This window comes from Acidimicrobiales bacterium (genome assembly GCA_035540975.1).
Lineage (GTDB): Bacteria > Actinomycetota > Acidimicrobiia > Acidimicrobiales.
Map to the genome: position 1 here is coordinate 1 of DATLFN010000038.1, position 48,320 is coordinate 48,320.

Below are 48,320 nucleotides of genomic sequence, written 5' to 3' on the forward strand. Positions count from 1 at the left end.
TGCGGTGCGCCCCCTGGGATTCGAACCCAGAACCTGCGGATTAAGAGTCCGTTGCTCTGCCGTTGAGCTAGAGGCGCGTGCGGTGAACTGTACGGCGGGGAGGGTGGCTAAGGGGACTCGAACCCCCGACCTCCTGGACCACAACCAGGCGCTCTAACCAACTGAGCTATAGCCACCGAGCCCGGACAGCATAGGCCCGGTGGCCGCCGGCCCCCCCGCAGTCGCATGACGGTGGCGCCGTTCGACTGGGCGAGAACCACATCTTCGGGAGGTTGACGAGTTGGCCTTAGGTCACCCTAAGATCGCTGTCGCCAGGCCGTCGCAGGTGGTTCCCGGACAGGAGGCCCCGGTGAGACGGACGTTCGCTGTGTTGCTGGCCGCGACGGCGGTCGTGTCCGCCTGTGGTGGCGACGACGGAGGCTCCGAGGAGGCGACCGAGGCGCCCGCCTGCGATCCCGTCGGCGAGGGTGGGGGCCGGCCCGTGGCGGTCACCCTGAGAGAGTTCACCGTCAGCCCCGAGCCGGCGTCGGTGGCTGCCGGCGAGGTGACGTTCGACCTCCGCAACGAGGGAGCCGAGCCGCACGAGCTGGTCGTGGTACGAGCGGCATCGCCGGCGGAGCTGGCCGTCGTCGACGGTCGGGTCGACGAGGACGCGTTGCCGGCCGGGGCCTTCATCGGCGAGGTGGAGTCGTTCGCCGCCGGGGAGACGTGCGAGGGGACTTTCGAGCTCACCGCCGGCAGGTACGTGCTGTTCTGCAACCTGGTGGAGGAGGAGGACGGCGACGCGGAGAGCCACTTCTTGGAGGGGATGGCCGCCACCTTCGAGGCGACGTGAGCGGCGCGCCACGTCGGTGCGGGCGGCGCGGCGATCGTCCCCTACGCTGGTCGCGGGCGCCGGGCGGAGGTCGCCGTCCTCACGGCGCCGTGCCCCTGTAGCTCAGCATGGATAGAGCGGCTGCCTTCTAAGCAGCGGGTCGCAGGTTCGAGTCCTGCCGGGGGCGCCGGAACGGCGGGTCACTGCCGCCGCTGGCCGCGGCCGGGCGGCGGCGACGGGCTGCTTCGGGCGGCACCCGCGACGTTCGCCACGAACGCCGAGGCAATCCGCTGGTTGCGGCGATGATCACCGAACAGGGCGCAGGGACGGTGGGTGGACCCGCGTCCCAAGGCGACGCTGCGGGAGCTCGCCGGCCAGTTGCTCGAGGGAAGGGCGGAGTTGACGGGCCGGCCGGCGCCGCCGACGCCCTACCCTTTGACGAGGAGGAGGGACCCATGGCCTTCGAGCGGATCACCGTGGAGCAGGAGAGGATGGGCGGCGTGCCGTGCATTCGCGGGCTGCGCATCCCTGTTGCCACGGTGGTGGGGATGGTCGCCGAGGGCATGACCGCGGACGAGATCCTCGAGGCGTACCCGTACCTCGAGCGCGAGGACATCCGTGAGGCCCTTGCGTACGCCGCGGCCGCCGTGCGTGAGCGCCAGCTCCCGCTCCTTCGGGGCGCTTGAGGTTCCTGCTCGACGAATGCGTCTCCCGCTCGTTGCGCCACCGCTGGCCGCGGCCGGGCACAACGTGGTGCACGCCCGTGACCTAGGCCTCACCGGCCAGACCGACGCTGCGGGGAACTCCGACGCCGACGGTCGACGACGCCTCGATGGGTCCCCGCGCGCCGGGGCGCCACACGGCTGTCCGTTCGCCCCCGGTCGGATCGCCGTGGGTGCCGTCTCTACACTCGTCTCGTGTCGACGGCGCCCCCGCAGCCGGTAGGCCACCTCGAGTTGCCGGCAGCCGAACAGCTGGCCCGGGCCCGCCAGTGGGACCCTGCTCCTGAGCCGGTGCTCGACGACCTGACCGGAGACGAGGAAGCCGACTTCGTGACCGCCATCCACTGCTGAGGTTGCACGCCCGCCGGTCGTCGTGACACGAACTGTGCGGCGCCGACCTCGTCCGGTCCACACACCGGCTCCTGGTGCTTTCCCCGGACCGTCCCCACCCCGGCTCCGGAGTCCACGGACGCGGAGCACGACCCTCCCGAGCCCTCGCAGGGCCGCACCGCGTGCCACTTCGGCGGACGGGCGTCACAAAGAGGGCTGTCGATGGACAATGGATCGTGCGCGTCCGGCTGCTGGGGTCGTTCGAGGTCGAGGGAGTCCCGGAGCGCCAGCTCGGCAGCCGGAAGGGGCGGACCGTCCTGAAGCTCCTGGCGCTGGCACGCGGCGCGCCGGTGCCCGTCGACCGCATCGCCGACGTCCTCTGGGGCGACGATCAGCCGTCCCGCCCCGCGGACCAGGTCGGCGTGCTGGTCTCGCGGCTCCGGGGCGTCCTGGGCGCCGAGCGCATCGCCCGATCGGACGCCGGGTACGCGCTGGTCGCCGACTGGATCGACGTCGAGGAGGTCGTCGCCCTCGGGGCGGCGTCGGCGGAGGCGCTGGCCGCCGGGCGCCTCGGAGCGGCGCGTGCGGCGGCGGATGCCGCCCTCGCCCTCGTGCGCGGCCCGTTGCTGCCCGACGAGGACGGGCCGTGGGCGGAGACCGAGCGGCGGGCCGTGCAGGCCGCCGTCACACGCATCCTGCGACTGGCCGTCGACGCGGCTGTCGCCGCCGGTGACCACGGTGCCGCGGCGGCGCTGGCCGAGCAGGGACTGCTCGGTGATCCCTACGACGAGGCGGTGCTCCGCGCCCTGATGGAGGCGCACCTGGCGGCGGGGCGGCCGGCGTCGGCGCTGGCCGCCTACGCCCGTGCCCGCAACCGGCTGGCCGACGACCTCGGGGTACCCCCGACGGACGACACGGAGGCCGTGTACCTCCGGGCGCTGGTTGCCGCCGACGGCGACAAGGCCCCCGTCCCCTCGCGCCGGGTGGCGCCGCTGGATCTCGTCGGGCGCGGGGACGAGCTGGCATCGCTCGATGCGGCGTTCGCGCAGGCCGGGGCCGGGGGGGTGGCGCTCGTTTTGGTCGAGGGACACGCCGGGATCGGCAAGACGACCCTGGTGAACGCCTGGCAGCGGGCGGTCCAGGGCGAGGCGGTGGTACTGCGGGGCCAGTGCGACGAGCTGGGCCGCGACCTGCCCCTGCAGCCGGTGACCGACGCCGTGGCGGACCACCTCCGCATGATGGGCGCCGACCGGGTGGCCACCGTCGTCGGTGAGGCCGACGCGTCGCTCGGCCCGGCGCTGGGCCCTGCGATCCGGTCGTCGGCGACGGTGCTGACCGACACCGACGCCGCCCGGGCCCGCCTCTTCGCCGCCCTCGTGGACGTGCTCGACCGTACCCGGGACGGCCGGCCGCTCGTGCTCGTGATCGAGGACCTCCACCTCGCCGGCGGCGGCACCCTGGCGTGGCTCGCCTTTGCGCGGCGGCGCTGCCGGCACACCCTCCTTCTGGTGACCACCCGGCCCGGCGGCGCCGAGGGCCTCGATCCCACCCACCGCATCGAGCTGGGCCCGCTGGGGCGGGACGCCGTCACCGAGCTGGTGGGTGACCGGCGTGCCGGCGTCCTCTACGAGCGCAGCGGCGGACACCCGCTGCTCCTCGCCGCTCTCGCCGCGGCCGACGGCGACGAGCTGCCCTCCAGCCTGCCGGATGCGGTGGCCTCCCGCGTCGACTCGCTGGGGAAGCAGGCCGGTCTCACGCTGCGCGCGGCGGCCGTGCTCGGGCCGGAGTGCGACCTCGAGCTGGTGGCCCAGGTCGTCGGCGCTCCCGCCGTGGAGGTTCTCGGTCACCTGGAGGCGGCGTCGCGTGCCGGGCTCATCACCGAGCGCGGGAACCGCTTCGCCTTTCGCCATCAGCTCATCCGCGAGGCGCTGGAGGCGGCCACCGGCGCCGCCCGGCGCGCCCTGGTCCACCAGCAGGCGGCCCGGTCCCTTGCCGCCCGGCCGCGGCCGGACCCACTGGCCGTCGCCGTCCACGCCCGGGCGGGAGGCGACAACCGGCTGGCGTCGTCGTCGTTCGTGGCCGCCGCCGTCGCGGCCGCCGCGCGCTTCGACCTCGACGCCGCCGAGGAGCACCTGGAGGCCGCTCTCGACCTCGACGACAGCGCCGACGCTTACACGGTGCGGGCCCGCGTGCGGATGAGCCGGATGGCGCTCGAGCCGGCGGCGGCGGACGCCGAGCGAGCGGTGGCGCTCGGCGGCGGAGCGGCGGCCCTCGAGGTGGCCGGATGGGTCGCCTACTACCGCCGCCGCTACGACGACGCCCGCGCCTACGCCGACCAGGCACGCGCCCGCGCCGGCGACGGGGCGGTGCGGGTGAGCGCCCTGGCCCTCGCCGGGCGCGTCCGCCACGGTGAAGGGGACCTGGCCGGCGCCGCTGCCCTCCTCGGCGAGGTCGGCGACGCGCCGCCGCCCGTGCGAGGCGTCGCCGACGTCTGGCTCGCCCAGGCCCGGGCCCACCAGGGCCGTCCGCTCGACGCGCTCGAGGCGCTGGCCCGCCCCATGGTGGACCCCGACTCCCTCGCCCACCCGTGGGCTCCGCTGCACCTGCGGTTCACCCGCGTCATCGCCCTCGGCCAGCTGGGCCGGGTGTCGGACGCCCTGCGCGTGGCCTACGAGCTCGATGCCGTCGTCCAGCGCGAGGGCCCGGTCGGCGCCCGCTTCGCAGCACCGGCGGCGAACGCCGGGGCTTGGGTGCTGCGCTGGTCGGGGCGAGGCGACGAGGCCGACGAGCGGAACGCGGCCGCCCTCGACGCCACCGGGGGGGCGACCGGGCCGTCCGGCGGCGCCTTCGCCGAGGGTCACTACGCGGCGCTGCTCGACCTGGCCGACGGCTGCCTCCTCCGCCGGGAATGGCCGGAGGCGGCGGCGCTCGCCACCCGCCTCGGCCCGGTCGACACGTGGCGGGGGACGATGGCCTGGCACCAGCGCCACCGGCTCGGTCTCCTTCGGGCCCGCCTGGCGCTCGCTGCCGGCGACGCCGGGATGGCCGCCCACCTGGCGTCCAGCGTCGCCGAGGACGCCGCCGGGCGGGGTGCCCGGCGCTACGAGCTGCTGGCGCGCGCCGTCGCCGGCCTCGCCGATCCCGGTGTCCCCGACGAGGAGCTCGAGGCCGTGGTCGAGGGGCTGGGCCGGTGCGCGGTGCTGGACGGGTGGCCCCTCGTCGCCGCCCTCGCCGCCGCACGCCGCCGCGACGGGTGGCGGGCCGCCGCCGAAGGCAGCGCAGCCCTGGTGGTGGACGAGGCAGGTGACCGGGCCGGCGCGGCGAGGAGCTTCGTCGAGCGCGTGCTCACGGGCTGACCGCCCGCATCACGAGGACGGAGCGCACGAGGGGCGGCGGGCGGTCGCCCAGCCGGCGGACGGACTCTGCCGCGACGGCGTCGCGTTCGCTGGGCGAGAGCCGGGCGACGAACGGCGCGTGCTGCGCCAGACCGAGTCGCCAGGCGACGAGGTCGTACGGGCCGAGGTCGGGGAACGGCACCCTGGTCACCTCGGCGGACGCGTCCAGCCCGGCGCCGAGCGCGGCAGCCGTGGCGTGTTCGACCGTCGCCAGCGCGGCGGTGGCGTTGGTCCGCATCGTCAGGTACCACGGCTCGGGTTCCCATCCCCGGGTGGTGAGAGCCGCCTCGACGGCCGGCTTCACGGGATGGGCGTCGTCGGCGGCGTACGAGGCGGCGAGAAGGGGGCCGCCCCGTCGCGTGACCCGCGCCATCTCGCGCAGGCCCGCAGCCGGTTCGGTGAGGTGGTTCAGCGAGAAGGCGGCCACCGCCGCATCGAAGGCATCATCGGCGAAGGGCAGGGCGAGCAGGTCGCCGACGGCTGCCGGCGGCCGCTCGCCGGCGCGATTGGCGAGCATCCCGAAGGCGGCGTCCATGGCCACGACCGCACCGGCGCCGGCGGCGAGCGCGGCGCGGGAGACCGCCCCCGTTCCCGCTCCGACGTCGAGCACCCGGGCTCCCTCCAACGACACCGGGGAAGCGGCCACGAGGACCCGGGCCAGCCGGTCGTAGATGCGATCAGGGCCCCGGTGCCACGCCTCGCCGGTCGCCGAGTACGCGGCGGCGACGGCTAGGGTCAGAGCCATGCCGCGCCGGCGGACGCGGCGTCACACCACCACGCCAGCTCGTCGTCGGGGCCCAGTGCCTTCTCCCAGCCGAACTGGACGACCGCTCCCAGGAGGCACAGACCCAGCTGGCGGTCCCACCACGACCCGGTCTCCACGCCGTGGCGCTCGAGGGCACGGCGGAAGGCGCCGGCGGCGGCCTCCTTCGAGACCGGCAGTCGGGACCGGTCGAGGGCGAGGTGCCAGGCCAGCTCGTGGCAGGCCGGGCCCTCGCCGACGTAGGCCCAGTCGATCAGCACGGTGCGGCCGTCGGGGGCGACGCCGGTGTTCGACGCCTTGACGTCACCGTGCAGGAAGCACGACGGCGTCTCGCGCAGCGCGTCGGCCAACGGCGCGGCGTCGTGGCGGAGGTCGTCGACGAGGCGGACGAGAGGGGCGGGCGCCCGGTCGGCGAAGCGCTGCCATCCCTCGGCCGCCAGGCGGGGCACCCGCTCGGGCCAGCCGAGCGCCCGCTCGCCGTCGACGGCGGCGTGCCCGAACCAGGCCCACCGGGCCGCGTACGGCAGCAGGCCCGGACCGGACCCGGGGTCGTCCCGCCAGCCCCAGGTGGCAGCGCAGAACCCGGCCAGATGGTCGAGGAAGGCGGCGTGCCGCTCCAGGCCGATCGGCTCGTCCCCGGGTGGGAACAGCTCGCCCGAGACGTCGCGCATCAGCACCGCTGCGCCCCACCCGTTCCGGCCGTGCCCGGCCGCCGCACCGACGATGGCGTGGTCGACGAGGTCGGGTGCGGCGTCGAGGAGGCCGGCCGCCCAGGCGCGGACCGTGCGGCAGCCGAGATCGCCCGACACGCGCAGCGCGAAGTCCTGGTCCGGGTGGACGTACTTCACGACGTGGGGCGAGCCGGCGATCCACACCCTCTCGAAGGCGGCCGACGAGCGGCCGTCGGGATTGACGAACGGCTCACGCCGCTCGGCGCCGGCCAGGAGCTCGTCGACCGATCGGGCCGGGACCCGCACGTCAACCACCATCGCCGGCCTCCGCCATCCTGGCCAGCAACCCTGCGTCCCACCGGCCGCCGCAGAAGAACCGGTCGCCGGCAATGCACCCGGAGGTGTCGAGCCGCAGGACATGGCAGTGGTGGGCGGCGTGGGGAACGCCCCGCTCGGACCACGTCAGGAGGTAGGTCAGCACCTCGCCGCCGTCGACGGGCAGCCGCTCGAGCTCCTCGAACACCGCCGGGTGCGCGAACCAGCCGCTGTACTGGCCGGCGAGTGCGGCGCCACCGCGGACGGCGAAGCGCCACCCGGGGACGGTGGCGTCGAGGTGGGCGTCAGCCGAGAACAGGTCGGCCGGCACGCCGTCGCCGCTGGTGATGGCGGCGAGGAAGCGGTCCACGGTCGACAGGCGGCGGACGGCGGCGCCGGTCGGAGGGCTGCTCGTGGTCATGGCGGGATCGTGGGGCCGGCCTCCTGCAGGACGCCTGCAACACCATCGTGCCGCAGCCGCAGGTGCCCGTCCCGCCGGCGTCCTCCCGCCTCCGGATGCGGCGTCTGCTTGCAGGGAGTCTGCAAAGGGCGGTCCGTACCTTCTCGATCGGGCCCCCACGAGGGGCGGCCCGGACCACCGGAACCTGGAGGGATGCGGAATGGCGAGGACGGATGTCCAGCGGGAGATGAAGGAGATGTTCGGCGAGGTGATCGGCTTCGTCGACCTGATCCCGGATGAGTTCATCGATGCCGAGTGGGACCTCATCAAGCGGGTCCAGTTCGGCGAGAGCCTCATCCCGAACAAGTACAAGGAGCTCATCGGGCTCGCCGTCGCGGCCGCGACGCGGTGCCGCTACTGCGCGCTGTTCCACACCGAAGCGGCCAAGCTCTTCGGTGCGACCGACGCCGAGGTCGAGGAGGCCATGCACTACACGAAGCTCGTCGTCGGCTGGAGCACCTACATCAACGGGATGCAGGTCGACTACGACGAGTTCAAGGCGCAGGTCGATCGCGTCGTGGACCACGTCAAGGCGACGGCGGCCTGACATGCGTCTCGGTTGGGACCGACCCGGGGTCGTCCGGGCGACGCTGAAGGTCGAGGAGCTCGCCGCCCTCGTGGCCGGCGCCCGGATGGCGGCCGCCGCTCTGGCGAGCCGGTCGGCCGAGCAGGCCGAGGAGCTGGAGCGGGTGCTCGCCGGCTTCGACCGGGCGGTCACCCACCTCGGGCCGGTTCCCGGCCCGTCCCGCTGAACGCGGGCGGGCCGCCGAGCGCCTCGGCGGCGTCGGTGCGGCGAACCGCAGGTGCGGCTGCTGCATCGTCGGTGCCGAGGCGTCTCGGGTCGCCGCCGCCTCGCGGAGGTGGGCGGCGATGATGATGCTCGTCACGGCGGCCCAGGCGCACCAGAGCGACGCCAGAGCCTCGGTGTAGAGCAGCGCCAGAGCCGGCAGCGCGATGAGGTTCGCCTTGCCGAAGGCCACGACACGGGGGTGGCTCGACGAGAGGAGTGCACCCACGGTCGCCAACATGTACAGCCCGGCGACCAGGCCGCCGTGGCCGAGGCCGGTGTGGTAGGCGATCCGGTTTCCGTCCACGACGGCGCTGACGGGGCCGCCGAGCATGGCCTGGAGGTACAGCAGGGCAACGACGGCGCCGACCGCCCCGAAGCGCGCCACGACGCGGCGACGGAACGCGTCCGGCTCGGCCCAGAGCACGACCATGGGAACGAGCACGGGAAGCACCACGTAGGCGAAGGCCATGTAGACCCACACGGCCGTCCGCGCCGTCGAGGGGGCGACGAGGCCGCTGTCTCCCCACCAGACGAACGCCTCGGTCAGCTGGTGAGCCCCGAAGAGCACGGGCAGCATGCCGAGCGCCAGTTCCGGCGGGCGGCGCGCATGGCGCAGCCCGTGCACGCCGATCGCCCCGACGGCCAACCCGGCCGCCACGTCCATCTCCGCCGAGAAGCACACGGCCGCGCCCCCGAACAGTCCTTTCCCCCCGGCCACGTTCGCTGTTGAGGGCCGGCACGATCCTCGCCTCAGGGAAACGGGCACGGGGCCGCCGTCATTCCCATGTGGGTGGATCCGTCCCGGTTCTCGGTCCGAGGGCCGTCCCTCGTCGGTGGCTGGCCTCCCTGCGGCGGGCGGAGCCGGACGAGCGGGCACCGAACGAGGGTCGGTCCGGTCCGGTCGGACTTGGGGGGGAAAGTGGTCCCAGGAGTATTGACTTCTCGGTGGTTCGGCCTACCGGCGGGCACGAGTCCGACACCATCGCGAAGTCGAGCTCGTCGACGAGTTTCACGGGCAAGTCGTACCAGCCGGCGGGCCGGATGGGGACGAGGCCCCACGCACCGCCCATCGGGAACGGGTAGGTGGCCGTCGACTGGTCGGCTGTCGGCGCGGGTCATCTTCTGCGCGTAGTCGCGGGGTGACGTTCGCCGGCGGCACCGAGCCAGCCGGAGGATCCTGCTCCGGACAACCGCCTATCCCACAGGGGAAACCCAGTTCCCCCCGCCCCGCAGGTCCGATCCGGTGGGGCCGCCACGCCGCTGTACAACCGGCCGGCACCCGGCCGATGGGGGTACCCTGCACCGACCGAGGGGGGCCGATGCCCGACAAGTCTCCACAGAAACCGAACGCCAAGAAGCCCGGCAAGTCGCTGAAGGAGAAGCGGGAGTCGAAGAAGGTGAAGAAGGCCGGGAGCAAGTTCTCCGGCGGCTGAGCCTCGGTGGCTGGCCGTTGCGCCACGACGGCCCGGCGGCACTCCGGCGGCACCGATCGTTCGCACCGCTGTGATCGTTCACCGCGTCCAGCCGGGTTCGACCGTCACCAGGTGGCCCCGCGAACCGGGCGGCGATCCGACGCAGCGACGGCGCCAGGCCGCGGCGCGCGCCGCCTATCGCCACCTCCACCGGCGCTACCCCGGGTTCTGGCGGCGCCTTCAGACGAAGGTGGCGTCCGAGATGGCCAGCGCCCTGCGGAGCTCGGCCCGGTCCTGCGGATCGTGCCGGCCTCCGCCCTCCACCACCGCACCGGGTCCGAGCTCCGCCTCCGGACCGAGCACTACCCCCAGCTCTCGGTGGGCGACCTGGTGGCCAGGTGCCTACACGATGGGACAACACGCACGGCCTCGTCGTCGGCGGCGGAGCGATCGTCTTCGGCGACGGTCGGGTCGACGCCGGCAGCACCAGGGAGCTCGAGCTGGCGGCCGTCGGAGCCGGGATCGACGACATCGAGGCGCCTGCGCGCTGGGCCGAACCGGGCGCGTCGAGCCCGGCGAGCCGCTCTACGAGGAGGTCCGGGAGGCGACCGGCGCCTCGTCCGGTGACTTCCGCGCCGAAGCCAGGATCCCCAGGCCGGCGGAGAGCAACCCGGCGCAGAACTGGCGAGCCGACGATGTCGAGCCCTGTGGGCGGCGCCCATGGTCGGGAGCAGGGGGGCGACCGTGGGGCAGGCGCTGGCCGCCATGCTCGACCCCGACGGAGGGTTCGTCCGCCGGCTCGAGGCCCTCGGCCACGGGCTCGCCGGTACCCGCACCCGGCGACGAGAGGCTCCGCCCGGTGGGCCGGGTCGGTATTCTCGTCGGTGTGCGCTCCGGGGCGTCATGGGCCGCCGCCGTGGCCAGGGCGCTCGGCTTCGTGCTGCTGGTCCCCGTGGGGCTGCTCTACCTGGTGAGCGGCCTCGTCGTCCCGCTGCCGTGGACGGCCGTGCTCTGGGTGCTGTGGCTGGGCGCCGCCGCCTTCGCGGTGGCCTCCCGCCGGCGGCCCGGCGTCGTCCTCGCCGTCCCGCTGGTCGCCGTCGTCGCCTGGGTTGCCTTCGTCAGCGCCGGTTCGGCCCTGTTCGACTGGACCGCGTAGCCCGGGCTCAACGGACGTCGACCACGGCCACCGGGCACGGGGCGTGGTTGATGACGTAGTCGATGCGATGCCCGAAGAAGGCGCGGCTGGTGACCGGCGCCCGCCCGCTGGCCAGGACGACCAGGTCGGCGCGCTCGTCGGCCCGTTCCACGATCGCCTGCTCGGGATGGTCGGCGACGAGGACGTCCGTGTTGACCTTGACCCCCATGGCCTCGCCCATGGCGCCGGCCTTGGCGACGATGTCCTCGCCGATGCGGACGGCGTCGAGGAGCGCCTCGTCACCGCCCATGCGCAGGGTGTGCTGCGGCCCGCTCACCACGTGCACCAGGTCGACCTGGCTGTCCCGCTCGGCGGCCATGGCGAAGCCCACCTCGGCGGCGTACCTGTCGACGTCGCTCCCCGAGAGGGGGACGAGGATGCGGCCCTCGGTCAGCCGCTCGGCCCGGCGCGCCGGGTCGTCGTCCGCCGGTGTGCTCAGCACCAGCAGGGAGCAGGGCGAGTCCTGGATCACCTCCTCGGTGAGGTCGTCGAAGAGCTGCCCCGAGCCGTTGCCGCGGTGCTCGGTGGCGCCGAGGACGAGGAGGTCGTAGCCCCGCCCCGCCTCGGCCAGGATCTTCTGCGACGGCTCGTCCTCCGAGGGGCGGGCGATGCTCCGGGCGCCCTCCAGCTCGTCCCGCACCGGCGTGCGCGGCCGCTTCTTCCCGTCGTGACCGTCCTCGTGGAGCGTCAGGCTGGTGACCTCGACGTCCTCCTTCTCGGTGATCAGGCGTACGACCTTGGCGGCCAGGGCCGCCTGCTCGGCGTTGCCCCGGACCGGGGCCAGGACCCGCTTCAGGTTGCCGACGAAGCTCTCCGTCCGCCGCTCCTCGGCCTCGAGCCGCTGGCGCTCCTCCTCGCTCGGCTCGACGTGCGACAGCGTCCAGCGCAGGATCGGCGGGGCCATCAGGCAGGTGACGACCGCCACCATGAGGATGATCGAGTACATGTCGGCGGTGAGGATGCCGCGGCTGAACCCGGCGGCTGGCGAGCACGCCGAGAACGCGTGCCGTGACGAGGAGCAGGGCGAACTGGAGGAGGAACAGGAGCAGCTCGTGCTCGCCCAGCGCTTGACGCGTCCATCCGGTGCGCTCCTCGAGACAGGCCTTGCGGGCGCGTCGCCCCACGCGGCGAGGGCCGCGACGGCCCGGCCGCCGGTCCCGACGGCCACCCGTGGGACGCCCCTACCCGTCGCGGCGCCGGTCGAAAAGCCGCTCGTCGGCGCCGTCGCCGCCGTGGTCGCAGACCAGTACATGCCCCCCTCCGGGGGTAGCGTCCGCGCCATGAACGTCGACGTCCGCCACGACCCCTCCTTCGCCGTCGCCCGGGTCACCCTCGAACCGGGCGAGCAGCTGCGGGCCGAGTCGGGCGCCATGATGGCGATGTCCGCCGGAGTCACCATCCAGGCCAGCACCCAGGGCGGCATGCTCAAGGGGCTGAAGCGGTCGTTCCTCGGCGGCGAGAGCTTGTTCGTGACGACCTACACGGCGCCGCCCTCGGGCGGCTGGGTGGACGTCGCCCACCACCTGGCGGGCGCCATCGCCGTGCTGGCGGTGACGCCGTCGGAGCCGCTGTCGATCACCAAGGGGTGCTGGCTGGCGTCGTCGGCGGGCGTCGACCTCGACACCAGGTGGGGCGGCTTCAAGAACCTGTTCGGCGGCGAGGGCGGGTTCCTCGTCCACGCCACCGGCACCGGCACCGCCCTGTTGGCCAGCTACGGCGCCATCGACCGCATGGAGCTGGGCGCGGGGGAGGCGGTGGCGGTCGACAGCGGCCACGTGGTGGCGTTCGGCGGCGGCGTGACCAGCCAGCTCCGCAAGGTGGCGGGCGGCATCGTCCAGACGCTGAAGTCCGGCGAGGGCCTGGTGTTCGACTTCGCCGGGCCCGGCTGGGTCATGACCCAGAGCCGGAACCCGGCGGCGCTCGAGGCGTGGATCCGCCAGATCATGCCGGGCCAGACGGGCGGCGCCGGTGGCGGCGCCCTGGGCGGCCTCCTCGGAGGGCGCTGACCCGTCCCGCCCGATTCGTCAGGCGGTGGACGAGGTGGCGTCGATCGGCGTGGCCCCCGCCGACCCGTTGGTGATGGCGACTTTCCGGGGCTTGGCCTGCTCGGCGACGGGGATGGTGACGGTGAGCACGCCCTGGTCGTAGGACGCCTCGATGCGTTCGGGGTCGAGGCCCTCGCCGAGGAAGAGCTGGCGGGTGAACGAGCCCTGGGGGCGCTCGGACACGACCACCTCGTCGTCCTCCTGGCGGCGCCACGTGCGCTCGGCCCGGACCTGGAGGACGTTCTTCTCGACGGTGAGCTCGACCGACTGCGGGTCGACGCCGGGCAGGTCGAAGTGGACCAGGAAGCGGTCGCCGCGCCGGTAGGCGTCGATGGGCATCACCGCCGGTGGACGGGACTGGGCCGACGACCAGGGGGACTGCTGGGCCAGCCGGTCCAGCTCACGGAAGGGATCGAACCGCATCAGCATCGTGGACCTCCTCTGCCGGTGTCGGACGAGCGACGTTTCGTCGTCAGTATACGGGAGCGCCGCCGAACCTGACAACTGCGCCAGCAGCTTTCCTCTTGGCATGACGCGCGTCAGGGGGCCAGGGCGACCCGTTCGACCGACACGGTCGCCCGGCGGAGGGCGCCGGCGTCCACGTCGGCGCCGATCCCCGGGCGGTCGGGCACGGCCAGACGGCCGTCCCGGGCGACGGGCGGCGCCACCAGGTCGGCGGCCAGGTACCGCGACGGGGGCGAGACGTCTCCCGGCAGGGTGAAGCCGGGGAGGGCGGCGAGGGCCAGGTTGGCGGAGCGGGCCAGGCCGGACTCGAACATCCCGCCGCACCACACGCCGACACCCGCCGCTCGGCACACGTCGTGCACCCGGACCGCCTCCAGGTACCCGCCCACCCGGCCGGGCTTGACGTTGACGACCGACGCCGCACCCAGGGCCACGGCGGTGGCCGCCGAGTCCGCCGACGTCACCGATTCGTCGAGGCACACGGGCGTGCGGACCCGCCGGCCCAGTTCGGCGTGGCCCACCAGGTCGCCGGGCGGAAGGGGCTGCTCCAGCAGGGCGAGATGGAAGGGGTCGAGGGCCGCCAGCGCGGCGGCGTCGTCGAGGCGGTAGGCGCCGTTGGCGTCGGCCTGGAGGAGCACGCCGTCGCCGAACCGCTCCCGCACCGCCCGCACGGGCTCCACATCCCAGCCCGGGGCGATCTTCAGCTTCACCCGCCGGTAGCCCTCGTCCAGGGCGGCGCCCACGTCGTCCAGCAGCTCGGCGACCGAAGTCGGGATGCCGACGGCCACGCCCGCCTCCACCCAGGTGCGGGTGGCACCCAAACGGGCGGCCAGCGAGCGGCCCTCCGCCCGGAGCTCGGCGTCCAGCACCGCCATCTCCAGCGCCGCCTTCGCCATCCGGTGCCCGCGGATGCCGGCCAGCGCAGGGGCGACGCCGGTCGCCGACGGCGGACCGGCCCTCGCCAGCAGGGGGACGAGGTGCGAGCGCAGGACGGCCGCCGCCCCGTCCACGTACTCCGAGGTGTAGTCGGGGTGGGACAGTGCCGCGCACTCACCCCACCCCTCACCCGCGTCGGTGACGACCCGCACGAGCACCACCTCGCGCACCGACGTCTCGGCCAGGGCGGACCGGAAGGGGACGTGGAACGGCAGCCGCACCCGCCGGAGCTCGACGGCCTCCAACCGCACGGCGGGCGCTCCGCGGTCAGGCGTGGGAGCCGGCCCGCCGGCGGGCGGCGGCCGCCAGCCCGCCGAGGGCCAGCAGGGCCAGGCCGGGACCGGCGGTGCCCGGTGCGGGGCCGCTGGCCGGGAGGGGCTCGCGGGGCTCGGCCGTCCCGACGCCCACCTGGCCGGGGAGCGTCGTCGTCGGGAACATGGTGGTCGTCGTGGTGGCGGACCCGCCGACCGCCGGGCCCGTGGCGGTCGTGGTGGTGGTGGCCGCCGACGTCGTGGTGGTGGCGGCCGCGGGGATGGTGTCGTCGTCCTCGTCGTGCAGCACCACGCCGACGACGCCGCCGACCAGCAGGAGGCCGACGAGCAGGAGCAGGGCGCCGGTGCGGGCGGGCGAGTTCACGCGCCGGTGGGCCCGGCGGGTCCGGCGGCGACGACGGGCGATGCCGAGGGCACGGTCCATCCTCGCACCCCGTGCGCCGTCCATCCGGGATGGTCGCGGCGCCGCCGGTCAGCCCAGCGCCGCCTCCTCGGCCTCGCCGTCGTCGGACCACGAGCCGAGCGAGCCGGGGCGCACCCGCCTCGCCCCCACGGGGCCGTCACCGGACGCCTCCCCGTCTCCTGCGTCCACCACGGCGGCGAAGGCGCCGGCCAGCGGGCGGGTCATCGAGGCGTGGAGGCGGGCGCCGTCGACCAGCGCCTCCTCGACCCGACGGTCGGGGAGGAACACGGGCGAGGCGAACGGGACGACGCCGGCACCGGTGAGGCCGGCCAGGGTGGCGGCCAGCTCGGCCCGGGCCCGGCCGCCCTTGGGCGCCCGGTTGAGGACCGGGACCACCTTGGCCGGCGCCACGCCGGCGGCCCGGAGGTCGGTGAGCACGCGCGCCAGGGCGTGCGTGCCCTTGAGGCCGGGCAGCCCCACGGCGAAGACGACGTCGGCGCCCAGCACGGCGGTGCGGCTCATGACGTGGCGCTCCTCCACGTCGAGCGAGCCGCACTCGTCCTCGCCCTCGACGTCGGCGTCGGTGTCGCAGACCACGACCCGGTGCGCGGCGCGCAACGACTCGAAGGCGGCGCTGAACGCCCGCGGCCGGAGCGACGCCCAGAACCGGGCCCGGCGCAGGCCGAGCAGGAGGTGGTAGCCGCGCTCGTTCACGTCGAAGGTGAGGGCGCGGACCTCCTCGGGCGAGAGGCGGCGGCTGCGGTGCTGCTCCACCAGCTCCTGGACGCCGGGCACCACGTCGCGCGCGTCATGGAGCATCGCCTGGTCGGCGTGCAGCGCCAGGTCGGCGAGGAGGACGGCGTGACCCAGGCGGGGGTCGTCGGCCAGGCCCTGGGCGAGGGCGACGGCCACCGTCGACGAGCCGGTCCCGCCCGGCCCGCACACCGCTGCCACGGTCCCCCGCCACGCCGCCACCGGCTCGGGCACGGCGTCGCCCGGGACGGCGTCGCCGCGGCGGATCGGCCGGGCATGGGCGGCCAGCGCGTCGAGGAGGGACTTGGGGTCGAAGAAGTCGGGGAGCACGGCCGCCACCCCGACCGCCGCCCAGTCGCGCGGCCCGCGGCGGTCGTCCACGGCGATGGTGGGGCACCCGGCGTCGCGGGCGGCGTCCACCAGGTCGCGGTCGAGGGCGGGCAGGGCGCCGTCCACCACCAGCGCCGAGAACGGCCGTCCCGACGCCAGGCGGGCCCGTACCTCCTCGCCGGAGACGCACTTCACGAACTCGGCGGGGATGGTGCCCGCGTTGGCCCACTGGGCGACGGCCCGGAACCAGCCCGAGCGAGCCCCGGCGAGCCCGAGGACGACGAAACGCTCGGCCACCCTCAGCCGCCGAGGGGGACGGTGGGCCGGGCAGCCCGGGGGGCCGAGTAGGCGGCGGCCGGCGTCGGGTCCGTCGGGGTGCCAGCCGTCCGCACCAGGGTGACCTCGCCGGCGTTCACGGCATGGGCGACGGCCAGGGCGTCGGCCGACGCCGGCAGGGCGAGGGTGACGACCTCGTCCCCCCGGTCGGACAGCGACGCGGCCGACGTGGTGCGGTCGGCGACCCGGGCGCCGGCCACCACCACGACCGTGTAGGCGTCGCCACCGGTGCCGTACGTGGCCAGGACGTCCACCAGCTCGCCGCGCCGCAGCTGGCCGTTGACGGCGCGGGCCGATTCCACGGGGAACGAGATCTGCCGCCCCGCTGGCGCCTCGCCGCCGGCGAGCACGTCGCTGGACTGCACCAGCTCGCCCTTGCCGACGGGCCCGACGACGACGGCGCCGGCGAGCTGCGACGCCGACCGGTAGGAGCGGGAGGACAGCTCCCCGGGCAGGTCGAGGGCGACGGGCTCCAGGTCGGCCTCGGCCACGCGGTGGCCGAGGGGCAGGTCCCGGCGGGCGACGAGGTACCGCACGTCCGGCCCCGACGTGGCGTCGGTGTACCCGGCGAAGATGCCGACGGCGGCCAGGGCGACCAGGAACCCGCCGGCGACGGCCCGCCCGCCGGGCAGCGCCCGGCGTCGCCGGAGCGGCCGGGCGCCCGCCGCCGCCTCGCCGCGGTAGGCCTCCGGGCGGGCGGTCACGGCGGCGTCACCCATGGCCGACACGGTACGCAAACCGCCGGAAACCCGCTCCGTCCCCTCGCACGGGCGTGAGCATGGTTCTCGGGGCATTTCGTGTCAAGCGGTTCCGTGGTGCCGGGCCGAGGAGACTGGTGTCAAACGGGTCGGCCGCTGACGCGGCCGAACGGCTCGGGTGGCCTGGCCAGCGGTTTCTCGGCTGCCCCGTCACCCGCCCGGCAGGAGGAGCCGGGTTCGACACCAGTCTCCGAGAACGCCTCCCGGCGCTCAGCGGCTGAGCGCCCGGGCGGTGGCGACGTCGGGCGCCAGCCCCAGGCGGACGTCCCGGCCGTCGCAGCGCAGGACGGCGTCCTGCCCGGCACCGTCGGCCACCAGCGCCTCGCCGGGCTCGGCGGCGGCGGGCCGGGCGTCGGGGAAGGCACTGCGGTACCACGCCGTCACCGTGGCGCAGAGCGGCGCCGGGGCCCCGTCCCGCTCGACCAGGACCAGGGCGGCCGCCGTACGGCCACCGTCGCTCCACTGGTGCAGCTCACCTCCCGCCCACGCCCGGGCCCGGCCGGTGGCGTCGTCGAGGGCCCGGCCGGCGTCGCCGCCGGGGGCCTCCAGCAGCCACACCAGCTCGGCCGCCCCCACGGCCCGCCTCGGCTCCGCCCGCCAGGTCCGGCCCGGCGCCGCCGGGTCCCGCGGGTCGACGGCCGCCTCGCGCTCGTCGTAGCGCTCCGGGAACAGGACCTGGGCGGTGGTCGTGGGGGGCTCGTCGTACGCCCGGTCGACCGCCTTCCAGCCGCCGCCGGCGTGGAGGCGGCAGACGAACGCCAGGCCCTGGAGGTACGGGAAGGTCAGGGTGCTGCGCAGGTGGTGGGGGAGCGCGGTCAGCTGCTGCTGAGCGCCGGCCGCGCTGCCCAGGCCGCTCAGCTGCTCGAGCAGGCCGACGTGACGCAGGGCGTAGAGCTGCATGGCCAGCGTGGCGTCGCCCTCGATGAGCGCCAGCTGGGCGAGGGCGGTGTCCTCCGCCCCCGGGGCGGGGCGCTCGGGGGCCAGCGGGAGGTCCAGCACCTGGTCGGTGAGGGCGTGGTCCAGCTCATGGGCCAGGATCATCCGCGTGGCACCGTCGAGCGGCCCCGTGGTTGCCCGCCCGACCACCATCTCTCCCGTCTCGGGATCGTAGAACCCGGCGACCTGGTCGCCCACGGCCCGCAGCGTGAGCTCCCTGAGGTCGGAGCCGGGCGGGAGGGCGCCGAGGGCCACGAGGCCGCGCGCCTGGCGGGCGGCGACCTCGTCGGTCAGCTCCTCGGCCACCTCGGCCCGGACCCGGTCGCGCAGCTGCTCGCGGGGGAGGAACACGGGGTCGGGGAGCCGGCGGAACTCGAGGTCGCGGATCGCCTCGAGGTCCTCGGCGACGGCGCGCATCTGCCCCGCCGCGTCACCGGCCTGCCCGCCGCTCGCACCGCTCCCGCCCCCGACCAGCCCGCCCAGCCCGCCGGACGCCCCGGACACGGCGCCGAAGGCGGTGGCGCACTGCTCGAGCGCGGACGAGGAGAACAGGCCCGAGCCGGGGCCGAGGACGCCCTCGAGGAGGCGGCCCACCAGGCCCTCGGGCCCCTCGTCCTCCTCCGCCGGCGCGTCCTCCCCACGCTCGCGCCGCTCGCTCTGCGCCGCGGCGCGCTCCTCGGCGCGGCGCCGCTCCTCGAGGCGGGCCACCCGCTCCTCCAGGGAGGTCCGCCGTTGGCGCTCCACCACGGCCACGCCCGCCGCCACCAGGGCGACGGCGAGCGCGACGCCGAGCGCTACTCGCAACCGACCGCTCGGCACGGGCGCCTCCGACGTGCGACTCGGGGAACGAGACGCCATGAGGGTAGCCAGAAAGCGCTCGCCGAGGTTACATTTCGCCCATGCCCGACCCGATCACCTGGATGAGCACGCGGGAGACGTCCGAGCGCCTCGGCGTGACGTTGCGGACCCTGTACCGGTTCATCGACGAGGGCCAGATCCCCGCCTACAAGCTCGGCCGCGTGATCCGGCTCAAGGAGAGCGACGTGGAGGCGTTCATCGAGGCGTCGCGCATCCCGCCCGGCACCCTCGATCACCTCTATCCCGAGCCCCGCAGGGAAGCCGCCCGTTAGCTCCGCCCGGCTCAGCCGAGCAGGGTCAGCTCCCGCACCGCCGCCAGCGGGAGGTACAGCGGGGAGTCGGTCCCGCCGTCGAGGCGCAGCGTCACCACGTCGGCGCCGACCGACCGCAGCTCGCCCGCCACCGCGTCGCCGCCGGCGTCGAGCACGACCCGCACCCGGGGCCGATCGCCGGCCAGCCCGGCCAGCGCCTCGACCAGGGTGGCCGCCACCGGGGCGGCCCGCCCGGACGCCGCTTCGCCGGCGCGGGAACCCGGCTCGGGACGCACGGTGGCCACCGCCGAGAACGCCAGCAACGTCGCCATGCCGGCGTGGCGCACGACGCAGAAGTCCTTCGCCACGGCCACGACCTGCCCGTGGACGGTCCGCCCGCCCGTCGTCCGCACCGCCACCCCGGCGCCCGCCTCCGACAGGTCCAGCAGCACCCCGGCGAAGCGGGCGTCCTCCTCGGCCTGCCGGCGCAACCACCGCTCGCGCATGCGGGAGCGGGCCGCCTCGTCCGCCCGCTCCTCCCCCGTCCATCGTGCGAGGTCGGCCAGCATCGCCTCCACGGCTGCCACCGGTGCGACGCTAGTTTCTCGACGGTGGCCGACTGCCTTTTCTGCAGGATCGTGGCGGGCGAGATCCCGTCCCGGCAGGTGGCGTCCACCGCCGGCACGTACGCCTTCCGCGACATCGACCCCGTGGCCCCCACCCACGTCCTGGTGGTGCCCCGCCGCCACATCGCGGACGCCTCGGCCGTCACCGCCGAGGACGGCGACGTGGTGGCCGAGATGCTCACCACCGCCCAGCAGGTGGCGGCCTCCGAGGGCGTCGACGCGTCGGGCTACCGCCTGGTGTTCAACGTGGGGGAGGACGCCGCGAACTCCGTTCCCCACCTCCACCTGCACGTGATCGGCGGCCGGCGTCTCGGGTGGCCTCCGGGCTGACGGTACGCTGAGCCCCGAGCTCCTTTGTCATCCACCTCCGTCAAGATCCTCGTCCCCGGGAACCATCTCATGGTTGGCCTGCTCGGCCAGCGCGACGAGTTGCTGCGCCTCGTGGAGGAGTCCTTCGGGGGCACCACGATCCACGCGCGCGGGAACGAGATCAGCATCGAGGGGGAGGACGCCGAGCGCGTCGGAAAGCTGTTCGAGGAGCTGCTCGTCCTCCTCGAGCAGGGCCAGTTCCTCGACGTGGTGAACGTGGCCCGCACCATCGACATGGTGAAGGCCGACGAGCGGCCCTCCGAGGTGCTCACGGCGGAGGTCCTCCGCTCGAGCCGCGGGCGCACCGTGCGCCCGAAGACGGCGGGCCAGAAGTCGTACGCCGACGCCATCGCCGCCAACGTCATCACCTTCGGCATCGGGCCGGCGGGGACGGGCAAGTCGTACCTCGCCGTGGCCCTCGCCGTGCAGGCGCTGCAGGCCAAGCAGGTCGAGCGCATCATCCTCACCCGGCCGGCGGTGGAGGCGGGCGAGCGCCTGGGGTTCCTACCTGGCACGCTTATGGAGAAGGTCGACCCCTACCTGCGGCCGTTGTACGACGCCCTCTTCGACATGCTCGGCACCGACGCCATGCCCCGCCTCCTCGACAAGGGGGCCATCGAGGTGGCGCCCCTCGCCTTCATGCGGGGGCGGACGCTCAACCGGAGCTTCATCATCCTCGACGAGGCGCAGAACACCACCCCCGAGCAGATGAAGATGTTCCTGACCCGCATCGGCTTCGGATCGAAGGCGGTGATCACGGGCGACGTGACCCAGGTCGACGTCGCCGGGGGGAAATCGGGCCTGTTCGGGCTGGAGGAGATCCTGGGCGGGATCGACGGGCTGGCGTTCGTCCGCCTCACCCGCCGTGACGTGGTGCGCCACCGGATCGTGCAGGACATCGTCACGGCCTACGAGCGGGCCGAGGGCTGACGGCGCCGTGACCGTCGAGGTCTTCGCCGCGGACGAGCAGTCGACCCATCCCGTCGACACCCTGCGCTGGGTGCGCCTGGCCCGGTCGGTGCTCGAGGCCGAGGGCGTGAAGGGCGAGGCCGAGCTGTCCCTTCTCTTCGTCGACGAGCAGGCCATGTCGGACCTGAACAAGCGCTTCGCCGGCAAGGACGGCCCCACCGACGTCCTCGCCTTCCCCATCGACGAGGAGCCGGCCGAGGGCGGCCGCTCGCCCGACTCGGGCGGGAGCGGTCCCGGGTGGGTGCCGGTCGAGGCGTCCGAGCTGCCCACCCTGCTCGGGGACGTGGTGATCTGCCCGTCGGTGGCCCTGCGCCACGCCACCGAGTCCCAGTCGTCGTACGAGGACGAGCTGGCGCTGCTGACGGTCCACGGGATCCTCCACCTGATGGGCATGGACCACGTCGACGACGAGGAGGCCCAGGTGATGGAGAAGCGCGAGCAGGAGTTGCTCGACCGCTTCCACCGCTCCTCGGCGGGAGGGGCGACGTGACACCGACCGAGCTCGTGCTCCTCGGCGTGATCTGCGCTCTGATCCTCCTGGCGGGGTTCTTCGCCATGGCCGAGACGAGCCTCACCAGGATCTCCCGCATCAAGGCCATCACCCTCGAGGAGGAGGGCCGCAGGGGGGCGAAGAAGCTGGCCCGGCTGGTGGAGCACCCCGAGCACTTCCTCAATCCGGTGCTGCTGCTCGTGCTCATGTGCCACGTGGTGGCGTCGATCCTGGTGGGCCTGGTCTTCGACCGCTTCGGTGCCCTCGTCGTGACGGTCGCCACCGTGGCCGAGATCGCCATCATCTTCGTGCTGGCGGAGGCGGCTCCGAAGACGTGGGCCGTCCAGCACGCCGAGCGAGCGGCGCTGCTGGCCGCCCCCGCGGTGTCGGCCATCTCCAACCTGCTCCCGATCCGGCTCCTGGCCCGGGCCCTCATCGGGTTGTCCAACTGGATCCTGCCCGGGAAGGGCCTCAAGCAGGGACCGTTCGTGTCGGAGGAGGAGCTCCTCGCCACGGTGGACGTGGCCACCGAGGACGAGGTCATCGAGCACGACGAGCGCCGCCTCATCCACTCGATCATCGAGTTCGGCGACACCGTCGTGCGCGAGGTGATGGTGCCGCGGCCCGACATGGTGGCCGTCGAGGGGCGGGACAAGGTCAGCGACGTGATCGAGGTGGCCATCGCCGCCGGGTTCTCCCGCATCCCCGTCTACGACCAGGGCATCGACGACATCGTCGGCATCATCTTCATCAAGGACCTCATGCGGGCCGAGCGGGAGGGCAAGGCGGCCGAGGAGGTCCGCAACCTGGTGCGGGAGGCGCACTTCGTCCCCGAGACCAAGCGCGTCACCGAGCTCCTCCGCGAGATGCAGCGGGACAAGTTCCACATCGCCGTGGTGGTCGACGAGTACGGCGGCACGGCGGGTCTGGTCACCCTGGAGGACCTCATCGAGGAGCTGGTCGGCGAGATCGTCGACGAGTTCGACGTGGAGGAGCCGGGTGTCGAGGAGCTCGGCAACGGCGACGTCCGTGTGAACGCCCGCATGCCGATCGACGAGGTCAACGACCTGTTGAAGGCCGATCTGCCCACCGGCGACTGGGACAGCGTGGGCGGCCTGGTGTTCAACCTCCTCGGCCACGTGCCGACCGAGGGTGAGGCGGTCGAGGTCGACGGTCACCGCCTCGTCGCCGAGAAGGTCCAGGGGCGTCGTATCGGCCGGGTCCGCATCACCAAGGCCGAGTCGCCGGCGCCGGCCGCGGCCGAGTAGCCGGCACGGCGGGGGCCGGTCCGGTGCGCTCGGGCTTCGTGGCGGTGGTCGGTCGACCGAACGTGGGGAAGTCCACGTTGGTCAACCGCATCCTCGGCACCAAGGTGTCGATCGTCTCCGACAAGCCCCAGACGACGCGCAACCAGGTGCGCGGCGTGCTCAACCGGCCCGACGCCCAGGTCGTGTTCGTCGACACCCCCGGCGTGCACAAGCCCCGTACCCTCCTCGGCACCCGCTTGAACGACACGGCCGTGTCGGCGGTGGGCGACGTGGACGTGGTCGTGCTGGTGATCGACGCCACCGCGCCGCTCGGGCGAGGGGACCGGTTCGTGGCTGCCCGGGTGCCCGGCGACGCCGTCGTCGTCGTCAACAAGGTCGATGCGGCCTCGCGCGCCCAGGTGCTGGCCCAGCTGGCGGCGGCCGGCCAGCTCGAGCGGGCCGAGTACTTCCCGGTGTCGGCGGTGACGGGCGAGGGCGTGGACGCGCTGGTGGACGCCCTCGTCGCCCGCCTGCCCGAAGGACCGGCGTACTACCCCGACGACATGGTGACGGACGTGCCCGAGGCGTTCTGGGTGGCCGAGCTGGTGCGCGAGCAGCTCCTGGCCGTCACCCGCGACGAGCTGCCGCACTCGATCGCCTGCCTGGTGACGGAGTGGGAGTGGCCCCGCATCCGCTGCGAGATCCTCGTCGAGCGGGACTCCCAGAAGGGGATCGTCATCGGCAGGCGGGGCGCCGTGCTCAAGGAGGTCGGCACCCGCGTCCGCCACCAGCTGCCGCCCGGGGCCTTCCTCGAGCTGTTCGTCAAGGTCGACAAGGACTGGCAGCGCCACGCCAAGGCCCTGGAGCGGCTGGGGTACTGAAGGTTTCGCCGTCGCAAGCGGAGCTTGCTCGGCGAGTTCGATCGTGCTCCGGCCCGGCGGCTGAGCCGCCGGGCCTCCGCTCGACGTTTTCGCCGCCGGCTCCGCCGGCGGGTGGCGTCCAGCCATCGGGGCGGCCTGCGGCCGCGCGCGTGGCCGCACGCCCTGGCGACACACCCACCGCGCACGGCCGCACACGCGCCTCTGGCGACCGTCTGGGTTCAGGTGGCGAGGGCTTCGGCCAGGAAGGCCTCGACCTCGGCGCGGTGGCGGGTGCGGCGCATGGGGGGGAGGGCGCGGACGAGGTCCCAGCGGTAGCCGGCGGTGGCCAGCCGGGGGTCGAGGACGGCGACGACGCCGCGGTCGGTGGCCGACCGCACGAGACGGCCGGCGCCCTGGGCGAGGAGGGTGGCGGCGCGGGGGAGGTCGACGAGCCGGAAGGCACCCGGCCCCGCCCGCTCCCGCCGGGCCTGGACCAGCGGCTCGTCCGGGCGCGGGAACGGGACGCGGTCGATGGTGACGAGGGACAGCGACGGGCCGGGCACGTCGATGCCCTGCCAGTACCCCATGGTGGCGAACAGGCACGACCGCTCGTCGGATGCGAACGCCTCCACCAGCGCCGGCTTGGGCAGGTCACCCTGGGCGAGGACCGTCCACGGGAGGCGGGGCCGCAGGACCTCGACGGCCGCCTGCATCGCCCGCCAGCTCGTGAACAGGGCGAGGGTCCTCCCGCCCGCCGCCTTGACCAGTGCCTCCATCTCGGCATGCATGGCGTCGGCGTACCCCGGGCTGCGGGGGTCCGGGAGGTGGGCGGCGCAGTAGAGGACGGCGTGGTCGGCGTGGGGGAAAGGGCTCCCCACGTCCAGCTCGTCGCACCGCTCGCGCTCGATGCCGACGCGGGCAGCCAGGAGGGGCGGGACGGTGGCGCTGGTGAGCACCGCCGTGACCTCGCTCCAGAGCCGGCTGGCCAGGAGGCCGCCCACGTCGATCGGCACCATGCGCAGCACCGCGCCGCCGGTGCGGCCCTCCACCCACGCCACGTACCCGTCCGGGACCGATGCCGCCAGCTGGAGGTCGCCCGCCAGGTGACCGGCGGCCTGGAGCGCCCGGGCCTTGCGGGCCGAGTCGCCCTCCCCGGAGCGGACGGCGCTCGTCACCCGCTGGAGCCGCTGGGCGGTCAGCTCGACGGCGGCGCCCAGCTCGGTGCCGAGGTCGGGCGGCACGCGCCGGTCGCGCCACGGTGCGCCGGCTTCCTCCAGCCGGACGGCGGCCGACTCGAGGTCGTCGACCGCTCCGGCGTCGTCGGACGCCACCAGCCCACGCGCCGACCGGGCGACCGCCCGTACCCGCCCGGCGCCCAGCTCCAGGCCCAGGCTCTCGGCGGCGACGTCCTCCAGGGCGTGCGCCTCGTCGAACACCACCACGTCGTGCTCGGGCAGCACGTGACCGCCGCTCGCCAGGTGGGCGCCGTACAGGTGGGTGTTGACGACGACCACGTCGGCCGCCTCCGCCCGCTGGCGTGCCGCCTCGGCGAAGCACGTCTCGCCGCTCGGGCACTTCGCCGCCCCGGGGCACTCGGTGGCGCTGACGCTGACCGCCGCCCACGCCCGCGGGCGGGGCTCGAAGTCGAGGTCCGACCGGTCGCCCGTCTCCGTGGTGCGGCCCCACTCGACGAGGCGCAGGACGTCGCGCCCGAGCGGCCCGACGTCGGCGTCGTCTTCCAGGGTGAGCTGGTCGCCGCCGCCCGTCACCTCGTCGGCCCGCTGGCGGCACAGGTAGTTGGAGCGACCCTTCACCACGGCGAAGTCGAACGGCACGCCGAGGTGACGGGCCAGGAACGGGAGGTCCTTGGCGGCGAGCTGGTCCTGGAGCGCCTTGGTGGCCGTCGCCACCACGACCCGCCTGCCCGAGAGGATGGCGGGCACGAGGTAGCCGACGCTCTTGCCGGTGCCCGTCCCCGCCTGGACCACGAGGTGGCGCCCGGTGGTGACGGCGCGAGCCACCGCCTCCGCCATCGCCACCTGGCCGGGCCGCTCCTCGCCGGCCGGCAGCGCGGCGCGCACGCGGTCCAGCGCCGCCTTCACGTCCACGCGACGACCGTACCGGCCGACCGGCGCTCACGGGTCGTGACGACCATCCCCGATTCCGGGAGCGCACCCCGGTACGTTCGCGACGACCGGGATTCCAGGAGGGAACGATGCCAGGCAAATTCGTCGTCAAGAAGGGCACGACGGGGAAGTTCCGTTTCTCGCTGCTGTCCACCAACGGCCAGGTCGTGGCCACCAGCGAGGCGTACAACAGCAAGGCCTCGGCCATGAACGGGATCAAGGCCGTCCGCAACCTGGCCGGCGGGGCCGAGGTGGAGGACCAGACCACCAAGGCATGGGCCGCGGGCGAGGCCGACCGCAAGGCCGCCGCCACCGCCAAGAAGGCCGCCGCCAAGAAGCGGGCCGCCAAGAAGGCCGCTCCCCGCAAGGCCGCCGCCTCCTCGGGCAGCTGAGCCGGGCGCCGGCGGAACGGCCCGCCGGCTTCGCGAACAACGCCGGGGCGGCCGTGGACGGGCGGTACGCTCGCCGGCCGTGGCCGGTGAACGAGCAGGGGTGGCGGGCGTGAAGGGCGGGGCGCCGTGATCTCCCTCGACCCTGTGGAGGCCCGCTTGATCGGCGCGCTGGTCGAGAAGCAGATGACGACGCCACAGCAGTACCCGCTGACCCTGAACGCGCTGGTGGCGGCGTGCAACCAGACGTCGAGCCGCAACCCGGTCGTCTCCTACGACGACCGCACCGTCGATTCGGCCCTCACCCGGCTCAAGGAGAAGCGCCTGTTGCGCTTCGTGTTCCCGTCGCACGGCCGGTCCGTCACCCGCTACCGCCAGGTGCTCGAGGAGGTCCTGCCCCTCGAGCGGCGCCAGCTGGCGCTCCTGGCCGTGCTCCTGCTGCGGGGCCCGCAGACGCTGGGCGAGCTGCGCAGCCGCACCGAGCGCATGGCCGAGTTCGCCTCGCTGGACGAGATCGACGACGAGCTCGACGACCTGGCGTCGAGGGAGGAGCCGCTGGTCGCCCGCCTGCCTCGCGAGCCCGGCCGCAAGGAGACGCGCTACGCCCAGCTGCTGGCGGCCGACACGGGTGCCGTCGCCGTCGCCTCGACCGAGGCGTACGCGGCGGCGCCGGCGCCACGACCGGAGGCGTACGCGGCGGCGCCGCCGGCACCACGGCCGGTCGACGCCGGGCACCACGACGCCGGCCACGGGTCCCTCGCCTCGCAGGTCGCCGTGCTGCGGGCCGAGGTGGCGGCCCTGCGCCGCGACCTCGACGAGGTCGTCGCCAGGCTCGGCGGTCGCTAGCCGGGCCCCGTCGCGCGGGCGGCAGCCGGCCGGCGTCCCGTCAGCGTGCCCAGTACGGGTGGGAGAACGGGTCGGTGGGGGTCGTCAGGATGTCGGCGCCGTCGTCGGTGACGACGAGGGTGTGCTCGAACTGGGCGGCGCGGCGTCCGTCGGCCGTCACCGCCGTCCAGCCGTCGGGCCACATGCGGGCCTGCCACCCGCCCATGGTGATCATCGGCTCGATTGTGAAGGTCATCCCCGGCTCCAGCGGCTCGCGGCGGGCAGGATCGTGGTAGTGGGGGACGCAGAACCCGCTGTGGAACATCTCGCCGACGCCGTGCCCCACGAACTGGCGCACCACCCCGAACCCGGCCGCCTCGGCGTGCTCCTGGATGGCCCTGCCGATGAGGTTGAGCGGCCGCCCCGGCGCCACCACCTCGACGGCCCGCTCCAGGCACTCGCGCGTCACCCGTATGAGCCGGCCGGAGGCGGCGTCCACGTTGCCCACCGGGACGGTGACGCACGTGTCCCCGTGCACGCCGTCGAGGAACAGGGTGACGTCGAGGCTGACGATGTCGCCGTCGACCAGGGCCCGGTCGTCCGGGATGCCGTGGCAGATGACCTCGTTGACCGACGTGCAGAGGGACTTGGGGAACGGCTGCACCGATCCCTCGTAGTTGAGCGGGCTCGGGTAGGCGCCCCCCTCCAGGACCAGGCGGTGGCACAGGGCGTCGAGGTCGTCCGTCGTGGCGCCCGGGACGGCGGCGGCGGCCACGGCGGCCAGCACGTCCGCCGCCGCCCGGCCTGCCCGGCGCATGCGCCCGATCACGTCCGGCGACTTGACGATGGGCTCGGGCCAGCGGTCGACGACGCCGGTGTCGGCGTAGGACGGCCTGGCGATCCCCTCGGGGACCGTGCGCCGGTCGCCGATGCGGCCCGCCCGAACCGGCTCGTACGCCGCCCGGTGGCAGCGCTTGAACTTGCGCCCGCTGCCGCACCAGCAAGGGTCGTTCGACTTCACCACCGTGTGGGTCACGGGGCCCCGCCGAGCACGTCCACCGCCCGCTGGCGCAGCCAGTGGTCGGCGAGGACCAGGCACGCCATGGCCTCCACGATGGGGACGGCCCGGGGGAGGACGCACGGGTCGTGCCTTCCCTTGGCCGCCAGGGTGACCTCGTTGCCGGCGCGGTCCACCGTCTGCTGCGGCCGGGCGATGGTGGCGGTGGGCTTGAAGGCCACGCGGAGCAGCACGGGGGCGCCGTTGGTGATGCCGCCCTGCACGCCGCCCGAGCGGTTGGTGGCCGTCACCGGCCGCCCGTCGGCGCCGGGCAGGAACGGGTCGTTGTGGGCCAGGCCGGTGAGGCGGGCCCCGCCGAAGCCGCTGCCCACCTCGAAGCCCTTGGCGGCCGGGAGCGACAGCATGGCCTTGGCCAGGTCGGCCTCCAGCTTGTCGAACACCGGCTCGCCGAGGCCGGCGGGCACGTGGCGGGCCACGCACGCCACCACGCCGCCCAGCGAGTCGCCGCGGCGGCGGGCGTCGTCGATGGCGGCCGCCATGGCGTCGGCCGCCGCCGGGTCGGGGCAGCGCACCGCGTTCGCCTCGACGGCCTCGCTCGTGACCACCGTCTCGTCCACCTTGGCGTCGATCTCGTGCACCGACTCGACCCAGGCCAGGACCTCCACGCCGGCCACCGTGCGCAGCAGCTTGCGGGCGACGGCACCGGCCGCCACCCGACCCGTGGTCTCCCGGGCGCTGGCCCGCCCCCCGCCCCGCCAGTCCCGGACGCCGTACTTCGCCTCGGTGGTGAAATCGGCGTGGGACGGGCGGTACACGTCCTTCATCTCCTCGTAGGCCCCGCTGCGGGCGTCGGTGTTGCGGACCACCACGGTGATGGGCGTCCCCAGGGTGACGCCGTCGAAGACGCCCGAGAGGAGCTCGGCGCGGTCACCCTCCTTGCGCTGGGTGGTGAGGCGGCTCTGGCCGGGGCGCCGGCGGTCGAGGTCGGCCTGGACCTCGTCGACGGACAGCGGCAGCCGGGGCGGGCAACCGTCCACCACGACGCCCACCGCGGCGCCGTGCGACTCGCCGAAGGTCGTCACGCGGAACGCCCGGCCGAAGGTGCTTCCGCCCATGCACGAAGGCTACGGGATCGGCCGCCGGACGACGGGGCGTGCTCAGGCGTGGGCGGCTGCCTGCCGGGGCTGCGCCTCGCCGGCCCGGGAGGCGCTCACCGGGACGTCGCCGGGCACCCGGGGGACCTCGATCTCCGCCGTGACCGTGCCGTGGTCCTCCTCCCACCGCACGACGTTCAGCGTGGCGGCGTACACCACGAGCCGCCCGAAGAACAGGAGCCAGGCGAGGATGGCGAACACCACCCCGATGGACCCGTAGAGGGCCGACGTCGAGCTGACGACACGCGGGACGTAGATGCCACCGACGGTCTGGAGCACCTGCAGCCCGACGGCGCCCAGGACGGCACCGGGGAGCAGCGGCTTCCACCCCACGTTGCGGTTGGTGAGCGCCTTGAACGTCCACAACCACAGCGCGATGCCGACGGCCAGGTTGCCGACGAGGGCGGCCGGCCACGCCGGGCCGGGGAGCTGGCGCAGGACGAAGGTGAGCCCGAAGGAGGCGAGGAAGATGACGGGGGCGCCGGCCAGCCACATGAGGCCGAACAGCTTGTCCCGGAGGCCGCGGCCGGTCGCCTGCCAGACGGAGTCGAAGGCGAACTGAAAGGCGGCCACCAGGCCCAGGCCGGACCACAGGAGGCCGGCGATGCCGATGGCCGAGGCCGCCTTGCCGCTCGACTCGGCCTGCTCGAACGCCCGCCGCAGCACCGTGGTGGTGGTGGGGTCGGTGATGCCGAGGTTCCCGATGACGGTCCCCGGCAAATCGGCGGCGTTGCGGGAGACGAGTCCGACGACGCCCACCACGGCGAGCAGCAGCGGGAACAGCGAGAGGAAGGCGGTGAGGGTGACGGCGGCGCCGAGGTAGTTGCCGTGCACCTCCTCGAACCGCTTCTGGACGCGCAGCGCGGTCTCCACCCAAGCCCAGCGCCTGGCCAGGGGGCAGAGCACCCGCTCGATCACGAGGTCGCTGTACCCCCCGAGGGCACTGCCGTAATCCGTCCGGGTCCGCGCTGGCCCGGCGGGGCGCGGGGCCACCGGCGCGGTACCGTCGCTCCGTGGACCTCGACGGCATCGACCCGACGCGGGTGCCGGCCCACATCGGCTGCGTCATGGACGGCAACGGCCGCTGGGCCAAGAAGCGCGGCCTGCCCCGCACCGAGGGCCACGGCGCCGGGGAGGAGGCCCTGTTCGACGCCGTCGAGGGCGCCCTCGAGCTGGGCGTGAAGTGGCTCACCGTGTACGCCTTCTCCACCGAGAACTGGAAGCGCCCGGCCGACGAGGTCCGGTACCTCATGCGGTTCAACGAGTCGCTCCTCCTCCGCCGCCGGGACGAGCTGAACGAACGCGGCGTCCGCATCCGCTTCGCCGGCCGGCGGGACTGGCGGGTGCCCCGGCGCCTCCTGCGACGGATGGACGAGGCCCTGGAGCTGACGTCGGGCAACCGGGTGATGACCCTCACCATCGCCTTCAACTATGGCGGCCGGGCCGAGATCGTGGACGCCGTGCGGGCTCTGGTGGCGTCGGGCGTGAGCCCCGACCGCATCGACGAGAAGGCCATCCGGGCCCACCTCTACCTGCCGGACATGCCCGACCCGGACCTGGTGATCCGCACGTCCGGGGAGTTCCGCATCTCCAACTTCCTGCTGTGGGAGCTGGCGTACAGCGAGCTGGTGTTCACCGACGTGCTGTGGCCCGACTTCCGGCGGGAGAACCTGTTCGAGGCCGTGCGGGAGTTCCAGCGCCGCGACCGTCGCTTCGGCGGCCTGGACGTGTGAGGTGGGCCTCTACCGGGACGAGGGCGTGGTGCTGCGCACCATCCGCCTCGGCGAGGCCGATCGCATCGTCACCCTCGTCACCCGGGCGCACGGCAAGGTGCGGGCCGTCGCCAAGGGGGTGCGGAAGACCAAGAGCCGCTTCGGCGCCCGGCTGGAGCCGCTGAGCCACGTCAGCCTGCTCCTCTACGAGGGCAGGGAGCTCGACATCGTCACCCAGGCCGAGAGCCTCGACCACTTCCGCGCCATCCGGGACGACCTCGACCGGCTGGCCCGGGCGTCGTCGATGCTCGAGGTGGTGGACCAGGTGGCGCAGGAGCGCGAGCCCAGCCCCCGCCTGTACCAGCTCCTGGTGGGCGGGCTGCGGGCGCTGGCCGCCTCCGACAACCCGCTGGTCGGCGCCGCCTTCTTCTGGAGGCTCCTGTCGCTGGAGGGGGCGCACCCGCTGCTCGACCAGTGCGCGGCGTGCGGGTCGGTGGAGGACCTGGTCGCCTTCGACCTGGCCGAGGGCGGGGCCCTGTGCCGGCGGTGCCGGCGCGGCGTGCCGGTGAGCCCGGACGCGCTCGCCCTGCTGCGGAGGGTGCTGGGCGGGGGCCTGGCCGACGCCCTCAACGAAGCCCCCGGGCCCCCGGCCACCGAGTTGGAGCACCTGGCGAACCGCTCGATGGAGCACCACCTCGAGCGCCGGCTGCGCTCGCTCCACGTGCTCGACGGCTGAGCACCTGTATCACGTGCCCCTGCCCGTGCATCCGATGGGCATGCTGGTCATCTCGCCCGAGGGTGCCTACGAGCTGGAGCGGGACGCCGGCGGAGCGACGGTCGAGCGCCCGTGCCGGGTCAGCCGGCCGTTCGCGGCGTCGACAATGGCCGAGAGGCGGGCGACGGGGAGGCCGTAACCTCTCGGCATGCCCGAACCCGGCCCGGAGCTCATGGAGACCATCGTCAACCTGTGCAAGCGGCGGGGGTTCGTCTTCCCGTCCAGCGAGATCTACGGCGGGTTCCGGTCCACGTACGACTACGGCCCCCTCGGCGTGCTGATGCTGCGCAACGTCAAGGACGCGTGGTGGCGCACGATGGTGCAGCTCCGCGACGACGTGGTCGGCATCGACGCCGCGATCCTCTCCAGCCCCCGGGTCTGGGAGGCGTCGGGCCACCTGGCCAACTTCACCGATCCGCTGGTCGACTGCCGCAACTGCAAGGAGCGCTGGCGGGCCGACCACATCGAGGGCACGTGCCCGAACTGCGGCTCCACCGACCTCACCGAGGCGCGGGCGTTCAACATGATGTTCCAGACGTTCGTCGGCCCCGTGCAGGAGGGCGCCAACGTCGCCTACTTCCGCCCCGAGACGGCCCAGGGCATGTTCGTGAACTTCCTGAACGTCATGACGACGGCGCGCAAGAAGCCGCCGTTCGGCATCGCCCAGACGGGAAAGTCGTTCCGCAACGAGATCACGCCCGGAAACTTCGTCTTCCGTACCCGGGAGTTCGAGCAGATGGAGCTCGAGTACTTCGTCCCGCCCGACGAGGCGGGCAAGTGGTTCGAGTACTGGACCGCCGAGCGCCTGGCCTGGTACCGGGACCTGGGCATCCCCGACGACCTCCTGCGCCTGCGGGCCCACGACCCCGAGGAGCTGTCGCACTACTCCTCGCAGACCTCCGACGTGGAGTTCCGCTACCCGTGGGGCTGGGGCGAGCTGGAGGGCATCGCCAACCGGGGCGACTTCGACCTGTCGGCGCACGCCGCCGCCTCGGGCGAGAAGCTCGAGTACTTCGACCAGGCGACCGGCGAGCGCTACGTCCCTCACGTGATCGAGCCGGCCGCCGGCGCCACCCGGGCCATGATGGCGTTCCTCCTGGCCGCCTACGACACCGACGTGGTCAACGACGAGACGCGCACGGTCCTGCGCCTGGACCACCGGCTCGCTCCCTACAAGGTGGCCGTACTGCCGCTGTCCAAGAAGGAGACGCTGACGCCGACGTCGCGCGAGGTGCTGTCGCTGCTCCAGCGCCACTGGATGGTCGACTACGACGAGACCCAGGCCATCGGCCGCCGCTACCGGCGCCAGGACGAGATCGGTACGCCCTTCTGCGTGACCATCGACTTCGACACGCTGGACGACCGGGCCGTCACCATCCGCGAGCGCGACAGCCTCCAGCAGGTCCGCGTGCCGATCGACCGCCTGGTCGACGAGCTCCGCTCCCGTCTCGCCCTCGGATAGCTACTTCGACCTCATTCGCTCGCTTCGCTCACTCGGTCGAGTCCGATCGTGCTCCGGCGGGCGAGCAGAGCTCGCGCCGCCTCCGCTCTGTCCTTTCTCGGTGTCCGCAGCCGAAGAGGCCGCCTGCGGCGGCGAGTGCGGCCACGGCACAGCCGTTCCCGGACCCTCGGCGGGTCTCCGGCGGTCGGCCAGGGGTCAGCCGCCCGGTCCTCCGGGGCTCCACTCCCGACCGAACCAACGACGGGCGCGGCTGGACCCGAACCGGACCTTCTCGGCGGCGAGGGCCTCCGAGGGGGAGACGAAGGTCCCGGTCGGGGGGTGGCCGCTCACGAACGTCACCTCGACACGAGCCACCTCGCGGTCGCCGAACTCGAGGTAGCACATGCCCCGGCCGTCGTACTCCGCCGAACCCGCCCGCCCTCGGATGACATCGGCAATGCGATCGGCGGCGACCGCTCCCTGTCGCTCGGAGAACACGCCGGCCTTCGGCGTGCCGACGCTCGTGACGTCCCCGATCGCGTACACCCCGGGGAACGACGTCTCCAGCGTCAGGGGGTTTACCGGGACCCACCCGTCGACGGTCAGACCGGCTTCGGCGACGACCGCCGGTGCCCGGTGGACCGGGACGGCGAGGACCAGCTCGTAGGGCATCTCGCTGCCGTCGTCGAGGACGGCAACGCGCTGCGCCGGGTCGAGCTCGCTCAACCGGCGGTTCGGGTGCCAGTCGATGCCGCGCTCGGCGAACGCCTCCAGCAGTGCCCGTGAGGCCTCGGGCGACGGTGGGATGGGCACCGGCAACGGCATCACCAGGTGGATACGGGAGGTGTCGCGGACGCCGTTCCGCACGAGGTGGTCGTGCATCAGCAGGGCCGTCTCGCTGGGAGCGGGCGGGCACTTGAACGGCGTCGAGGTGACCCCGATGATGACCCGGCCGCCCTCGAAGTCGGCCAGGACCCGGCGCAGGGCGAAGGCGCCCGCCTCGGTGTAGAACTCGTGGCCCCCCTCGACCAGCCCCGGCGTGGCCTCGGGGTGGACGTCGGCGCCCAGCGCGACCACCAGGACGTCGCCGGCGAACGCACCGGCGTCCGTCTCCACCTCCCTGGTCGTCGGGTCGATGGCGGTCACCTTCGCCTGCACGAACTGCACGCCGGCCTTGGCGAGCTCCCGGTAGGGATGGTGCACGGCGGCGTCCGTCGTGCGACCGAACATGACGTCGAGCTTCGAGAACCCGAACACGAACCCGTCACGCTGGTCGACGAGCACGACGTCGACCCCGTCGCCGAACTCCTCGGACAACCGGGTGGCGAGCTCGAGGCCCCCGAACCCGGCGCCGAGGACGATCACCCGCATGGCCGGATCGTAGGTCGGGCGGCCGACGGGGCGCCGGCGGCGGGGGCACCGGAGCGCCCGTTTCGGGCCCACGTGGGGTGAGCGCGGGCCTGGGGGCCGGGAAGGGCCGAACGGTAGGCTCGCCGCATGGCTCTCGTCTTCGCGTTCGACCACAAGCACCGCACCTCCCCCATGGGCCTGAAGGACCTCCTCGGGGGCAAGGGGGCGAACCTGGCCGAGATGACCTCGGTGCTCGAGCTGCCCGTTCCCCCCGGCTTCACCATCACCACCGACGCCTGCCGGGCCTACATGGACGGGGGCTGGCCGGACGGCCTCACCGGCGAGGTCGAGAAGCAGGTCAAGCGGCTGCAGAAGGCGATGGGGAAGAAGCTGGGCGACCCCGAGGACCCGCTGCTGGTGAGCGTGCGATCGGGGGCGAAGTTCTCCATGCCCGGCATGATGGACACCGTCCTCAACCTGGGGCTGAACGACGAGTCCGTGGAGGGCCTGGCCGTCCAGACCGACGAGCGCTTCGCCTACGACTCGTACCGCCGTTTCGTGGCGATGTACGGCCGCATCGTCCAGGGCATCGAGGGGTCCGAGTTCGACTCGCTGCTCGACGCCGCCAAGGAGGCGGACGGCGTCACCGCCGACTCCGAGATCACGCCCGGCACCCTGCGCAAGCTCGTCGAGCAGGAGAAGGACGTCGTCGTCCGCCACACCGGCAAGCCGTTCCCGCAGGCCCCCGCCGAGCAGCTCCGGGGCGCCATCGAGGCGGTCTTCGCCTCGTGGAACGGGCCGCGTGCGGTGGCCTACCGGGTGCGCGAGCGGATCGCCCACGACCTGGGCACGGCCGTGAACGTGCAGGCCATGGTCTTCGGCAACCGGGACGACAACTCGGGCACGGGCGTGGGCTTCACCCGCGACCCCGCCACCGGCGAGGCCGGCGCCTACGGCGACTTCCTGGTCAACGCCCAGGGCGAGGACGTGGTGGCGGGCATCCGCAACACCGAGCCCCTGTCGGCCATGAAGACCCGCTTCCCCGAGATCCACAAGGAGCTGCTCGGGATCTTCGAGCGCCTCGAGGCGCACTACCGCGACATGTGCGACACGGAGTTCACCATCGAGCAGGGCAGGCTGTGGATGCTCCAGACCCGGGTGGGCAAGCGCACCGGTCGGGCCGCCCTGCGCATGGCCGTCGACATGACCAAGGGCCGCAAGTGGAGGATCACCCGCGAGGAGGCGCTCCTGCGGGTCACGGCCGAGCACCTGGACCAGGTGCTCCATCCTCAGTTCTCGGGCAAGGACATGACGGTCATCGCCAAGGGCCTGGCCGCCTCTCCCGGCGCGGCCGTCGGCAGGGCCTACTTCACGGCCGACGACGCGGCGGCGGCCGGCGAGCGGGGTGAGCGGGTGATCCTCGTGCGCACGGAGACGTCGCCCGAGGACGTCCACGGCATGATCGCCGCCCAGGGCATACTCACCTCGCGCGGCGGCCTGGTGAGCCACGCCGCCGTGGTGGCCCGGGGCTGGGGGAAGCCCGCCGTCGTGGGCGCCGAGTCGGTGCGGATCAAGGGGAAGTCCTTCAGCGCGGGCGCCGTCACCGTGAACGAGGGCGACGTCATCGCCGTCGACGGCACCAGCGGCGTCGTCGTGCTGGGCGAGGTCGAGCTGTCGATGGGCGAGCCCCCCAAGGAGTTCGCCACGATCCTGGGCTGGGCCGACAAGGTCCGCAAGGGCAGGATGGCGGTGCGGGCCAACGCCGACAACGGCCCGGACGCCGCCAACGCCCGGAACTTCGGCGCCGAGGGCATCGGCCTGTGCCGGACGGAGCACATGTTCCTCGGCGACGACCGGCTCCCGGTCGTGCGGGCCATGATCATGGCCGACACGCCCGACGAGGAAGCGGCCGCCCTGGAGAAGCTGCTGGCCGTCCAGCGGGCCGACTTCGAGGAGATCCTCGAGGCCATGGACGGGCTCCCCGTGACCGTGCGCCTGCTCGACCCCCCGCTGCACGAGTTCCTGCCGTCGACCGAGGAGATGGCCGTCAAGAAGGCGACCGAGGGGCTGAGCGAGGAGGAGGAGCAGCTCTACGCGGCGGCCAAGCACTGGGAGGAGTTCAACCCGATGCTGGGCACCCGGGGCGTCCGCCTCGGCGTGCTCAAGCCGGGGCTGTACGCCATGCAGGTGCGCGCCCTGATGGAGGCGGCCGCGGCCCGGGCCGCCGCCAAGGGCAAGCCGGTCGTCGAGATCATGATCCCGCTCACGGTCACCCGCCAGGAGCTGGGCCTCGCCCGCCAGTGGGTGGAGGAGGCGGTCGCCGCCGCCACCGCCGGCGTCAGGCGGCCCATCGCCGTGTCGATCGGCACCATGGTGGAGACGCCCCGGGCCGCTCTGCGGGCCGACGAGCTGGCCGAGGAGGCGGACTTCTTCTCGTTCGGCACCAACGACCTCACCCAGATGGTGTTCGGGTTCAGCCGGGACGACATCGAGGGCCGCATGATGAGCACGTACCTGGAGCAGGGGCTGCTCAAGCGCAACCCGTTCGAGACGATCGATCCGGGTGGCGTCGGCGAGCTGGTGAAGATCGCCGCCGAGCGGGGCCGGGCCGCCAAGCCCGGGCTCAAGCTGGGCGTCTGCGGCGAGCACGGCGGCGACCCCGAGTCGATCGCCCTGTTCGCCGAGGCGGGGCTGGACTACGTCAGCTGCTCGCCGTTCCGGGTGCCCATCGCCCGCCTGGCCTCCGCCCAGGCGATCCTGCGCTCCGCCGGGGTCGCCTGAGCGGGACCCACCGCCTGAGCACCGCCGGGCCCCGGCGGTGGCGCGTGGGCCGAAGCGGTACCGTCCTCGGCGTGGGCATCGTCGAGGAGGACGTCGCCCGTGTGCGGGCCGCCACGGACTTCGTCGAGGTGGCGTCCGAGCACCTGGCCCTCAAGCGGGTGGGGCGCCGGTGGGTCGGCCTGTGCCCGTTCCACGCCGAGAAGACCGCCTCGTTCTCGATCAACGCCGAGCTCGGGCTCTACCACTGCTTCGGCTGCCAGGCCAAGGGCGACGTGATCACCTTCGTCCGCGAGGTGGAGCACCTCGACTTCGTCGAGGCGGTGGAGCGGCTGGCGGCCAAGGCCGGCATCGAGCTGCGCTACGACGAGGCCCGCGAGGGCAGGGGCCGCCAGCGCCGCACCCGGCTGATCGAGGCCGTCGAGGCAGCGGCCGAGTGGTACCACCAGCGCCTGCTGACGGCCGCCGACGCCGCCCCGGCCCGGGCCTACCTGCGCTCGCGCGGCTACGACGGCGACGTCGTACGGGCCTTCCGCCTGGGGTGGGCGCCGACGGACTGGGACGCGTTGGCCCGGGCACTGCGTCTCCCCGACGACGTGCTGCGCGACACCGGGCTCGGCATCGTCAACCGGCGAGGCCGCCAGCAGGACAACTTCCGGGGCCGGGTGATGTTCCCGATCTTCGACGCCGCCGGCAAGGCGGTGGCGTTCGGGGGCCGGGCCCTGCCGGGCGCCGACGGGCCGAAGTACAAGAACTCCCCGGAGACCCCGCTGTACTCCAAGAGCCGTACGCTCTACGGCCTCAACTGGGCCAAGAGCGAGGTGGTGAGCACGGGCGAGGTCGTCGTGTGCGAGGGCTACACCGACGTGATCGGGTTGGCGGCCGTGGGCGTGCACCGCGCCGTCGCCACGTGCGGCACCGCCCTGGCCGACGAGCACTTCCGGATGCTCAAGAACTTCGCCCGCCGCATCGTGCTCGCCTACGACGCCGATGCCGCCGGCCAGGCCGCCGCCGAGCGCTTCTACGACTGGGAGCGCCGCTACGAGATCGACCTGTTCGTGGCCGCCCTGCCCTCCGGCTCCGATCCCGGGGAGCTGGCCCGTCGGGACCCAGACCGGCTCACGGCGGCCGTCACGGAGGCCGAGCCGTTCCTCCGCTTCCGCGTCGAGCGGGTGCTGGGAGCGGCCGACCTGCGCTCGCCCGAGGGACGGGCGCGAGCGGCCGAGGCCGCCATGGCGGCCATCAGCGAGCACCCCAGCGACCTCGTGCGCGACCAGTACCTGATGGAGGTCGCCGACCGCTGCCGGATCGACGCCGAGCGCCTGCGGCGAGGGGTGGGGCCCCACGGCCGGGCCGCCCGCCGGCCGGCGGCCACGGCGACGCCTCGGCGGGACTCCGGCGGCCCCGAGCTCGAGGCGCTGCGCCTGGCCGTCCACCGGCGCGACGAGGTCGTCGGCCGCCTGCACCCGGCGCTCTTCGCCGACGAGCGCCACGGCGCCGTGTTCGAGACGATCGCCCGGGCGCCCACCGTCCACGACGCCATCGCCGCCGCCGACCCGGGTACCGCCGACCTGCTCCAGCGCCTGGCCGTGGAGGAGGCGACGGCTGACGTGGACGACGTGCTGTCGCAGCTCCTCCGGCGGGCCGTGGCGCGGGCTGTCTCCACCTTGGAGGCCGACGCCCGTGCCGCGCCGGAGCAGGCGCTGGCCCTGTCCGCCGCCGTCGGCTGGCTGAAGGTCACGGTCGAGGACCTCCCCGATCCTGACGCGGCCGACCGGTTGGTAGATTGGCTGGTGCGCTGGTCCGAGGAGGGGGGGTGACCTACCCCGTGCCGGAGGGCGTCCCCGAGGAGGCGTTCTCCCGGTTGCTCGACACCGGTCGCCGGCGCGGCAGCGTGAACGCCGACGACCTGATGACGGTGCTCGACGGCGTGGAGCTGAGCGCCGACCTCATCAACTCGGTCGTGGCCCGCGTCCGCGCCGAGGGCATCCACTACGACGACGCCGAGGACGTGTTCGTCACCGCCGACGAGCCGGTCGAGGACGACCTGGCGCCGGTCGACCTGGTCGACCCCGACGCGACCGCCCCGGGGGGCCTGGTCGACGAACCCGTGGTGGAGGTGCTCGCACCCTCGGCACCCGCCCGGCCCGCGCCCCCCGGTCGCCCCCCGGCGGCGGCGCCGGCCGGCGCCGCGCCTGCGCCCGAGTTCTCCGAGGCGGAGGGCGTGGGCGGGATCGGCGAGGACCCGGTCCGCATGTACCTCAAGGAGATCGGCAAGGTCCCGCTGCTGACGGCGGCCCAGGAGGTGTTCCTGGCCCAGCGCATCGAACGCGGCCTGCACGCCGCCGAGCAGCTCACCGAGCTCGAACGGGAGTACGGGGGGCGCCACCTCGTCCCCACCGACCTGCGGCGGCCGCTCGAGCGGGCGGAGGGCGACGGCCGGGTCGCCACCCAGCAGCTCATCAACGCCAACCTGCGGCTGGTCGTGTCCATCGCCAAGCGCTACCGGAACCGGGGGATGCTGTTCCTCGACCTGATCCAGGAGGGCAACCTCGGGCTGATGCGGGCGGTCGACAAGTTCGACTACACCAAGGGCTTCAAGTTCTCCACCTACGCCACGTGGTGGATCCGCCAGGCCATCACCCGGGCCATCGCCGATCAGGCCCGGACCATCCGCATCCCGGTGCACATGGTGGAGACCATCAACAAGGTCGGGCGCATCCAGCGCCAGCTCGTGCAGGAGAACGGCCGCGAACCCACGCTCGAGGAGCTGTCGGCCCGGGCGGAGATGTCGCCCGCCCGGGTCCGCGAGGTCCTGCGCATCGGCCAGGACACCGTGTCGCTCGAGCAGCCCATGGGCGACGAGGACTTCAGCCTGGGCGACGTCATCGAGGACCAGTCGGCCATCGTGCCCGCCGACGCCGCGGCCAAGGCGATGCTGATCGAGGCGGTCAAGCAGGCCCTGGCCGAGCTGTCCGATCGCGAGCAGCTGGTGGTGCGGCTGCGCTTCGGGCTCGACGACGGGCAGGTGCGCACCCTGGAGGAGGTCGGCAGGGAGTTCGGCGTGACCCGCGAGCGGATCCGCCAGATCGAGTCGAAGGTGCTGGCCAAGCTGCGCCACCCCATCCGCAGCCAGCGCCTCCGCGACTACCTCGACGAGGAGTAGCGGGGCGGCGGGCCGCGTCTGGGCCGCGGGCTACACCGCCGGTGGCTCGGTGCGGAAGTAGGGATCGGTCGTCGTCGGTGCCGACGGCTCGGCCCCGTTGGTGCGGGCCGAGTCGATCAGGTCGGTGGCCTTGTCCACGCCGGCGTCCACCACCTCGCGCGCCCGCTCGGTGGCGACCTCGTACGCCTCCGACCGCTTCAGCTTGCGGATGGCCGAGTTGATCTGCTCGTAGCGCTCCCGGCCGGCCATGGAGCCGAGGTAGTAGCCGGAGGTGAAGCCGATGGCCAGTCCCAGTCGGAATCTCATGGCCCGTTCCTACCCCGGCCAGGGGATCCCGACAACCGGGTCGTCCCCCCCGGCGTCGTCGAAGCCCTTCTCCCGAGGGCCCCGGCGCTCTACTCTTCGTTCCGGGAGGCGAGCGAGGGGGGACGAGCGATGGCGTCGCGATCGGGGATCGCCGGGTTGGTTGCAGCGGTGGCGTCGGCGGCGAGCCTGGCTCCGGGCGTCGTGGCTGCCGATGCCGGCGGCCGCGCCAACGGCCGGTACGAGGTCTGGGCGATCGACCAGTCGAACTCGCCCGGCCGCACCTACGGGGGCACCCTCTACGTGTGGGACGGCGAGAAGCTGGCGAACGGGTCGTCGGTGGACGCCCCCGAGACCGTCGACCTCGGCGGGCCGGCGGCGGCGGCCTGCCTGGCGGCCACCGGGGCGAACCCCGTGCGACCGCACATGGTGGCCTTCAACGCCGAGCACACCCATGCGGTGGTGTCGTTCGTGGCGTCGGGCCACGTGCTCCTCCTCGACGCGGCGACGCGGGAGGCGCGGGCGTGCGTCCGGACCTCGCCCGGCGCCGGCGGCGCCCGCCAGGCCCACTTCGCGGCTCCGTCGCCGGATGGCGCCTATGTGGTCGTCGCCAACCAGAACGGCAAGCTGCTCGAGCGGGTGGACGTCGACTACGCGGCGAACACCTTCGCCCTGAACCCGGCGGCGACCATCGACCTCGCCTCGTGCACCACACCGAACGGCGCAGCCTGTCAGGACGCCGCCCTCCGCCCGGACAACGCTCCCATCTGCCCGGTGGTCGAGGCGACCAGCCGTCACACCTTCGTGACCCTGCGGGGCGGCGGGATGTTCGTCGTCGACAGCGCCGCCACACCCATGCGCATCGTCGCCGAGTACGACCGGGCGACCGTCCACCCCAACGGCTGCGGGGGTGCCGAGGTGCCCGCCAGGCGGCACGGGCCGGGGAAGATGTACGTGAACTCGGGCGGCGGGACGGGGCCCAACCTGTTCGAGGCCGACCTGTACGCCTTCCCGGTCACCGGCTTCTCGGCCGCCAACCCGCCCAACACGCCGGCGCCGTCGGTGGTCCTCAGTGAGGACGTCGAGGGGGCCGATGCCCACGGCGTCGTGCTCACCAAGCACGGCCGGGAGCTGTGGATGGCCGATCGTGGGCGGAACCTGCTGTGGGTCGTGGACACGGCCACCGACCAGCTCGTCGACCGCCTGCCGCTGGCCGGCGACGTGTCGGCCGACCCCACGCCCGACATCCTGGCCGTGGCGCCGCCGGGCAACCACGTGTTCGCCTCCCTCCGCGGCCCCAACCCGCTCACCGCCGACCCGCACGTGAGCACGGGCTCCACGCCCGGCGTCGGGGTCCTGCGGGTCGTGAAGGGCGGGCACGGCGCACAGTTCGAGCTCGTGGCGCGCGTCTCCAACGTGGACGCGGGCGGGGTCGAGCGGGCCGACGTCCACGCGCTCGCGGTGCGATCGACGGGGTGACACCTCCGTGGCCGTCGGGCATTCGCCGAGCGCAGCAGGGACGTCTGTGCGGGTCCCGGAACGAAGGGAGCAGCCCTTCGGTGAGTTGGAGCACGTCGTGACCGGAGCACCGACGGCGGCGGAGGTGGCGACGTACTGCCCGTTGTGCGTCTCGCGGTGCGGCGCACGAGCGACCGTGGCGAACGGGACCTTCACGCTCGGCCGAGACCCGTCCCACCCGACCGGGAAGGCGCTGTGCGTCAAGGGAAAGGCGGCGCCCGAGATCACCGCCCATCCCGACCGGCTGCGGTACCCGATGAAGCGCACGGCACCCAGGGGCGCGCCGGACCCGGGCTGGCAGCGGATCACCTGGGACGAGGCGCTGGACACGGTCGCCGAGCGGCTGCGCGGGCTGGCCCGTGACCACGGCCCCGAGTCGGTCGTGTTCAGCTCGGTGTCGCCGTCGACCTCGGCGATCGTCGACTGCGTCGACTGGATCCAGCGGCTCCAGCGCGCCTATGGAAGCCCGAACCTCGTCACCTCGATGGAGCTGTGCGGCTGGGGACGCTACCTCGCCTCGCTCTACACCTACGGAGCGTCGGTACCCGGCGAGTACATGCCCGACCTCGACCGGGCCGGGTGCATCCTGTTCTGGGGCTACAACCCCGTCGTGTCGCGGTTGGCCCACGCCACCGCGACCAGGGCGGCTCTGCGCCGGGGAGCGAAGCTCGTCGTCGTCGACCCACGGCGGGCCGGCCTGGCCGCCAAGGCGGATCCTTGGCTGCGCGTACGCCCCGGCACCGACGCCGCCCTGGCGTTGGCGATCACCAACGTGATGATCGAGCGGGGCTGGTACGACGAGCCGTTCGTCCGCCGCTGGACCAACGGCCCACTCCTGGTCCGGACCGACACGGGGCGTCTGCTCCGCGCCGGCGACCTCGCTACCGCCGGCGACCCGGGCCACCACGTCGCCTGGGACGAGGTCGCGGGGCAGCCGGTCGTCCTCGACCCGACCGCGCGCGGCTCGGACGTGGACGACCACAGCCGTCTGGCGTGCACCGGGACCATCGAGGTCCCGACCGTCGACGGAGCGGTGGCCTGCCGGCCGGCGTTCGACCTGGTGGCCGAGGAGTGCCGGAGCGTGTCGCCGGCGGTCGCCGAGGAGGTCACCGGCGTCCCCGCCGCGGACATCGAGCGCACCGCCCGGATGCTGTGGGAGCACCGCCCCGTGGCGTTCTACACCTGGAGCGGCCTGGAGCAGCACAGCGGGACGACCCAGATCATCCGAGCGGTGAACCTGCTCTACGCGCTGACCGGGTGCCTCGACGTGCCCGGCGGCAACGTCCTCTTCACGCCCGTACCGACGAAGCCGGTCGCCGGTTCAGAACTGCTCGACCCGTCGCAGCGAGCCAAGGCGATCGGCGTGGGCGACCGCCCCCTCGGGCCGGCCCGGTTCGAGTTCGTCACCGGCGAGGACTTCTACACCGCGGCGCTGGACGGCCGCCCCTACCGGGCCCGCGGACTGGTGAGCTTCGGCTCGAACCTGCTCCTGGCCCACGGCGACAGCGCGCGCGGGCGTGAGGCGCTCCGGGCGCTCGAGTTCCACGTGCACCTCGACCTGTTCCCGACCCCGACCGCCGAATCGGCCGACATCGTCCTTCCGGTGACCGCCGCCTTCGAGGCCGAGGGCCTGAAGGTCGGCTTCGAGGTCTCGCAGGAGGCCCAGTCGCTGGTGCAGTTGCGCGCCCCGCTCGTCGCGCCCGTGGGCGAGGCCCGCTCCGACATCGAGATCATCTTCGACCTGGCCACCCGGCTCGGCCTCGGCGAGCAGTTCTTCGACGGCGACGTCGAAGCGGGGTTGGCGCACCACCTGGAGCCGAGCGGGGTGTCGCTGCGGCAGTTGCGCGACGACCCGGCGGGGGTCCGCCTGCCGCTCGAGACCCGCCACCGGAAGTACGCCGTCGCCGATGAGGACGGCGTACCGGCGGGGTTCGACACGCCGACGGGGCGGATCGAGCTGTACGTCGAGGACTTCCTCGAGGTCGCCCAGCCGCCCGTCCCCACCTTCACGGAGCCCCTCCTGAGCCCCCGGTCGCGCCCCGACCTCGCCGGTGAGTTCCCACTCGTGCTCACCTGCGCGAAGGCGTTGCCCTTCTGCGAGACCCAACACCGCCAGGTCGCCGCCCTGCGTCGCCACGCGCCCGACCCCCAGGTCGAGTTGCACCCCGACACCGCCGACCGGCGGGGCATCGCCGAGGGCGACTGGGTCGAGATCGCGACGCCGAGGGGGAGCGTCCGTGCCCGCGCCAGGCTGAACGACACGCTCGCGGCCGGCGTCGTGTGCGGCCAGCACGGCTGGTTCGAACCGTGCGAGGAACTGGGGCTCCCTGGTCATCCGCCGTTCGGTCCCGGCAGTGCCAACCTCAACCTGGTGCTCAGCCAGACGCCGAGCGACCCGATCAGCGGCAGCTCGCCCCTCCGGGCCCAGGTCTGCGAGGTCAAGCGCCTGACCGGGGATCAGGCACCACCTGGTGAGGGTGGCGACGGGCGGGTCAGCGTCCCCAGCCGCACAGGTGCCCCAGCTCCCGCAATCCGTTGACGGCCGACCCGGTGTTGGCCCGGGTGGCTGCACGACGTGTCGGCGGCCATGAGAACCTGACCGGAGACGGCCAAAGAACTGAACGCTGGCGGCCACGAGAACTGCGCGGTGGCGGCCACCAGATCTGCTTTTCCGATTGACCGTTGCTCCGGTGGGTCCACCACCTGAGCGCTCCTCCCCGGTGTGCTGAGCGTGCTCAAGCACCCAGCCACCGAGGAGGAGCACGTGAAGTCTGACGAGGAGATCATGGAGATTCTTGAAGCGTTCGACCTGACCCGCAGTTTCCGGGATGCCGGCGAGCTCGCCGCCTGCTCACCCAACACCGTCGCCCACTGGGTGGCGGCCCGCGATACCGGCGCCCTGGACGTGCCGGCACGGCGTGACCACCTGATCGACCCGTTCCTGGCCAAGGTCGAGGAGTGGGTGGAGGCGTCCAACGCCAAGATCCGCGCCGACATCGCCCACGACAGTTGGTGGCCCTCGGCTACACCGGATCGGAGCGCACCACCCGCCGTGCGGTGGCCGCAGCCAAGAAGGCCCACATCGCCGGGCACCGGCGCATCTACCGGCCGTGGGTGCCCGAGCCGGGCATGTGGTTCCAGTTCGACTACGGCGACGGCCCGGTGGTGGCCGGGAGGCGCACGTGGCTGTTCTGCGCCTGGCTGTCGTGGTCGAGGTTCCGGGTGGTGATCCCCATCCTCGACAAGACGCTTCCGAGCGTCATCGCCTGCATCGACGCCGCCCTGCGCCGCTTCGGCGGGGTGCCCACCTACGCATTGACCGATAACGAAAAGACGGTGACGACCGCCCACGTGGCCCGCATCCCCATCCGCAACCCCGAGATGGTCTCCGCTGCCCGCCACTACGGCCTGACGGTCGCCACCTGCGTGGTGGCCGACCCCGAGTCCAAGGGCGGCTCGGAGGCGACGGTGCGCATCGCCAAGGCCGATCTGGTGCCGACCGAGGCCAACCTGTTGCCCGCCTACCCGAGCTTCGCCGCCATGGAGCAGGCGTGCGAGGCGTTCTGCCACGACGTCAACGACCGGGTCCACCGCTCGACCCGCCGGGTTCCCGCCGAAATGGTGGCCGAGGAGCGCCGCCGGCTCCATCGCCTGCCCACGACGCCCTACACCGCCACCTTCGGGGTGACCCGCACCGTCGGGATCACCACTCCGGTGATCGCCCACGAAGGCGGTGAGTACTCGGTGCCGCACCGCCTGCGCGGCGAGGTGGTGTGGGTCCGGGCCCACGGCGACGACATCGTGGTCACCCACGTGGGACCGGCCGGCGCCGTCGAGGTGGCCCGCCACGAACGGACCACGCCCGGCAACCCCCGTCACGTCGATGAGCACTTCGGGCCGACACCGGAGGGGCCGCTCAACCGCACCCCCAGGGCAAGAAGTGCTGCGGAGGCTGCGTTCCTGGCCATCGGGGCGGGGGCATCGTTGTGGCTCACCGAGGCGGGTGCTGCCGGGGTGGCCCGGCCCCGGCCGAAGATGGCCGACGCCGTTGCTCTCGCCGCCCTGCACGGCACCGAGGCGGTGGACTGGGCCCTCGGCCATGCCGCGGTCATGGGCCGCTTCGCCGAGAGCGACCTGGCGGCGATCATCGCCCACCACGCCGCCGCCGGCCCCGGCGACGTGCTGCGAGCAGGCGAGGACCACACCCTCCAGCCCGGCACCTCCGCCTGGGAAGGCTTCGGGAGATGACGGCGCCGGCGCGCTTCGACGATCAGCTCCTCGCCGCCGAGCTGGCCGACCTGCTCGACTTCGTGGCCGACTTCCTGGCCAAGGCCGAGGGTCCGCTCCTGCGGATGGACTTCGCCGACTTCACCTCCAGTGGCTATGACCTCGACGAGCTGCGCGCTGCTCTGCGCCGCTTCGCCGGCTGGCTCGCCGGCGAGGGTTTCGCATGAGGACGCCGGAGCCGCCGCCGTTGGCCGACGACCTCGAGGCGTTGTTGCGCCGCCTGCGCCTGCCGCACATCCGACGCGCTGCCCCCGAGGTCATCGCCACCGCCCGGGCGCAACGCTGGGAACCAGCCGAGGTGCTCAAGGTCCTCTTCGGCGAGGAGCTGGCCGGAAGGGAGCGCTCCTCGCTCGCCACCCGGCGGGCGGCCGCCACCTTTCCGACCGGAAAGACCTTCGAGGCGTGGGAGCCGGCGGCGTCGTCCATTCCCGCCCCGACCCAGTCCGCCCTTCGCACCCTGGAGTGGGTCCGCCGGCGGGAGAACCTGGTGGTGTGCGGGCCGTCCGGCACGGGCAAGACGATGTTCCTCGAGGCGCTGGGGCAGCTGGCCGTCGAGGCCGGCATGAAAGTGGCCTGGTTCGCCCTGGAGGACCTCGGCGCCCTGGTGCGCCGCCACCGGGCCGACGACACCGTCACCCGGGCCGTGGCCCGCATCCTGCGCTCGGAGATGGTCGTGGTTGACGACATAGGACTCTTGCCGGTGAGTCCCGACGCGGCCGAGGGTCTCTACCGCCTGGTCGATGCCGCCTACGAGAAGCGCAGCGTGGCTGTCAGCTCCAACCTGCACCCCTCAGGCTTCGACGAGCTGATGCCCAAGACCCTCGCCGGCGCCACGGTCGACCGGCTCCTGCACCACGCCCACGTCTGCGTCACCACCGGCGACAGCGTGCGCCTTCAGCAGGCCACGACCGGCAAGGGGGTGGTGCCTCTCGGATGAGCACGCGCAGATCTGGTGGCCGCCAGCGCGCGGTTCTCATGGCCGCCAGCGCGCGGTTCTCCTGTCCGCCTCCGCGCGGGTTCTCGTGGCCATTGACAACGACGAGCCACGACGCGCAGCAGGGAGCGCTCCCAGCGAGGGATGAGATCGCCCGAGATGGCCTATCGTGGCTTCCGTGACCTTCCGCATGGCATCTTCCGGCTCGTGAGAGGGCCGAACGCCATCCTCTGTGGCACCGCTGGGCAAGCGTTCGGAGCGGCGCCGATGCGGTAAACCCGCAGGTCACAGGCCGGTTCCTTCCGGGGTAGCTCAATTGGCAGAGCATCTGACTGTTAAGCGAAAAGCCGTAAACGGTGTGCTGACCTGCGGTTTTGCCTCAAAATCGGGTCCGAAATCGGCTCAGTTATCCGCTGTAACGGGGTCTGTCAGCGGCGTTTACGGCGGCCTGATTCCCGCTAGCCCGGGGGGACGGGCGCCGGCCAGGGCGGTCAAGGCCGGCCGTCAGGCCGCCCGCAGGGGAAGCCTTGACGGCCCGGTGTCCGGCCCGCCGGCACACTGGGAGAGGAAGCCCGCCAGGGCTTCCTGGTCGCCCCTGCCGGTCCGGCGTCGCGTCGAAGGAGCGCTCAGCTGACGGTGGACCGGCCGGCGGTCCGGAGGCGCTGGCGCTTCTACCGCACCGCCGGCGGCTCGACGCCGGTGCGTGACTTCCTCACGGGCGCCACCCTCCCCACCGACGACCGAGACGAGATCCTCGCCGCCATGAAGGACGT

45 protein-coding genes, 3 tRNA genes and 1 pseudogene are annotated in these 48,320 nt (G+C 73.7%); 28 read left to right on the forward strand and 21 right to left on the reverse strand.

Translation table 11 applies throughout. From position 1 onward, the window contains the following. Positions 1-5: 5 nt before the first annotated feature. Together VM242_04655 and VM242_04660 are read right to left on the reverse strand one after the other, a co-directional pair. Positions 6-77: transfer RNA gene (locus tag VM242_04655), tRNA-Lys, on the reverse strand. A gap of 25 nt (positions 78-102) precedes the next feature. Beyond that, positions 103-176 (reverse strand) — tRNA-His (locus VM242_04660). A gap of 173 nt (positions 177-349) precedes the next feature. Between VM242_04660 and VM242_04665 the strand changes: the two genes are divergently transcribed. The 5 genes from VM242_04665 (at position 350) to VM242_04685 (ending at position 5,222) form a co-directional block, all read left to right on the forward strand. Next, positions 350-835, forward strand: a complete 486-nt coding sequence (locus VM242_04665) for a hypothetical protein (GenBank protein HVM04445.1) — start codon at positions 350-352, stop codon at positions 833-835. 91 nt (positions 836-926) lie between these two features. After that, positions 927-1,001, forward strand: a tRNA-Arg gene (locus VM242_04670). 268 nt (positions 1,002-1,269) lie between these two features. Continuing rightward, the gene (locus tag VM242_04675; protein HVM04446.1) at positions 1,270-1,500 is read left to right on the forward strand and encodes a DUF433 domain-containing protein; all 231 of its coding nucleotides are present in this window, start codon (positions 1,270-1,272) and stop codon (positions 1,498-1,500) included. 231 nt (positions 1,501-1,731) lie between these two features. Further along, positions 1,732-1,887 carry a hypothetical protein gene (locus VM242_04680; protein HVM04447.1) on the forward strand — a complete coding sequence of 52 codons (156 nt, stop codon included), beginning with the start codon at positions 1,732-1,734 and terminating at the stop codon, positions 1,885-1,887. 215 nt (positions 1,888-2,102) lie between these two features. Further along, positions 2,103-5,222 carry an AAA family ATPase gene (locus tag VM242_04685; protein HVM04448.1) on the forward strand — a complete coding sequence of 1,040 codons (3,120 nt, stop codon included), beginning with the start codon at positions 2,103-2,105 and terminating at the stop codon, positions 5,220-5,222. Here VM242_04685 and VM242_04690 read toward each other — a convergent pair. The 3 genes from VM242_04690 to VM242_04700 are packed head-to-tail and all read right to left on the reverse strand — an operon-like array spanning position 5,212 to position 7,431. Beyond that, positions 5,212-6,006, reverse strand: a complete 795-nt coding sequence (locus VM242_04690) for a methyltransferase domain-containing protein (protein ID HVM04449.1) — start codon at positions 6,004-6,006, stop codon at positions 5,212-5,214. The genes VM242_04685 and VM242_04690 overlap by 11 nt on opposite strands. After that, on the reverse strand, positions 5,997-7,013 hold the full coding sequence (locus VM242_04695) for a hypothetical protein (protein HVM04450.1): 1,017 nt from the start codon (positions 7,011-7,013) through the stop codon (positions 5,997-5,999). Before VM242_04695 ends, VM242_04690 begins: the two co-directional genes overlap by 10 nt. Further along, the gene (locus VM242_04700; protein HVM04451.1) at positions 7,003-7,431 is read right to left on the reverse strand and encodes a hypothetical protein; all 429 of its coding nucleotides are present in this window, start codon (positions 7,429-7,431) and stop codon (positions 7,003-7,005) included. The genes VM242_04695 and VM242_04700 overlap by 11 nt, the downstream gene beginning before the upstream one ends. A 199-nt stretch (positions 7,432-7,630) precedes the next feature. Between VM242_04700 and VM242_04705 the strand changes: the two genes are divergently transcribed. Beyond that, entirely contained in the window at positions 7,631-8,017 is a 387-nt protein-coding gene (locus tag VM242_04705; protein HVM04452.1) for a carboxymuconolactone decarboxylase family protein, read from the forward strand. Here the strand turns inward: VM242_04705 and VM242_04710 are convergent. Then, complete coding sequence (locus VM242_04710; GenBank protein ID HVM04453.1) at positions 7,998-8,978, reverse strand: DUF6629 family protein; 981 nt, start codon at positions 8,976-8,978, stop codon at positions 7,998-8,000. The genes VM242_04705 and VM242_04710 overlap by 20 nt on opposite strands. A 934-nt stretch (positions 8,979-9,912) precedes the next feature. Next, entirely contained in the window at positions 9,913-10,035 is a 123-nt protein-coding gene (locus tag VM242_04715; GenBank protein ID HVM04454.1) for a hypothetical protein, read from the reverse strand. A 523-nt stretch (positions 10,036-10,558) separates the two neighbouring features. Between VM242_04715 and VM242_04720 the strand changes: the two genes are divergently transcribed. Beyond that, the gene (locus tag VM242_04720) at positions 10,559-10,828 is read left to right on the forward strand and encodes a hypothetical protein (GenBank protein ID HVM04455.1); all 270 of its coding nucleotides are present in this window, start codon (positions 10,559-10,561) and stop codon (positions 10,826-10,828) included. 7 nt (positions 10,829-10,835) lie between these two features. On the opposite strand, the gene VM242_04725 is transcribed toward VM242_04720, so the two are convergent. Further along, positions 10,836-11,813, reverse strand: coding sequence for a universal stress protein (locus VM242_04725; protein ID HVM04456.1), 978 nt, complete (start codon positions 11,811-11,813; stop codon positions 10,836-10,838). 334 nt (positions 11,814-12,147) lie between these two features. On the opposite strand from VM242_04725, the gene VM242_04730 reads away from it, so the two are divergent. After that, complete coding sequence (locus VM242_04730; protein HVM04457.1) at positions 12,148-12,873, forward strand: TIGR00266 family protein; 726 nt, start codon at positions 12,148-12,150, stop codon at positions 12,871-12,873. Positions 12,874-12,891: 18 nt separating this feature from the next. Here the strand turns inward: VM242_04730 and VM242_04735 are convergent, their stop codons facing one another. The 6 genes from VM242_04735 to VM242_04760 form a co-directional block, all read right to left on the reverse strand. Beyond that, positions 12,892-13,341, reverse strand: a complete 450-nt coding sequence (locus VM242_04735) for an Hsp20/alpha crystallin family protein (GenBank protein ID HVM04458.1) — start codon at positions 13,339-13,341, stop codon at positions 12,892-12,894. 110 nt (positions 13,342-13,451) lie between these two features. Continuing rightward, positions 13,452-14,564: an o-succinylbenzoate synthase gene (gene menC, locus VM242_04740; protein HVM04459.1), complete on the reverse strand. Its 1,113-nt coding sequence runs from the start codon at positions 14,562-14,564 to the stop codon at positions 13,452-13,454. A 16-nt stretch (positions 14,565-14,580) separates the two neighbouring features. Further along, complete coding sequence (locus VM242_04745; GenBank protein HVM04460.1) at positions 14,581-15,009, reverse strand: hypothetical protein; 429 nt, start codon at positions 15,007-15,009, stop codon at positions 14,581-14,583. 48 nt (positions 15,010-15,057) lie between these two features. Continuing rightward, positions 15,058-16,368, reverse strand: a complete 1,311-nt coding sequence (locus VM242_04750) for a hypothetical protein (protein HVM04461.1) — start codon at positions 16,366-16,368, stop codon at positions 15,058-15,060. A gap of 2 nt (positions 16,369-16,370) precedes the next feature. Continuing rightward, positions 16,371-17,126, reverse strand: a complete 756-nt coding sequence (locus VM242_04755) for an SAF domain-containing protein (GenBank protein ID HVM04462.1) — start codon at positions 17,124-17,126, stop codon at positions 16,371-16,373. Between the two features lie 249 nt (positions 17,127-17,375). Continuing rightward, positions 17,376-18,905 carry a hypothetical protein gene (locus tag VM242_04760; protein HVM04463.1) on the reverse strand — a complete coding sequence of 510 codons (1,530 nt, stop codon included), beginning with the start codon at positions 18,903-18,905 and terminating at the stop codon, positions 17,376-17,378. Positions 18,906-19,000: 95 nt separating this feature from the next. On the opposite strand from VM242_04760, the gene VM242_04765 reads away from it, so the two are divergent. Further along, positions 19,001-19,231 (forward strand): excisionase family DNA-binding protein, encoded by a 231-nt coding sequence (locus VM242_04765; protein HVM04464.1) that lies wholly within the window; start codon positions 19,001-19,003, stop codon positions 19,229-19,231. 11 nt (positions 19,232-19,242) lie between these two features. Here VM242_04765 and VM242_04770 read toward each other — a convergent pair whose 3' ends face one another. Then, positions 19,243-19,797 (reverse strand): hypothetical protein, encoded by a 555-nt coding sequence (locus VM242_04770; protein HVM04465.1) that lies wholly within the window; start codon positions 19,795-19,797, stop codon positions 19,243-19,245. A 24-nt stretch (positions 19,798-19,821) separates the two neighbouring features. Here VM242_04770 and VM242_04775 point away from each other — a divergent pair, with 24 nt between their 5' ends. The 5 genes from VM242_04775 (at position 19,822) to era (ending at position 23,792) form a co-directional block, all read left to right on the forward strand. After that, positions 19,822-20,166, forward strand: coding sequence for a histidine triad nucleotide-binding protein (locus VM242_04775; GenBank protein ID HVM04466.1), 345 nt, complete (start codon positions 19,822-19,824; stop codon positions 20,164-20,166). 69 nt (positions 20,167-20,235) lie between these two features. Beyond that, entirely contained in the window at positions 20,236-21,135 is a 900-nt protein-coding gene (locus VM242_04780; GenBank protein ID HVM04467.1) for a PhoH family protein, read from the forward strand. A 7-nt stretch (positions 21,136-21,142) separates the two neighbouring features. Next, on the forward strand, positions 21,143-21,664 hold the full coding sequence (gene ybeY, locus VM242_04785; protein ID HVM04468.1) for an rRNA maturation RNase YbeY: 522 nt from the start codon (positions 21,143-21,145) through the stop codon (positions 21,662-21,664). After that, on the forward strand, positions 21,661-22,932 hold the full coding sequence (locus tag VM242_04790; GenBank protein ID HVM04469.1) for a hemolysin family protein: 1,272 nt from the start codon (positions 21,661-21,663) through the stop codon (positions 22,930-22,932). The genes ybeY and VM242_04790 overlap by 4 nt, the downstream gene beginning before the upstream one ends. A gap of 23 nt (positions 22,933-22,955) precedes the next feature. Then, positions 22,956-23,792, forward strand: coding sequence for a GTPase Era (gene era, locus VM242_04795; GenBank protein HVM04470.1), 837 nt, complete (start codon positions 22,956-22,958; stop codon positions 23,790-23,792). A 218-nt stretch (positions 23,793-24,010) separates the two neighbouring features. Here era and VM242_04800 read toward each other — a convergent pair whose 3' ends face one another. Continuing rightward, positions 24,011-25,879 (reverse strand): ATP-dependent DNA helicase, encoded by a 1,869-nt coding sequence (locus VM242_04800; GenBank protein HVM04471.1) that lies wholly within the window; start codon positions 25,877-25,879, stop codon positions 24,011-24,013. A gap of 107 nt (positions 25,880-25,986) precedes the next feature. Between VM242_04800 and VM242_04805 the strand changes: the two genes are divergently transcribed. Both VM242_04805 and VM242_04810 read left to right on the forward strand, forming a co-directional pair. Further along, positions 25,987-26,289 (forward strand): YegP family protein, encoded by a 303-nt coding sequence (locus VM242_04805; protein HVM04472.1) that lies wholly within the window; start codon positions 25,987-25,989, stop codon positions 26,287-26,289. A gap of 126 nt (positions 26,290-26,415) precedes the next feature. Further along, a complete protein-coding gene (locus VM242_04810) occupies positions 26,416-27,132 on the forward strand; it encodes a DUF480 domain-containing protein (GenBank protein HVM04473.1) in 717 nt (238 codons plus the stop codon). A gap of 40 nt (positions 27,133-27,172) precedes the next feature. Here VM242_04810 and map read toward each other — a convergent pair whose 3' ends face one another. Genes map through VM242_04825 form a run of 3 tightly spaced genes read right to left on the reverse strand, consistent with a single transcriptional unit; the run spans position 27,173 to position 30,201 of the window. Further along, complete coding sequence (gene map, locus VM242_04815; GenBank protein ID HVM04474.1) at positions 27,173-28,147, reverse strand: type I methionyl aminopeptidase; 975 nt, start codon at positions 28,145-28,147, stop codon at positions 27,173-27,175. Further along, positions 28,144-29,244 carry a chorismate synthase gene (aroC, locus tag VM242_04820; protein ID HVM04475.1) on the reverse strand — a complete coding sequence of 367 codons (1,101 nt, stop codon included), beginning with the start codon at positions 29,242-29,244 and terminating at the stop codon, positions 28,144-28,146. Before aroC ends, map begins: the two co-directional genes overlap by 4 nt. A gap of 42 nt (positions 29,245-29,286) precedes the next feature. After that, positions 29,287-30,201, reverse strand: coding sequence for a YihY/virulence factor BrkB family protein (locus tag VM242_04825; GenBank protein HVM04476.1), 915 nt, complete (start codon positions 30,199-30,201; stop codon positions 29,287-29,289). A gap of 95 nt (positions 30,202-30,296) precedes the next feature. Here VM242_04825 and uppS point away from each other — a divergent pair, with 95 nt between their 5' ends. Genes uppS through VM242_04845 form a run of 4 tightly spaced genes read left to right on the forward strand, consistent with a single transcriptional unit; the run spans position 30,297 to position 33,232 of the window. Beyond that, a complete protein-coding gene (gene uppS, locus VM242_04830) occupies positions 30,297-31,016 on the forward strand; it encodes a polyprenyl diphosphate synthase (protein ID HVM04477.1) in 720 nt (239 codons plus the stop codon). A gap of 1 nt (position 31,017) precedes the next feature. Continuing rightward, entirely contained in the window at positions 31,018-31,731 is a 714-nt protein-coding gene (gene recO / locus VM242_04835; protein HVM04478.1) for a DNA repair protein RecO, read from the forward strand. A 13-nt stretch (positions 31,732-31,744) separates the two neighbouring features. Next, entirely contained in the window at positions 31,745-31,909 is a 165-nt protein-coding gene (locus VM242_04840; protein ID HVM04479.1) for a hypothetical protein, read from the forward strand. A 9-nt stretch (positions 31,910-31,918) separates the two neighbouring features. Next, positions 31,919-33,232: a glycine--tRNA ligase gene (locus VM242_04845; GenBank protein HVM04480.1), complete on the forward strand. Its 1,314-nt coding sequence runs from the start codon at positions 31,919-31,921 to the stop codon at positions 33,230-33,232. A gap of 195 nt (positions 33,233-33,427) precedes the next feature. On the opposite strand, the gene VM242_04850 is transcribed toward VM242_04845, so the two are convergent. Continuing rightward, entirely contained in the window at positions 33,428-34,582 is a 1,155-nt protein-coding gene (locus tag VM242_04850; GenBank protein ID HVM04481.1) for an FAD-dependent oxidoreductase, read from the reverse strand. A 126-nt stretch (positions 34,583-34,708) separates the two neighbouring features. On the opposite strand from VM242_04850, the gene ppdK reads away from it, so the two are divergent. From ppdK to rpoD, 3 genes are all read left to right on the forward strand, one after another. Continuing rightward, positions 34,709-37,342, forward strand: a complete 2,634-nt coding sequence (gene ppdK, locus VM242_04855) for a pyruvate, phosphate dikinase (protein ID HVM04482.1) — start codon at positions 34,709-34,711, stop codon at positions 37,340-37,342. Positions 37,343-37,413: 71 nt separating this feature from the next. Then, complete coding sequence (gene dnaG / locus VM242_04860; protein ID HVM04483.1) at positions 37,414-39,159, forward strand: DNA primase; 1,746 nt, start codon at positions 37,414-37,416, stop codon at positions 39,157-39,159. Further along, the gene (gene rpoD, locus VM242_04865; protein HVM04484.1) at positions 39,156-40,505 is read left to right on the forward strand and encodes an RNA polymerase sigma factor RpoD; all 1,350 of its coding nucleotides are present in this window, start codon (positions 39,156-39,158) and stop codon (positions 40,503-40,505) included. Before dnaG ends, rpoD begins: the two co-directional genes overlap by 4 nt. Before the next feature lie 30 nt (positions 40,506-40,535). Here the strand turns inward: rpoD and VM242_04870 are convergent, their stop codons facing one another. Further along, positions 40,536-40,811 carry a YtxH domain-containing protein gene (locus VM242_04870; protein HVM04485.1) on the reverse strand — a complete coding sequence of 92 codons (276 nt, stop codon included), beginning with the start codon at positions 40,809-40,811 and terminating at the stop codon, positions 40,536-40,538. Positions 40,812-40,940: 129 nt separating this feature from the next. Between VM242_04870 and VM242_04875 the strand changes: the two genes are divergently transcribed. The 5 genes and pseudogenes from VM242_04875 to istB all read left to right on the forward strand — a co-directional run bounded on the left by VM242_04875 (position 40,941) and on the right by istB (position 47,550). Continuing rightward, positions 40,941-42,287, forward strand: a complete 1,347-nt coding sequence (locus tag VM242_04875; protein ID HVM04486.1) for a hypothetical protein — start codon at positions 40,941-40,943, stop codon at positions 42,285-42,287. 124 nt (positions 42,288-42,411) lie between these two features. Further along, positions 42,412-44,865, forward strand: a complete 2,454-nt coding sequence (locus VM242_04880) for a molybdopterin-dependent oxidoreductase (protein ID HVM04487.1) — start codon at positions 42,412-42,414, stop codon at positions 44,863-44,865. 225 nt (positions 44,866-45,090) lie between these two features. Further along, positions 45,091-46,574 (forward strand): annotated as a pseudogene (gene istA, locus VM242_04885) (IS21 family transposase). Then, on the forward strand, positions 46,571-46,780 hold the full coding sequence (locus VM242_04890; GenBank protein ID HVM04488.1) for a hypothetical protein: 210 nt from the start codon (positions 46,571-46,573) through the stop codon (positions 46,778-46,780). Before istA ends, VM242_04890 begins: the two are co-directional and overlap by 4 nt. Beyond that, positions 46,777-47,550, forward strand: a complete 774-nt coding sequence (istB, locus tag VM242_04895) for an IS21-like element helper ATPase IstB (GenBank protein ID HVM04489.1) — start codon at positions 46,777-46,779, stop codon at positions 47,548-47,550. The genes VM242_04890 and istB overlap by 4 nt, the downstream gene beginning before the upstream one ends. Positions 47,551-48,320: the final 770 nt, after the last annotated feature.

What these genes read in the sequence shown, in the direction of transcription:
- VM242_04675 (HVM04446.1), top strand. Translation starts at nt 1,270, where the DNA reads ATGGCCTTCGAGCGGATCACCGTGGAGCAGGAGAGGATGGGCGGCGTG.
- VM242_04690 (HVM04449.1), bottom strand. Translation starts at nt 6,006, where the DNA reads ATGGCTCTGACCCTAGCCGTCGCCGCCGCGTACTCGGCGACCGGCGAG.
- VM242_04695 (HVM04450.1), bottom strand. Translation starts at nt 7,013, where the DNA reads ATGGTGGTTGACGTGCGGGTCCCGGCCCGATCGGTCGACGAGCTCCTG.
- VM242_04700 (HVM04451.1), bottom strand. Translation starts at nt 7,431, where the DNA reads ATGACCACGAGCAGCCCTCCGACCGGCGCCGCCGTCCGCCGCCTGTCG.
- VM242_04705 (HVM04452.1), top strand. Translation starts at nt 7,631, where the DNA reads ATGGCGAGGACGGATGTCCAGCGGGAGATGAAGGAGATGTTCGGCGAG.
- VM242_04725 (HVM04456.1), bottom strand. Translation starts at nt 11,813, where the DNA reads ATGTACTCGATCATCCTCATGGTGGCGGTCGTCACCTGCCTGATGGCC.
- VM242_04730 (HVM04457.1), top strand. Translation starts at nt 12,148, where the DNA reads ATGAACGTCGACGTCCGCCACGACCCCTCCTTCGCCGTCGCCCGGGTC.
- VM242_04735 (HVM04458.1), bottom strand. Translation starts at nt 13,341, where the DNA reads ATGCTGATGCGGTTCGATCCCTTCCGTGAGCTGGACCGGCTGGCCCAG.
- VM242_04745 (HVM04460.1), bottom strand. Translation starts at nt 15,009, where the DNA reads ATGGACCGTGCCCTCGGCATCGCCCGTCGTCGCCGCCGGACCCGCCGG.
- VM242_04755 (HVM04462.1), bottom strand. Translation starts at nt 17,126, where the DNA reads ATGGGTGACGCCGCCGTGACCGCCCGCCCGGAGGCCTACCGCGGCGAG.
- VM242_04765 (HVM04464.1), top strand. Translation starts at nt 19,001, where the DNA reads ATGCCCGACCCGATCACCTGGATGAGCACGCGGGAGACGTCCGAGCGC.
- VM242_04780 (HVM04467.1), top strand. Translation starts at nt 20,236, where the DNA reads ATGGTTGGCCTGCTCGGCCAGCGCGACGAGTTGCTGCGCCTCGTGGAG.
- VM242_04805 (HVM04472.1), top strand. Translation starts at nt 25,987, where the DNA reads ATGCCAGGCAAATTCGTCGTCAAGAAGGGCACGACGGGGAAGTTCCGT.
- aroC (HVM04475.1), bottom strand. Translation starts at nt 29,244, where the DNA reads ATGGGCGGAAGCACCTTCGGCCGGGCGTTCCGCGTGACGACCTTCGGC.
- VM242_04845 (HVM04480.1), top strand. Translation starts at nt 31,919, where the DNA reads ATGCCCGAACCCGGCCCGGAGCTCATGGAGACCATCGTCAACCTGTGC.
- VM242_04850 (HVM04481.1), bottom strand. Translation starts at nt 34,582, where the DNA reads ATGCGGGTGATCGTCCTCGGCGCCGGGTTCGGGGGCCTCGAGCTCGCC.
- ppdK (HVM04482.1), top strand. Translation starts at nt 34,709, where the DNA reads ATGGCTCTCGTCTTCGCGTTCGACCACAAGCACCGCACCTCCCCCATG.
- VM242_04870 (HVM04485.1), bottom strand. Translation starts at nt 40,811, where the DNA reads ATGAGATTCCGACTGGGACTGGCCATCGGCTTCACCTCCGGCTACTAC.
- VM242_04875 (HVM04486.1), top strand. Translation starts at nt 40,941, where the DNA reads ATGGCGTCGCGATCGGGGATCGCCGGGTTGGTTGCAGCGGTGGCGTCG.
- VM242_04890 (HVM04488.1), top strand. Translation starts at nt 46,571, where the DNA reads ATGACGGCGCCGGCGCGCTTCGACGATCAGCTCCTCGCCGCCGAGCTG.
- istB (HVM04489.1), top strand. Translation starts at nt 46,777, where the DNA reads ATGAGGACGCCGGAGCCGCCGCCGTTGGCCGACGACCTCGAGGCGTTG.